A 56196-nucleotide genomic window follows, 5' to 3' on the forward strand; every position below is an offset into this window, starting at 1 on the left:
ATCAAGCTAAAATGACAGATTATCGCTAATATCGGACAAAATTATGATCGGTCTGGGCCTTGAAGGGTACGATCCCGACAGCCAGCATGACGCCGCGGTGGCGTTTCACGTGCGCGTGGTGGCGGACGAGCAGCGTATTCCCCGACATCAGCACCGCAAAGGGCAGCTAATCCTGGCCCTGCATGGGGCGATCACCTGTGAGGTGGAGAACGCCATGTGGATGGTGCCGCCGCAGTTTGCGGTCTGGATCCCCGGCCAGCTGCCGCACAGCAACAGAGCCACCCCCAGCGCCCGGCTCTGCTTTTTGTTTATCGAGCCTGGCGCCGTCACGCTCCCGGACCGCTGCTGCACGCTAAAAATTTCGCCGCTGGTGCGGGAGTTGATCCTGACCCTGGCGGCGCGCAGCCCTGAAAAGCAGGAGCCCGCCACCCGGCGGCTGGTGGAGGTGCTGTTTGATGAACTGCCCCGCCAGCCCGAAGAGCAACTTCAGCTCCCGGTCTCTCCGCACCCTAAAATCCGCCTGATGAGTGAGACCATGGCTGCCTCCCCGGCGCAATGGCAGACGTTGCATCAGTGGGCGCGCCATTTCGCGATGAGTGAGCGCAACCTTGCCCGGCTGGTGGTGAGTGAAACCGGGCTCAGCTTTCGCCGCTGGCGGCATCAGCTCCAGCTGATTGTGGCCCTGCAGGGATTGATCCGCGGCCAGTCGGTGCAGCAGGTGGCCCAGGATCTGGGCTATGACTCCACCACTGCGTTTATCACCATGTTCAAAAAAGGACTGGGTCAGACTCCGGCGCGGTATATCGCCAGTCTGGCTACGACTTCCCGATAAACAGCGACACCAGCCCGGCGGCAATCAGCGGGCCGACCGGCACGCCACGGAACAGCGCCACTCCCAGTACCGTGCCCACCAGCAGTCCGGCTACCAGCGTCGGCTGGGAACTCATCAGCGTGACGCCGCGCCCGCCCAGCCACGACACAAACACCCCCACGGCGATGGCAATCAATGATTTCCAGTTCATAAAGGCGTGGATCAGCGTCGAGGCGGGCAGGGTGCCGCTGGCGATCGGCGCCATCACGCCGATGGTGAGGATGATAATCCCGACGGTCAGGCCTTGCTTTTCAATCCACGGGAAAAAGGTGTTAAGCGGCGTAACCCGCACGATGATCAGCACCAGAATGGAAATGGCGACGGTGGTGTTATGGCTGACAAAGCCCAGCGCAGCGAGCCCCAGAAGTATGAGCAGGGTCGGGTCAATCATATTGTTATCCTTGCAAAAAAGTTAGCCTGCTTACTTTACGCGGTTACCGGCGGGTAAAAAGGCTTATCTCGCAAAAAAACGGTAATCGGGTGCGGTACTGCCATGGTGCTATTCACTGGCTGTATGATTTTTCAACCCCTTTCTGCACTTCTTATTCTCTTCAGTAAACGTTGTTCCACATGGCACACCCCGGCAGAATTTCGGCCTGACTCATGTGCCTGCTCGTTACGGTAATTCTCTGAACAAAGGGATGCGTTCTTTGTAGCGGTACACACCGACACTTTTAGCCAGGTACCGTAATGAATAAAGTAAGATTTTCACCCCATCCGCTGGCGTGGTCGTTGCTGGTCGCGCTCTCCTGCACTGCCTCTGGCGCCGAGCAAAACGCCGCGCCACAGCTTAATGATGGCGACGTGATCACCGTGACCGCCCCGGTTCTCTCGCCGCTGGAGATCGTGACCTCGCCAAAAACGCCGCGTCAGCCGGTCCCGGCCAGCGATGGTTCCGATTACCTGAAAACCATTCCCGGCTTCAGCCAGATCCGTAACGGCGGCAGCAACGGCGACCCGGTGTTTCGCGGCATGTTCGGCTCCCGTCTGCGCCTGCTGACCAACGACAGTGAGATGCTCGGGGCGTGTCCGTCCCGAATGGATGCCCCGAGCTCGTACATCTCGCCGGAAAGCTACGATCTGCTGACCGTGACCAAAGGGCCGGAAACCGTGCTCTGGGGGCCAGGCAACTCCGCCGGGACGGTGCGCTTCGACCGCGAACCGCCGCGCTTTGACAGCGCGGGCGTCAAGGGCGATGCCAGTTTCCTCGCCGCCTCCAACGATCGCTTCGATGAGAACGCCGACGTCAGCTTTGGTAATGACCAGGGCTATGTCCGCCTGAACGGCAATAAATCGAAATCCGGCGATTACAAAGATGGCAATGGCGATCGCGTGGCCTCGAAGTGGGACAAGTGGAACACCGATCTCGCCATCGGCTGGACGCCAGACGCCGACACGCTGCTTGAGCTGACCGCCGGGCAGGGCAACGGGGACGCCAGCTACGCCGGGCGCGGGATGGATGGCTCCCAGTTCAAACGCGAAAGCCTGGGCCTGCGCTTTAAGAAAGAGCATATCGGCGAAATCTTCGACTCGCTGGACATGAGCATCTACTACAACTACGCCAACCACATCATGGATAACTACTCCATGCGCTCTGCGGGCACCACGGGGGGTGGTATGTCCATGGGCTCGATGGACATGTCGATGCCGATGGAGAAACAGGTCGATCGTCGTACCGTCGGCGGCAGAATGATGGGCACCTGGCTGTGGTCTGATTTCCAGCTGCAAAGCGGGGTGGACATGCAGACCAACACCCACCGCAGCAATGAAGATGACGAGAACCAGGGCTGGCAGGAAGATGCTCGTTTCCACGATTACGGCGCCTTTGGCGAGCTGACGTGGAATGCCACCGATCTGAGCAAAGTTATCGGCGGCGCGCGTCTGGATAAGGTCGAGGTGGATAACTATACCGGCGTCGGCAGCGACAGCCGGGAAGATACCCTCCCGGCGGGCTTTCTGCGCGTGGAGCATAACCTGGGCACGATGCCGGCCATGGTTTACGCCGGGCTGGGCTATACCGAACGATTCCCGGACTACTGGGAACTGTTCTCCCCGACCTACGGACCTGATGGTACCCCGGACGTGTTTGATAATCTCAAGCCGGAGAAAACCACCCAGCTCGACATTGGCGCCCAGTACAAAGGCGAGCACACCACCGGATGGATCTCCGCCTACGTCGGGCGCATCAACGACTTCATCCTGTTTAGCTACGATCCGAACGACAGCCACGTCAGCCAGGCCGACAACGTGGACGCTACCATCATGGGCGGCGAGATGGGGGCCTCGTATCAGCTGAGCGACCAGTGGAAAACCGACGCCACCCTTAACTACTCCTGGGGTCAGAACACCGACGATCATCAGCCGCTGCCGCAAATGCCGCCGCTGGAGGCGCGTCTTGGCCTGACGTGGGAGCAGGGCGACTGGAGTTCAACCGGCCTGCTGCGCATGGTCAGCCCGCACACCGGGTGGCGATGAACGAAGGTAACGTGGTCGGAAAAGATTTCGATCAGAGCGCCGGGTTCGCGATCCTCTCTGCTAACGCGGCATATAAAGTGAATAAGTTCCTGAAGCTGAGCAGCGGAGTCGATAACCTGCTGGACAAGAGCTACAGCGATCATCTTAACCTGGCGGGGAACAGCAGCTTTGGTTATTCATCCGATACGCCGGTGAATGAGCCTGGCCGCACCGTCTGGGCGAAAATGAATGTGACATTCTGAGGCAATCGTAACACCGCCGGTCAGTGACCGGCGGTGGAGTTAACTGTTGCTGGTAGCTGATTGCTTGTGGAACAGCTCCCGGAAGACCGGATAGATGTCGTCCTGATCGCGAATGTGCTGCATCGCGAAGTTATCAAACATGGATTGCAGATGTTCATATTCACGCCACAGCGTCTGGTGGGCACGGCGGGTGATCTCGATATAGCTGTAGTAACGCACGACCGGAAGCAGTTTTTTCGCCAGAATTTCATGGCACAGCGGCGAATCATCCGCCCAGTTATCGCCATCCGAGGCCTGCGCCGCATAGATGTTCCACTGCGCCGGGTCATAACGCTCCTTCACCACCTCATCCATCAGCTTCAGGGCGCTGGAAACAATGGTGCCGCCCGTCTCCTGCGAGTAGAAGAACTCATGCTCATCCACCTCTTTCGCCTGGGTGTGATGGCGAATATAGACCACATCCACGTTCTTATAGGTTCGGCTCAGGAACAGATAGAGCAGAATATAAAAGCGCTTGGCCATATCTTTGGTGGCCTGATCCATCGAGCCGGAAACGTCCATCAGGCAGAACATCACCGCCTGGCTTGAGGGTTCCGCTCGTTTTTCGTAGTTCTTGTAACGCAGGTCAAAAGTGTCGATAAAGGGCACGCGCTCAATTTTGGCGCGCAGTTCGGCGATCTCTTTGCGCAGACGCTCCTCTTCCAGCAGCTGCGCGGGCTCGCTGTTTGCCACGGTCTCCAGGCTGGCTTCCAGCTCGCGAAGTTCACGCTTTTTCCCCGCCGTCATCGCCGTGCGGCGCGCCAGTGAGTTCTGCAATGAACGCACCACGCTGATATTAGCCGGCACGCCGTTGGCGGTAAAACCGGCCCGGTGCGTTTTATATTCATTCAACTGACGATGCTGATTTTTCTTCAGATTCGGCAGGGCCAAATCCTCAAACAGCAGATCCAGATACTCATCCTTGGAGATCTGAAACACAAACTCGTCCTGACCTTCCCCGTCCGGGCTGGCCTGGCCCTGACCACTCCCGCCACCGCCGCCGCCCCCGCCTTGCGGGCGTTCGATACGGTCGTTCTGGATGAAGTGATCGTTACCTGGATGAACGCGATGGCGCAAACCGCCGCGTCCCTGATGGAACATCGGTTCGCTAATGTCGTCCGTCGGAATGGAAACGGACTCCCCACTGTCTACGTCGGTGACCGAACGCTTGTTAATGGCCTCGGAGATCGACTGTTTGATTTGCGCTTTATAACGACGCAAGAAGCGCTGGCGATTCACCGTGCTCTTGTTTTTGCCGTTAAGACGCCGGTCAATAAACCAGGTCATATGCCCCCCGTACTGCATTTGCCAACTTTCAGTGCCCGTAAGTGCCGGATGGCGCTGAGGCTTATCCGGCCTACGGAACATTGTAGTAGGCCCGGCAAGCAACGCGCCGCCGGGCTTTTCGGGCTATTAAGACGATTTACGCACGCGCAGGTACCACTCGCAGAGCAGGCGAACCTGTTTGCGGGTATAGCCTTTCTCCATCATGCGATCGACAAAATCGTCGTGTTTTTTCTGCTCGTCGGTTGAGGTTTTGGCATTAAAGGAGATGACCGGCAACAGCTCTTCGGTATTGGAGAACATTTTCTTCTCAATAACCGTGCGCAGTTTTTCATAGCTGGTCCAGTTCGGATTGCGTCCGCTGAAGTTCGCTCTGGCGCGCAGCACGAAGTTGACGATCTCATTGCGGAAGTCTTTCGGATTACTGATCCCGGCAGGCTTCTCGATTTTTTCCAGTTCCGCATTCAGTGACTCGCGGTCAAACAGCTGGCCGGTATCCGGATCGCGATACTCCTGATCCTGGATCCAGAAGTCAGCATAGGTGACGTAACGGTCAAAGATGTTCTGCCCGTACTCGGAGTAAGATTCCAGATAGGCGGTCTGGATCTCTTTGCCGATAAACTCGGCGTATTTCGGGATCAGATAGCCTTTGAGGAACTCCAGGTAACGTTCAGCCTGCTCCTGCGGGAACTGCTCACGCTCAATCTGCTGCTCCAGGACATAGAACAGGTGTACCGGGTTAGCGGCCACTTCAGCATGGTCAAAGTTGAACACGCGGGAGAGGATTTTGAACGCAAAGCGCGTGGAAAGACCGTTCATCCCTTCGTCGACACCGGCGTAGTCACGATACTCCTGATAGGATTTCGCTTTCGGATCGGTATCTTTCAGGCTTTCACCGTCATAGACGCGCATTTTCGAGTAGATGCTAGAGTTTTCTGGCTCTTTCAGGCGCGACAGGATCGAGAAGCGCGACAGCGTTTCCAGGGTTCCCGGGGCGCATGGGGCATGAACCAGCTCACTGTGGTTCAGCAGTTTTTCGTAAATCTTGATCTCTTCGGAGATCCGCAGGCAGTAAGGCACTTTGACGATGTAAACACGGTCAAGGAAGGCCTCGTTGTTTTTGTTGTTACGGAAGGTGACCCACTCAGATTCGTTCGAGTGCGCCAGAATAATACCGTTGAACGGCAGGGCGGAGATCCCTTCGGTACCGTTGTAGTTACCTTCCTGGGTGGCGGTCAGCAGCGGATGCAGCACCTTGATCGGCGCTTTGAACATCTCGACGAACTCCATAATCCCCTGGTTGGCGCGGCACAGCGCACCGGAATAACCATAAGCGTCAGGATCGTTTTGCGCGTGGTTTTCCAGTTTACGGATATCCACTTTACCCACCAGCGCAGAGATATCCTGGTTGTTCTCGTCACCCGGTTCGGTTTTAGCGATCGCGATCTGTTCCAGAATCGACGGCCAGGCTTTCACCACGCGGAATTTGGTAATGTCACCGCCAAACTCATGCAGGCGTTTCGCCGCCCACGGCGACATGATGGTGCCGAGATAGCGACGGGGAATACCGTACTCTTTATCCAGGATCTGCGCATCTTCCTGCGGGTTGAACAGACACAGCGGATGGTCGTTGACCGGGCTGCGTTCGCCGTTGGCGCTCAGCACGTAAATCGGCACGCGCTGCATCAACGCTTTCAGCCGTTCAGCCAGGGAGGATTTACCGCCGCCGACGGGACCCAGTAGATACAGGATCTGTTTCTTCTCTTCCAGACCCTGAGCAGCGTGTTTCAGGTAGGAAACAATCTGCTCGATGGCATCTTCCATGCCGTAAAATTCTTCAAACGCAGGATATCGGGCGACGACCCGATTCGAAAACAGACGGGAAAGCCGTGGCTCCTGGGCAGTATCAACCATATTCGGCTCACCAATAGCCATCAATAGTCGTTCTGCCGCATTGGCATAGGCACTGCGATCTTGCCGACAGATGGCAAGAAATTCCTGCAGTGTGAACTCTTCGTCCTTGGCAGCTTCATATCGCTGGCGATAGTGATCGAATATATTCATGGCATGCCGTCCTTTCGTTTTTTAGCACAGGAAGAGAGCCGTTCATATGAATAGTAGAGGCTCCCGGAAGCGGGACCCGTTGCACCTCACTGCAAGAGCAGCAACCCGTGTGCCAGGTCGGGCGCTAAAACCGCGGGGTGATCCGGTATTCAGCTTCTTAAAATTAAGCGTAGATGGCATTTGCAAAACTTGCCTGCACGCAAAATCTAATTTCAATGACATATCAATAACTCATCCAGAAATTCAGCCAAATATTTTTAGATAAACCTCCTTCCTTCACTGAACGGTAATCTGACTGACAGCGTTCCGTCATTTGTCGCACACAAAATAAGGGGTTAATCAAATTGATTAGTTGACAAAAAATTTTGAGAAATGGGGGGAATGACGGTTACACTTCACCCGCTGATTATTTGACTACAGGAAAGAATGGATTGTGACCAAACTCAAACTTCTGGCACTGGGGATTATCGTTGCCACCTCAGTGAGTACAGCATACGCGGAGAATCAGTGGTCAGTTGGTGCTGGTGTCGGCGTAATCAATAGCCCTTATAAACAGTATGACCGTGATATCTATCCGGTACCGGTTATCACCTATGAAGGGGATAATTTCTGGTTCCGCGGGCTGGGCGGTGGCTACTATCTGTGGAACGACCAGACCGACAAACTCTCCATCATGGCCTATTACGACCCGACGCACTTCAAGCCAGGCGACAGCGACAGCTATCAGCTTCGCCAGCTCGATAAACGTAAGAGCACCATGATGGCGGGGGTTTCCTGGGTCCATAACACCGAATACGGTTTCCTGCGCACCGCCCTGGCGGGTGACACGCTCGATAACAGTAACGGCTATATCTGGGATCTGGCGTGGTTGTACCGTTACACCAACGGCGGGCTGACGCTCACCCCGGGTATCGGTGTGGAATACCACAGTGATAACTACAACGACTACTATTATGGCGTGTCCCATAAAGAGTCCCGTCGCAGCGGCCTCAACAGCTATGATGCAGATGATGGCTGGAACCCGTACCTGGAGCTGACCGCGAGCTATAAGTTTGCGCCTGACTGGAACGTCTACGCTACCGGTCGCTATAACCGCCTCAGCGATGAGGTGAAAGACAGCCCGATGGTCGACAAGTCCTGGACCGGGCTGATGTCGGTGGGGCTGACCTACAGTTTCTGATTGTGCATCTTTACTGTGCAATTTGTGCATTACAACGGAGCGCTTGCGCTCCGTTTTTTTTAGGGTGATGCAATATGTGCATCATGACGGAGCGCCGGCGCTCCGTTTGTCCTGGGGTGGTGCAGATAAACAGGAGAGTGTGATGAGCGAAAAAACCGTTAACGTTGGCAACAATATCGTACTGCCGGCCATCGGGCAGGGCACCTGGTATATGGGTGAAAAAGCGGGTCAGCGCCGCCAGGAAGTGGACGCCCTGCGGGCAGGCATTGAACGCGGACTGACGCTGATAGATACCGCCGAGATGTATGCCGACGGCGGTGCAGAAGAGGTGGTCGGCGAAGCCATCAAAGGCCTGCGCGACGAGGTGTTCCTGGTCTCCAAGGTCTACCCATGGAATGCCGGCGGGCAAAAAGGTATCGCCGCCTGTGAAGCCAGCCTGCGCCGTCTCGGCACCGAGTATATCGACCTCTATCTGCTGCACTGGCGCGGGAATTATTCCCTGGATGAGACCGTCCGGCTGATGGAGACATTGCAACAGCAGGGCAAAATTGGCCGCTGGGGCGTGTCGAACCTCGATTATGCGGATATGCAGGAACTCTGGCAGGTGCCGGGCGGACAGGCCTGTGCCGCTAACCAGGTGCTGTACCATCTCGCCTCGCGCGGTATCGAATACGATCTGCTCCCGTGGTGTCAGCAGCAGTCGATGCCGGTGATGGCTTACTGCCCGCTGGCGCAGGCCGGGCGGCTACGTACAGGGCTGTTTAACCATCCGGTAGTGAATGCGGTGGCAAAAGAGTACAGCGTCACGGCGGCGCAGGTTCTGCTGGCATGGGTGATACGTCACCGCGGGGTCATGGCGATCCCGAAAGCATCATCCGTTCAGCATGTGGAAGAGAATGCAGGCGCGCTAAATATTTCCCTGTCTGCGGAGGCGATAACGCAGCTGGATGCGGCCTTCCCGGCGCCGAAACAGAAAACGGCGTTGGACGTGGTGTGAAGTGAGCGTCATGCCCTCTCAGCTGGAGAGGGCAAGGGCAGGGGATTACCGCTTCACAATGTGAATGGTCTGTCCCAGACGGGAAGGTTTCTCTTCCGATGCAGTTTGCGGTTCGCTGACGCAGGCGGTTTCCACGCAGACAAACGTCTTATAGCCGTCATCCGGAACGTCACCCATGCTGACTGAGAGCGCCGGGCCCGGGTTCCAGCCCACCACGTTGCTGTGATGATGATGGATAACTTCGATAGCGCGATTCAGCGCGGTATCTTCGATGACGCTGCAGGCTTCCGGGTTCAGGTAGACGCGGTCGGTACGGTCCGGGAAGGTCTGTGAACCGTCGTTCAGTTTGCCCTCTTTCGCATTATCCACTTTGTCGATAAAGCTATCACCCAGGCCATTCACCGTGACGGCAGCGATATCGCCGACGTTGAAATAGGTGTGCAGGGCAGAGGTGGTTTCAAATTCACCGTGCGCTTCCAGTTCGATCTCGCAGGTTTTACCCAGCTTGAAGCGGGCGTACAGGGTGAAGTCGTGCGGCCACAGTTTGCGGGTCTCGTCATCGCTTTGCAGTTCGAAGGTCAACACCACGCCGGATTCATCCTCGTTGTGCGCTTTCAGCGTCCACGGCAGGTTGCGGGCAAAACCGTGTGACGGCAGGCCCTGCTCGGTAGCCGGGCCAAACCACGGCCAGCAGATTGGCACGCCGCCGCGGATCGCCGCCCCTTTTTTAAAGGAGGTGATGTCGCTCAGCCACAGCGCTTCCACTTCGCCTTCGGGCTGCCAGGAGAGCAGGTGTGCGCCCTGCAGGGCAACAGAAGCCTGAACCTGCGGATGTTCGACCACAATCACTTCAACGTCATCGATCTGGCGGCGGGAGAGCACAGGGGTAAGTTGTTCGACTACCGGAAGTGCAAAAATTGTTTTAATCATTACGCAATCCTCTGTCTTTAATGCCATAAAAAAAGGCGACCGAGGTCGCCTTTTTGGATCAGATTCTCATCTCAACTTATTTGGAGATGTGAGCGATCAGGTCCAGAACTTTGTTAGAGTAACCGGTTTCGTTGTCGTACCAGGAAACCAGTTTCACGAAGTTGTCGTTCAGTGCGATACCTGCTTTAGCATCGAACACAGAAGTGCACACTTCGCCGTTGAAATCGGTAGAAACAACGTCGTCTTCGGTGTAACCCAGAACGCCTTTCATTGCGCCTTCGGAAGCAGCTTTGATTGCTTTCTTAATTTCTTCGTAAGAAGCAGCTTTTTCCAGACGAACGGTCAGGTCAACTACAGATACGTTAGGGGTTGGAACGCGGAACGCCATACCAGTCAGTTTACCGTTCAGCTCTGGCAGTACAACGCCTACAGCTTTAGCAGCACCGGTAGAAGATGGGATGATGTTCTGAGCTGCGCCGCGGCCGCCGCGCCAGTCTTTGTGAGACGGGCCATCAACGGTTTTCTGAGTAGCGGTGGTAGCGTGAACGGTGGTCATCAGGCCTTCAACGATACCGAAGTTGTCGTTGATAACTTTAGCCAGTGGCGCCAGGCAGTTGGTGGTGCAGGATGCGTTAGAAACGATGTCCTGGCCAGCATACTTCTCGAAGTTAGCGCCTTTAACGAACATTGGGGTGTTGTCTTTGGATGGACCAGTCAGAACAACTTTTTTCGCGCCAGCGGTGATGTGCTTACGCGCAGTTTCGTCGGTCAGGAAGATACCGGTTGCTTCAGCAACAACGTCAACACCGATTTCGTTCCACTTCAGGTTAGCTGGATCTTTTTCAGCAGTAACACGGATGGTTTTGCCGTTGACAACCAGGTGGCCGTCTTTCACTTCAACGGTGCCGTTGAAACGACCGTGAGTTGAGTCGTACTTCAGCATGTACGCCATGTATTCAGCGTCTAACAGATCGTTGATACCAACGATTTCGATGTCAGAACGTTCCTGAGCAGCACGGAAAACAATACGGCCGATACGGCCAAAACCGTTGATACCTACTTTGATAGTCATATATTCCACCAGCTATTTGTTAGTGAATAAAAGGTTGCGTGTAAAATTACAAAAACCTTACGCAGCGTCAAGCGGAATCGTGTCAATCATTGCGACAAATCAATCCTTCGCATTACCTTTGCTCGATTGACTCACCTCACATTCCCTCGGAGCTAGCACCCATATGGGGCCTGCGCACGGAATTTTAAAGGGCTGACCACATAAAAACGTGGAGTAGATCACATTTGTCTGAGTGCCTCTGCGCAACGAGTAAGTTTAGATCAAAAGTTCATACTTCAGTGTTAATGTTTTGTTAGAATCGAGGGTAAAAGTTGTCTGTTTCAACTGCGAGATGTAAGCCTATGTCGAATCAACAAAACCCCGATGAACTGAAAAAAAACCTCACAGAAATGCAGTTCTACGTGACGCAAAACCACGGTACGGAACCGCCGTTTACCGGGCGTCTGCTGCATAACAAGCGCGATGGTGTCTACCACTGCCTGGTGTGTGATGCTGCACTGTTTAACTCCCAAAGCAAATACGATTCTGGCTGCGGCTGGCCGAGCTTCTATGAACCGGTGAGTGAAGAGGCCATTCACTATCTCAAGGACATCAGCCACGGTATGGAGCGCATTGAGATTCGCTGTGGAAACTGTGACGCCCATCTCGGTCACGTCTTCCCGGACGGCCCTCAGCCGACAGGGGAGCGTTTTTGCGTCAATTCCGCCTCATTAAGCTTCACTGACGACCAGAACGGCGACCAGACGAAAGGCTGAAAAATCGATTCAGCAAATTATTCCTTCGGAGCCCGATTTAACATGAATATTGAAGAGATGATTAACGGCATGACGCCGGATGTTTATCAGCGTCTGGTCACGGCAGTTGAGCTGGGAAAATGGGCCGATGGCGTGGCGCTGACCGCGGAGCAGAAAGAGAATTGCCTCCAGTTAGTCATGCTGTGGCAGGCGCGCAATAACACTGACGCGCAGCACATGACCATCGACACCCAGGGGCAGATGGTGATGAAGAGTAAGCAGCAGCTGAAAGAGGATTTCGGCATCGCGCCAAAATCGATTGCGACCCTGAAAATGCAGTAACCCTGCGGGTGAAGCCCTCTCCCCGGGAGAGGGCTTATGTTTTACTTAATCCCCAGCGACTCCGCCAGCTGCTTCGCCAGCTGGTTGTTGTCATCCGCGCTGTACTCCCAGAACATCGCCCCGGCCAGGCCTTTCTCTTTGATGTACTCCGCTTTGATCGCCACCGACCGCGGGTTCTCATAAGAGAGGGCAAACAGCGCCTTACCCTCATCCCCCTTCACCGACAGCCACGGCACTTTGGCCTGATCGTCCCACTGCTCGGTAAAGCGTTTCTGCGGATCGTTTAAAAACGTCTTCACGATATCGTTGTACTTCACGTAGGTGTCTTTGGTCAGGTCATAGCCCAGCGTTTTGAACAGGTCGATCTGTTGCGCGCTGAAATAAGGCTGGGTTGCCGGGTTTTTCTGTGCATCCGGCTTGCTCCAGTCGATGCCAGGCTCCACGGCGCGTTTCGGCACGCGGCCATAGAAGCCGATGCCGAGGTTCATCTGCTGTGGCTTCAGCCCGGCGGCCAGATAGTTATTCACCACGAAGTCCACGCTATATTTATCCGCCGCGGCCACGGTCGGCCAGGCGCTGGAGTCATACAGGTTGGCGTTGAAGTACTGAGTGCCGTACGCCATGTCGTAGGTCATCAGGTTGATGTAATCGAGTAACGGTGCAATCGCCTTCACGTCGATCCAACTTTTCGGACTTTCTGCATTGGCACCGACGGCGATGGTTACCAGTTTTTTATTGCCAAACGCGGTACGCAGCTCTTTCAGCAGGGCGGTAAAGTTGTCCCGATCCGCTGGAGTGCTGGCGACCAGTCCCCATGCGCCGTTAACCGGGAATTCCCAGTCGAGGTCGATCCCGTCCAGACCGTATTTTTCCACGATCGCCTGCGCGGAGCGGATGAATACCGCCCGGGTCTCCGGGCTGGATGCCGCCCCCGAGAAACCACGCGCGCCCCAGCCACCCACGGAGAGCAGGACCTTAAGATTGGGGTTTTGTTTGCGCAGGACGGGGAGCAAGGCCAGGTCGGCGGCCACTTTCGGCGAAAGCCAGATCTGGTGCAGTTTGCCCGGCTCTTTTAGCGCCGGGTTAGTTTCGTCTTTTTCGTCGTTATAGATCAGACCGAAGGAGTAGTTCAGGTGGGTGATCTGGCGAACATCGAGTTTATTGATATCCCCGCCCGGTCCGGCGGTGACGTCGCCACCCCCGTTAAAATAGCCCACCGACATCAGGGAGCTGGCGGAAGCAATGGACGCGCAAAGCAGGGGTAAGGCTGCCAACAAGGGCAAAAGTTTCATAGCAATTCCTCTTCAATTTTGACGGTAAAAAACAAGCACGCCACGTAAGGGCGTGGCGAAAAAAGTGCCAAAAAAGAATAGCATTGCCGTCTCGCTGAGAGTGCGAGGCAGTTCACTTTATGGGACTAATGGAGGATATTGCGGCCTGATGCCCTCACCCCGACCCTCTCCCACGGGGAGAGGGCGCAAACATAAAAAACGGTAACCCAGGTTACCGTTTTGCATTTACCTTGAAGCGCCACCCGGCACAAAGGCGCACTACGCCTGCGTCTCCTGCCAGTCCGCCAGCGTGTACAGCGTGGCACCTTCTGCCGCCATATCCATAAACGCCTGAGCGCTGTCCTGGTGCTGAATGTTGACCCCGCGGCAGCCGTCGGTGATGACGTTCACCTGGTAGCCCAGCTGCAACGCATCCAGTACGGTAAATTTGACGCAGTAATCGGTCGCCAGGCCCATCACAATCAGCTCAACGATTTCATGATGGCGCAGCCACTGATCCAGCCCGGTTTTCTGTCGGTGACCGTTATCAAAGAAGGCGCTGTAGCTGTCGATGTTCGGGTTTTCCCCTTTCTGGAAGATCGCGTCGATGGCCTTGCTGTTCAGCAGGGGATGCAGCTCTGCGCCTTCAGTCTGCTGCACACAGTGATCGGGCCAGAAAGTTTGCGGCAGGCCATCCAGCTCACCCTGGGTGAAGGGCTCGACGTTATGCTGGCTGGCAAAGCTGCCGTGATCTGCCGGATGCCAGTCCTGGCTGGCCACTACCGCTTCACCACGGGCTTTACACCACTCAATCAGCGCGTTGGCGATGTCCACCGTGCTGTCGCCTTCGGCCACCGCCAGCGCGCCGCCGGCGCAGAAGTCATTCTGTAAATCGACCAGTAACAGGGCTCGTTGTTTCATGCGGACTCCTTATTCGTCTGGCGTCAGTTCGCCACGCAGGTTTTGCATCATTGCGGTGCGAATCGACTGCACATCCAGATCCTGACTCAGTAAGTAGTGAAGTTTAGTCAGGGTGGCTTCTACCGTCATATCGAATCCGCTGATTACCCCCGCTTGTGCCAGAGCATTACCGGTGGCATAGCCGCCCATATTCACTTTGCCGGACATGCACTGGGTGAGGTTGACCACTACAATCCCACGGCTGCTGGCTTCCTGAAGCTCTTTCAGGAACTCACCGTTTTGCGGGGCGTTGCCCACGCCGTAGGAGCGCAGGATCAGCGCTTTTACGGGCTGGCGCAGGAAGTTTCGTACCACATCGGCGGAGATCCCTGGATAGATAGTCACCACTCCAATTGGCTGCGGGGTAATCGGATGCACCACCAGCTCGCCCGTCGTATGAGGAGCAGGCGGTGTACCGAGGCGGCGGATATGGATCCCGGCTTCCAGCAGCGGCGAGAGGTTCGGGGAGGCAAAGGCATCAAAGCCGTCCGCATGCGCTTTGGTGGTACGGTTGCCGCGATACAGGCGGTTGTTGAAGAACAGGCTCACTTCGCTAATCGGGAAGTTGGCCGCCACGTACAGCGAGTTGAGCAGGTTGATCTGCCCGTCAGAACGCAGCTCCGCCAGCGGGATCTGCGAGCCGGTAACGATCACCGGTTTGCTGAGGTTTTCCAGCATGAAGGAGAGCGCCGAAGCGGTAAACGCCATGGTGTCCGTGCCATGCAGGATCACGAAGCCATCATACTGATCGTAGTGCGCCTTGATGTCGTCGGCGATATGTTGCCAGTCTTCCGGGGTCATGTCGGACGAATCCATCAGCGGGTCATACTCGTGGATGGTAAAGTCCGGCATCTCCGGGCGATGGAACTCAGGCATCAACGCCAGCTGGCGCTGCAGATGACCCGAAACCGGGATATAGCCATTTTCCGAGCGCTGCATACCGATGGTACCGCCGGTATAGGCCACATAGATTGATTTCTTTTGCATGATGTAATGTTCTTGGGCTTCAAAGAAAAATCCCCTCTTCGCAGAAGAGGGGATGGGGATTAACGCACGTTAGCGCAGGTGAGGCAGAACGCGTAGCGGTTTTGCGGATCGTTAAAGGCGGCCAGTTTGTCGCCCTCCGCTTTGACTGCCTTCGCCGCCGAGGCGACCGGTGCCGGCAGATACGCCTGCAGCGCGTCCGGCAGCATGGCTTTCACCGAGCCGGAGAAGCTGTCCATCACCAGATCAACGAAGGTCGGCTCATCCTGATAGAAGTCGATATGCCACTGCTTCAGCTTCGCCAGTTCGGCGGCCTTCGCCACGGCGTCATCGAAATCGCCCAGATTATCCACCAGCCCGTTGGTCTTCGCATCCTGGCCGGTCCAGACATGGCCCTGGGCAATCTGGTCGATCTGCGCCGGGGTCTGCTTACGGGAGTCGGCCACCAGGGTGATAAAGCGCTTATAGCCGTTCTCAATGCTGAGCTGCATCATCTGCGACACTTCCGGCGGTAAGGCTTTGGTGATGGCGATATCCGCCAGCGGCGAGGTCGCCACACCGTCAGTATGCACGCCCAGATAGTCGAGGCTGTTCTCCACGGTGTTAATCACGCCGAAGATGCCGATGGAACCGGTCAGGGTGCTTGGGTTCGCCACGATGTAGTTCGCCGGGGTCGAGATCCAGTACCCACCGGATGCCGCCATTCCGCCCATGGAGACCACCACCGGTTTACCGGCGGCGCGGGCCGCTGACAGTTCAGCGCGGATCACTTCCGAGGCGCTGACGCTACCGCCCGGGCTGTTCACCCGCAGGACGATGGCTTTCACTTTCGGGTCGAGACGCGCGTCGCGGATCTGTGAGGCGGTGGTATCGCCACCCACGTTGCCCGGCGTCTCTTCGCCATCCATGATCGCTCCGTTAGCGAAGACCACGGCAATGCTGTCGCCGGTATCAGCCGGTTTTTTCGCCTGATAATCATAGAAGCTGATCGCGCTGTAATTCTTCTCCTCTTTACTCCAGCCGAACTGCTTGGTCAGGGACTTTTCAATCTCGGCGCTGGAGCCCAGGGCATCCACCAGCTTGCTGTTCAGGGCATACTTCGCCGTGTCGCCATCGACGTTACGCAGCCCGTCCAGCACCGCCTGCGCACCCGGGAAGACCTGCTCCGGGGTGATCTGACGGTTGGCGGCCACGGTGCCAAGATAGTTTTTCCACAGCTCACCGATCCAGCGGCTGTCCGCTTCCCGGGCGGCAGGGGACATGTCGTCGCGGATAAACGGCTCAACGGCGGATTTATAGGTCCCGACGCGGAACACGTGGGTCGTGACTTTCAGCTTATCGAGCAGGGATTTGTAATAGAGGCCATTGGTGGCGAAACCGTGCAGATCGACGGTGCCCTGCGGTGAGAGCCACACTTTATTGGCAAAGCTCGCCAGATAGTACTGCCCCTGGCTGTAGTTATCGCCCACCGCAATCACCGGTTTACCGCTGTCGCGGAACTCACGCAGTGCTTTACCGATGTACTGCATCGAAGGCTGATCCGCCCCGGCGAAGTTCTTCAGATCCAGCACAATGCCGGTGATATTGCGATCGTCTTTTGCCTGACGAATAGCATCAACGATATCGAACAGCGAGTTTTCCTGTAGACGATCGCTGCTGGCGCCAAACAGCTGGCGGCCCAGCACGCCCAGACGGTTGCTGGTAGAGGGTTTATCCACCACCACACCGGCGATGTCGAGCAGCAGCGCGCCGCGCCCGGCATTCTGGGCCTGGCTGGTGGAGCTGATGTGCATCCAGACACCCACGCACACCATCAGAATAAGGATGAAGAAGATGTTCATCACCAGATTGCGGACGAAATTCAGCAGTCGCCACGTCCATTTAAAAAAGCCGGCAAACAGTCGCCAGAGGGTTCGCATGTATTCTCCCTGTCCAGATAATTACCTTCCCGTCGCCACTGGACGGTGTTGTCGGGCTATCGTAATGACCCGACCGCCACTTGTCAGCAGGAATCGCCTGCCACGCTGTAACAAAATCTGCCGTCGTGTTAATTTTGAGTAAATTTCAAGACAGGAGTAACCCCATGGATGCACTCGAACTGCTCGTTAACCGTCGTAGCGCGTCACGCCTGGCGGAGCCCGCCCCGGCAGGCGAACAGCTGGACAACATTCTCCGCGCCGGGATGCGCGCCCCGGATCATGGCACCTTGCAGCCGTGGCACTTCTTTATCATAGAAGGTGAAGGACGCGATCGCTTCAGCGCCCTGCTGGAGAAGGGGGCCGTGGCCGCCGGGCAGGATGAGAAGGCGATTGAAAAAGCCCGTATCGCCCCGTTCCGTGCGCCGATGATTATCGCCGTGGTCGCCAAATGCCAGCCGCAGCACAAGGTGCCGGTGTGGGAGCAGGAGATGTCGGCTGGCTGTGCGGTGATGGCCATGCAGATGGCGGCCGTCGCCCAGGGGTATAATGGGATCTGGCGCAGCGGCGCGTTAACCGATAGCCCGGTGGTCCGCGAAGGACTGAACTGCGGCGCAGACGACAAAATCGTCGGTTTCCTCTATCTGGGCACCCCGCAGCTGAAGGCGTCGACCACCGTCTCCGTGCCCGACACCACGCCGTTTGTCACTCGTTTCTAATCCCCCAGCGCAAAAACTGTCTGGATCCTGAACAACTGCAGCAGAATTCAGACAGTCATACTTATCACGTAATGGAATGAGCGCTAACATAGTGCAATTGTAATGAAAGGAGATTGTCATGAGCGAGCAAGCCATTCGTTTAACGCAATACAGCCATGGAGCCGGTTGCGGTTGTAAAATTTCCCCCAAAGTGCTGGAAACCATTCTGCATAGCGAGCAGGCGAAGTTTGTCGACCCGAACCTGCTTGTGGGTAACGAAACCCGCGACGATGCCGCCGTCTACGATTTAGGTAACGGGACCAGCATTATCAGCACCACCGATTTCTTTATGCCGATCGTCGACAATCCGTACGACTTCGGGCGCATTGCCGCTACCAACGCCATCAGCGATATTTTTGCCATGGGCGGCAAGCCGATCATGGCGATTGCGATCCTCGGCTGGCCGATCAATACCCTGGCCCCGGAGATCGCCCGCGAGGTGATCGAGGGCGGACGCTTTGCCTGTCAGCAGGCGGGGATTGCGCTGGCGGGCGGTCACTCCATCGATGCGCCGGAGCCCATCTTTGGCCTGGCGGTCACCGGTGTGGTGCCAACCGAACGCGTCAAACGCAACAGCACCGCTGAAGCGGGCTGCAAGCTGTTCCTCACCAAGCCGCTGGGCATTGGCGTGCTCACGACCGCCGAGAAAAAATCCCTGCTGCTGCCGGAACACAAAGGGCTGGCGACAGAGGTGATGTGTCAGATGAACCTCGCCGGGGCCGCCTTCGCCAACATCGACGGCGTGAAGGCGATGACCGACGTCACCGGCTTTGGCCTGCTGGGTCACCTGAGCGAAGTGTGCCAGGGGGCGGGCGTGCAGGCTCAGGTCTGGTACCAGGACGTGCCGAAGCTGCCAGGCGTTGAAGCCTATATTGCCCAGGGCGCTGTCCCGGGCGGCACCCAGCGTAACTTTGCCAGCTACGGTCATCTGATGGGCGACATGCCTGCCGAGTGGCGCGATCTGCTGTGCGATCCCCAGACCTCCGGCGGCCTGTTGCTGGCGGTGACCCCGGAGGCGGAAGCCGACGTCCAGGCGACCGCCGCTGAGTTCGGGATCACCCTGACCGCTATTGGCGAGCTGGTGCGGGCCCGTGGCGGTCGTCCGATGATTGAGATCCGTTAACTCAATGCGGTTATTTATTGCCGAAAAACCGAGCCTGGCGCGCGCTATCGCCGATGTGCTGCCTAAACCGCACCGCAAAGGCGATGGCTATATCGAGTGCGGGAACGGGCAGGTGGTCACATGGTGTATCGGTCACCTGCTGGAGCAGGCCCAGCCGGACGCCTACGACAGCCGCTACGCGCGCTGGAATCTCAACGATCTCCCCATCGTGCCGGAAAAGTGGCAGCTACAGCCGCGCCCGTCGGTGACCAAGCAGCTCAACGTCATTAAGCGTCTGCTGAAAGACGCCGCGGAAGTGATCCACGCTGGTGACCCGGACCGCGAAGGCCAGTTGCTGGTGGATGAGGTGCTGGATTACCTGAGCCTTGCGCCAGAAAAGCGCAAGCTGGTGCAGCGTTGTCTGATCAACGATCTCAACCCACAGGCGGTAGAGCGCGCCATCTCGCGTCTGCGATCCAACAGCGAGTTTGTCCCGCTGTGCGTTTCCGCACTGGCCCGCGCTCGCGCAGACTGGCTGTACGGCATCAACATGACCCGCGCCTACACCATTCTCGGGCGTAACGCGGGTTATCAGGGAGTGCTCTCGGTGGGCCGCGTGCAGACTCCGGTGCTGGGGCTGGTGGTGCGCCGCGATGAAGAGATCGAGAACTTTGTCGCCAAAGACTTCTTCGAAGTGAAAGCCCATATCGTCACCCCGAAAGAGGAGCGCTTTACCGCCATCTGGCAGCCGAGCGAGGCCTGCGAGCCGTATCAGGATGAAGAGGGGCGTTTGTTGCATCGTTCCCTGGCCGACCACGTGGTTACCCGTATTCAGGGCCAGCCCGCCGTCGTCACCAGCTATAACGATAAACGAGAATCAGAACCTGCACCGCTGCCATTTTCCCTGTCGGCGTTGCAGATCGAGGCGGCAAAACGCTACGGCCTGAGCGCGCAAAACGTGCTTGATATCTGTCAGAAGCTGTATGAGACGCACAAGCTGATCACCTATCCGCGTTCCGACAGCCGCTATCTGCCGGAAGAGCATTTCGCCGGACGCCATGCGGTGCTGAACGCCATTGCCGCCCACGCGCCCGATTTAATGCCGCAGCCGGTGGTCAATCCGGACACCCGCAACCGCTGCTGGGACGATAAAAAGGTGGATGCCCACCACGCCATTATCCCGACGGCGCGTAGCAGCAAAGTCAATCTGACCGAGAACGAAGCGAAGGTCTATAACCTTGTCGCCCGCCAGTATCTGATGCAGTTCTGCCCGGATGCCCTGTTCCGCAAGTGCGTCATTGAGCTGGAGATCGCCAAAGGGAAGTTTATCGCCAAAGCGCGTTTCCTCGCCGAAGCGGGCTGGCGCACGCTGCTGGGCAATAAAGAGCGGGACGAAGAGAACGACGGTACGCCGCTGCCAGTGGTGAAAAAAGATGACGAGTTGCTGTGCGAGAAGGGCGAAGTAGTGGAGCGGCAGACCCAGCCGCCGCGCCACTTCACCGATGCCACCATTCTCTCTGCCATGACCGGTATCGCCCGGTTCGTGCAGGATAAAGATCTGAAGAAGATCCTGCGCGCCACTGACGGACTGGGAACGGAAGCGACCCGCGCCGGGATCATCGAGCTGCTGTTTAAACGCGGTTTTCTGCATAAGAAAGGGCGCTACATTCACGCAACGGACGCCGGGAAGGCGTTGATCCACTCCCTGCCGGAGATGGCCGCACGACCGGACATGACCGCGCACTGGGAGTCGGTCCTGACCCAGATCAGCGAAAAGCAGTGTCGTTATCAGGATTTTATGCAGCCGCTGGTGGGCACGTTATTCGATCTGATTAACCAGGCGCGGAACACCTCGGTCAGGGATTTTCGCGGCATGGTTGCGCCGGGTGGCGACAAGAAGAAAAAGTTTAAGAAGAAGAGTGCGGCATAAAAAATGCCGGGTGGCGCCTGCGAGGTAAAAGCAAAAAGGCAACTTGCGTTGCCTTTTTTAATGTTTTCTCCCTCTCCCCGTGGGAGAGGGCCGGGGTGAGGGCATCAGCCCGCACCACACAGAATCAGATCACACCCTGACCCAGCATCGCATCCGCTACCTTCACAAACCCGGCAATGTTCGCCCCGCGGACATAGTTGGTCTGCTTCTCTTCCCCGCCGTACTCGACGCAGGCGTGGTGAATATCCAGCATGATGTGATGCAGACGCGCATCCACTTTCTCAGCTTTCCAGCCCATACGCGCGGCGTTCTGCGCCATCTCCAGGCCTGAAGTTGCCACACCGCCGGCGTTCGCCGCTTTACCCGGTGCGAACAGCACGCCAGCCTGCAGGAACAGGTCGGTCGCTTCGATGGTGGTTGGCATGTTGGCCCCTTCCGCAACCGCTTTCACGCCGTTGGCGATCAGCTGGTGCGCGGCATCCACGTCCAGTTCGTTCTGGGTGGCGCACGGCAGGGCGATATCGACCGGGACAGCCCACGGCTGTTTGCCTTCCAGGTAGGTCAGACCGAACTCGCGGGCGTAATCGGCCACGCGACCGTCGCGGCTGGCTTTGATTTCGCACAGGCGCGCCAGTTTTTCGGTAGTGAAACCGGCTTCATCCACCACGGTGCCGCTGGAGTCGGAGGCAGTGATCACCCGGGCACCCAGTTCCATTGCTTTCTCGATAGCGTACTGGGCCACGTTGCCGGAGCCGGACACCGCGACGCGCATACCGTCAAAGCTCATCCCGTGACGCTTCAGCATCGCTTCCGTGAAGTAGACCAGACCGTAACCGGTGGCTTCCGGGCGGATCAGACTCCCGCCGAAGGAGAGACCTTTTCCGGTGAAGACGCAGGCGCTGTTATTGGAGAGTTTTTTCATCATCCCGGCCATAAAGCCCACTTCGCGACCGCCCACGCCGATATCCCCGGCCGGTACGTCGGTATCCGCGCCCAGGTGGCGATAGAGTTCGGTCATCAGCGCCTGGCAGAAGCGCATCACTTCGCCTTCGCTCTTCCCTTTCGGATCAAAATCGCTGCCGCCTTTGCCGCCGCCCATTGGCAGGGTGGTCAGGGCGTTTTTAAAGGTTTGCTCAAAGCCGAGGAACTTCAGGATCGACAGGTTAACCGACGGGTGGAAGCGCATCCCGCCTTTGAACGGGCCAATCGCCGAGCTGAATTGAACACGCCAGGCGCGGTTGACCTGCACCTGATTGCGGTCATCCACCCACACCACGCGGAACTGGATCACGCGCTCGGGCTCAACCAGGCGTTCAAGCAGGGACATCTGACGATAGCGGGGGTTTTGTTCCAGGAATGGCCACAGCGTGGTCATCACTTCACGTACGGCCTGAGCAAATTCGCTCTGATGCGGGTCACGCTGTTGAACACGATTCAGAAAGGATTCAAGAGAGCACGCCTGGTCCATAACTATAAGTTCCTCTAATATATTGGGATTATTTTATTTGTAACAAAAAGATGCATGTTGTTGTGTTTTTCGACTATACCACCCGATGCACTTTGTGACGCAAGCTAAATTTCGCCCTCAAGTTAAATTCATTAAACGCCCCGGGTCATAACAAAAAACGATGATCGGTGGGATTAAAGTTTGTCGGCAGGTTTACCGTTATAGTGAATATCAGGACACAACAGGAAGAGGCGTCGATGAAGCGTATTGTGATGGCTGTTTTGCTTGGAATTTTCGCGGCCGGCAGTCAGGCCGACCAGCGATTTAGTACCGGGGGTGTGGATGTGAATATCCCGCCGGAGATCTTCAGCTCCAGCGGTCAGCGCCCGCCGCCGTGCAACCAGTGCTGCATCTATCAGGATCAGAACTATTCAGAAGGATCGGTGGTAAAAGCCGAAGGCGTGTTGTTGCAGTGTCAGCGCGATCCGCAGGCGATCAGCACCAATCCGCTGGTCTGGCGTCGCGTAAGAGAATAAAGGCTTCCAGCAGGGGAATATCCGCCGGGGCGAGATCGTAGCGTAGCGCCTCGTGCGGCGTGCACCACACCAGCTGGGTGTGGTAGTGCGTTGCGGGCGTGCCGGTAAACGCCGGGACGTGCCAGGCGTGCAGGTTGATCAGCCGTCGGGACACTTCCCGCTGCTGACTGGCGATATACCCTCCGGGCCGGGCCTCAATGCCCAGCTCCTCGCGCAGCTCACGCACCAGGGCGTCAGGCTGCGTTTCCCCGGCCTCCACTTTGCCGCCGGCAAACTCCCACATCCCCGGCTGGTCGGCGTGCGCCGGGCGCTGCGCCAGTAAAATTTTGCCATCCCGTTCGAGAATAGCGCAGACAACATCGAGTGTTTTTAGCATGATCGTCAATAATGGTTGAGAGAGAAAGCGTTAGGATCGGCGTACTTATCAGCGACCAGGGAGCCTCCTGTGAAAGAGTTACCACCCGTCTGGGTAAAACCCATCGAATCCATTCCCGTCAGTTTAACGCCAATCGCCAGGATGCAGAAAAAACATTATGGCGCGGTGCTCAATCCGCTGCGCTGGTGGGGAAGAATGCCCCGGCTCTTCTGGCTGGTGGCGCTGTTTGTCGGCTTTCTGGAGCGTAAAAAATCGCCTCTCGACCCGGGGCTGCGTTCGCTGCTGATGACCCGCGTCTCGCAGGTGTGCCACTGCGCGTTCTGCATCGATGCCAATGCGCTGCGCCTGGCGGAACGCAGTGGCGGGCTGGAGAAGGTGCAGGCCGTCGCGACATGGCGTGACAGCGCGCTGTTCAGCGACGAAGAGCGCGCTGCGCTGGCCTATGCCGAGGCGGTGACTGCCACCCCCCCGGTGGTTGACGATGCCATTAAAGCAGCGTTGCGCCGCCACTACAGTGAGGAGGCGATCACCGAGATGACCGCGCTACTCGCTTTCCAGAACCTGTCGGCGCGCTTTAATGCCGCGCTTGAGATCCCTTCCCAGGGGCTATGCGCCATGCCCGGAGAGAAACCCGATGCTTGACCGTCATCTGCACCCACGTCTGAAACCGCTGCTTAACAGGCTGGTGATGAAGCTGGATAAACCGGGGATCACCCCGGACGGCATTACGCTGATCGGCTTTGCCATTGGGGCGCTGGCCCTGCCGTTTCTGGCCCTGGGCTGGTATCTGGCGGCGCTGGTGGTGATTGTGCTGAACCGGCTGCTGGACGGGCTGGATGGGGCGCTGGCGCGGCGGCGCGGGCTGAGCGATGCCGGGGGCTTTCTCGATATCGCCCTCGATTTTCTGTTTTATGCCCTAGTGCCCTTTGGTTTTGCGCTGGCCAATCCGGCGGTGAATGCGCTGCCCGCCGCCTGGCTGCTGTTCGCCTTTATCGGCACCGGCAGCAGCTTTCTGGCGTTTGCCGTGCTGGCGGCGAAGCACGACATCGACAATCCGGGTTATGCCCATAAATCGTTTTATTACATCGGAGGGCTAACGGAAGGCACCGAAACGATTCTGCTGTTTGTGCTCTGTTGTCTGTTCCCGGCGCACTTTGCGTGGCTGGCGTGGGTGTTTGGCGCGTTGTGCTGGCTGACCACCGCAACGCGCATCTGGAGTGGTTATCTGACGCTGAAAGAGGTTCAGCGTCCGCCAGGATCAGAGTGAACTCTCTGGCCCGCGTTCACCGGTCGCAACCGGGTTCTGCGGGTTGCTGCTCCATTCGTACCAGCCCCCGTCGTAAACGCCGACCTTTTTCCAGCCCATCGCCCGGGCATACATAAAGGTCTCTGATGCCCGCCAGCCGGTGCCGCAGTAAAACGCTACCTGCTGATCCGGCAGAATGTTCCACTGCTTCCACATGGCGGCGATATCGTCTGCGGTACGCATGGTGCCATCCGGGTTATGGAAATCTTCCATGTGGGTCGAATCGCTTCCGGCATGGCCCCAGCGGGCGCCTGCGATCTCACCTTTTGGCTTGATATAGCTGTAGCCGCTGGTCACGCCGGTAAACTCCGGCCAGGAGCGGATGCTCACCAGCGAGGCATCTGTACGATGCAGCAGGCCCCGGGCCTGGTCAGTATTCAGCATCAGCTGCGGCTGACCGGGGATCGGCGCGCCAAAATCGGCGGCTGGAATGACCTTATCTGGCGTCCCGCGCTCGACCGGCAGTTTTGCCGCGTCCCAGGCTTTCCAGCCCCCGTCCAGCAGGCGAACATCTTTCACCCCGGCATACAGCATAATTTGCGCCACGCGCGCGGCGGCGTACACGTCGCGGCCGTAGAGGATCACCGTGGTGTCATGGCGGATGCCATGTTTCGCCAGCATCGCCTTCAGATCGGCATCAGAGACCTTATTCCACAGCGGCTCGCTTTCCACTTCGTTGGTGTCGATATAGCCCGCGCCGGGAATATGGCTCAGCAGATAAAATTTCGGTGCGCCCCACGCGGCTTCAATCACTTTCCACTCCCCGGCAGGGGCGGCGGTCACCGGCTTACCCTGCTGAAGCTGGTGGAGCCACTGCGGGTAGACCAGCTGTTCGAAGTGGGCGAGGCGCTGGAGGCGATCCGGGGTTTTCAGGGCATCGCTTAACAGCGTGACCTGGCTGAAGCCCGTCTGAGCCAGCCGTGCCTTAACGGCCTGGTTATCGCTGTCGCTACCGTATAAGGCCACCGGCGTGGTCGGCGTCAGCTGATGCTGCGACGCCCAGGCTTTCAACTGGGACGCGTTCATCGCCCCGAGCCAGCTGGCGGAGAGATTAAGGGCGGCAGGTTCGTGGCCGGAAGGGCCGTTCAGGGTCTGCGGCCAGCCGTTGTAAAAGGCGCTGGCGCGGGTATCAATAATCGAACCTTGTTGCTGCTGAAGCTCTGTCAGCGTCAGGGAATGTGCCATGTTAGCAGCGAAGGTGGAGAAAGAGGCGAGACCTAAAGCGGTGGTCAGCGCGGCCAATTGAGAAACACGTTTCATCGAAATGCCCGATCGTAAAAAATTGAGCCGACATTGTGGCAACCTGCCCGGCAAAAAACGTTGCGTTTGCGCAGGATGTCACGGGATTCATTGCCAGCCTGCCATCGGCAGCACCTGCCCATTCGGAGGAATATCGTCCTCATCGTGGGTCACCTGCACCACCGGGATCTGCCGGGCGCGCACTTCGGCGAACACCCAGCGGCGAAACTGATCGCGCAGATTTTTATCCAGACGGCTGAAGGGCTCATCAAGCAGCAGCGCCTGGGGCTGGGCCAGCATGGCGCGAAGCAGGCTCACCCGGGCGCGCTGCCCGCCGGAGAGGGTGGCGGGATCGCGAGGAAAGAAACCGCTCAGATCGGCGGCGTCCAGGGCGGCGATCACCTGCTGTTTACGCTGGTCGCCTTTAATGGCGGCCGGGAGCGCCAGGAGCAGATTCTGCCCGACGCTGAAGTGATCGAAGAGCAACGCATCCTGAAACAGCAGGCCCACACCTCGCTGCTCGGTGGGGAGGAGGTCGCAGCGCCGGGCGTTGATCCACAGCTCCCCCGCGGCGCGAAAATCGCCAGGCAAGGCACCCACCATCCAGGCAAACAGCGACGATTTACCGCTGCCGGAGGGGCCCATCAGGGTGAGAATGTCGCCGGGCGGCACGGTGAAGCTGACATTGTGCAGCAGCGTCGTCTGGCGCAGCGTGAGCGAAACATCCTTGACCATCAGCATTAACGTAACCCCTGTCGAAAGCGGCCAACCAGCCGGGAAAGCAAGATGCAGGCGGCGAAAACCAGCATCGGCAGCAGCAACTGCCACAGCGCCTGGGCCGCCAGCACGGCGCTACTGCCGCCGCTGCTGAGCGCCACGGCGTCGGTAGTCAGGGTGGCGAACCGACCGCTGCCCAGCCACAGGGTAGGCAGATACTGCGCCATACTGACGGAAAACCCGACCGCAAAGGCGGTGAGCGCCGGGCGGATCATCTGCGGACATTTGATCAGCCAGAATATTTTAAGCGATCCCCAGCCGAGGGTGCGGGCAATCAGGATCTGGCGCGGATCGAGTCGACGCCAGGCCGGCAGCATCACCAGCAGCATCCACGGCAGCACCCACAGCAGATGCCCCCACAGGATGGCAATCCACTGCCCATCGAGCTGCAGCAGCAGCGCCAGCTGATACTGCCCGGCCACCAGCGGCAGGGCAGGGAGCGCCAGCGGCAGCCAGACCCAGAAGGCTCCGCGCTGCGGGCCCCACTCCAGCCAGAGCAGGATCATTCCCAGCGCAAGCGCCGCCGAGGCGAGCCCCAGCGCCAGGCTCACACCCGCCGTCTCCCGGGAGACGCTGGCGTTGCCTGCCACTAGCACCAGAACCGCCACGCTGACGATGCCCGCCAGCGGCAACAGCAGGGCGCAGGCGCGTCCCAGCCGCAGCGGGCGCGGCGTCGGGCGCTCCCCGGAGACGTCCGGGATAGTGCGCCGCCAGCGTCGCCAGCCGAGAAACAGCGCGACGGCGATCAGCTCCAGGATGACCAGCAGGATCACACAGACCAGCATCCCTTTGGCCTGCTGCTGCGCATCGCCCTGCGAGAGCCACTGCCAGGCCAGCACCGCCAGAGTGGGAGGATTACCCGGCCCGAGGATCAGGGCCACATCCACCACCGACAGCGTCCAGGCAATCGTCGCCAGCATCACCGCCCCCAGCGCGGGAGCAATGGCGGGGAGGATCAGCCAGCGCAGCGCCTGCCAGCGGCCATAGCCCAGCGATCGCAGCACGGTCACTTTTTGCGCCAGATCTTTTTCCGGCAGCGAGGCGTAAATCGCCCAGAGAACAAACGCGCTCTCCTTAACGGCGAGGGTCAGGCCCAGACCGATCCCGTAGCGATCCAGCGCCGGGGAGCAGATCGAACAGAGGCGGTAGAGCTCGCCGCCTTCGGCAAAAATCAGCAGCACACTGACGGCAAAGGCCACGTGCGGGATCGCCAGCAGCCAGGGCAGATGGTTGCACAGTCGCCGCCAGCGGCTACCGGGCCACAGCGCGGCCACCACCGCCAGGGCCAGCAGCAGCGCCCCGGCGGCGGCAATCAGGGTAGAGACCAGGGTGGCGATCAGCGCCTGGGGTATTTGAGGATCGGCCGCCAGCGCCCGCCAGTTCTCCAGTGAGAAGACCGGCGGTAACAGCAGGACGACGGCGGGCAGCAGCGGCAGATACACCACCGCCATCAGCAGCCAGGCCAGGCAGCTTAATGGGTGCCGTAGCGACGCAGCCATTCCTGCTCCAGCGCGTTAACCCAGGCGGCGTGAGGTTCCCCGAGCGTCGCCGGGAGTTCTGCCGGAATAAACTGACGCAGTGCGGCGGCCTCAGCGGCAGGCAAAGTCTGTGGATCCAGCACGCTCGGATCGCCCCAGTGGGCCGGATCGGCCTTGCGGATCTGCGCCTGCGGCGAGAGTAAAAAGTTAGCGACGACTTTCGCACCCGCGCTGGCAGAGCTGTTGGCCGGGATCGCCACAAAGTGCACGTTGCCAATCATCCCCTGCTGAAAACCAAAGCTGTAGCTGTCAGCGGGCAGCTCGTTGCTGTTCACCTTTTGTCGGGCGTGGGCCGGGTTAAAGGTGATCGACAGGCCTAAATTGCCGCTGGCCAGCAGGGCATCCATCCGCGCCGGTGACGGCGGGAAATCTTTGCCCTCGCGCCACAGGTGGGGATGCAGTTTATCCAGATACGCCCACAGCGGGGCGGTGACTGCGGCAAAGGTGGCGCTGTCCGGCGGCTGTTTGAGGGCCTCCGGCTGGGTGGTTTGCGTCAGCAGGAGCTGTTCCAGGAATGCGGTGCCGGTAAAGTCGGGCGGGCGCGGGTAGGTGACGGTGCCGGGGTGTTGAGCGGCCCAGGCCAGCAGCGCCTGCGGATCTGCCAGCGGTTCAGGCAGGGTCTTGCGGCTGGCGATAAAGGTGAGCTGTGCGCTGCCCCATGGCGACTCTGCCCCCTCGGTCGGGATGGCAAAATCTTCCGTCACCGGTTTAGTGGTGTCGACATAGCGCCAGTTGGGCAGGGTTTGCGCCCATCCGGTCTGCAACAGCCCTGCGGTTTTCAGGGTGCGGAAGTTCTCGCCGTTGACCCACAGCAGGTCGACCGAACCGTTGGTGTTGCGCCCGGCGCTGGCCTCGGTCTGGATGCGTTTCACCGCATCGGCGGCATCCGCCAGTCGGACAATCTTCAGGGTAATGGCGTAGTGGCTTTTCATCTCGCCGCTCACCCAGTCCAGGTAACGGTTCACCGCCTCATCGCCGCCCCAGGCGTTAAACCAGACGGTCTGGCCCCGGGCCTCCTCTTTCACTTTCTGCCAGCTGTCATCAGCCAGCGCGTGCCCTGCGATCAGCAGGCCAGTCAGAAACATGCACAAACGCACACGGCGCATAATTCCCCCTGTTATGAAGACGTTCGGGAAAAGCGGGCGAACAGCCAGCGGGTGACGAGCGGCAGCAGGCCCAGCAGGGTAAAGGCGAAAACCACGCCCGGCGAGAGGATATCACGCAGCGAGGCGATCTGCCCTAACTGGTGGCCAGCGTTGAGATAGACCACCGCCCCGGGCAGCATCCCGAGCTGGCTGACCCACCAGTAGCGCCGCACCCTGATGCTGGTTAAACCGGCCAGCAGGTTGACCACAAAGAAAGGAAACAGCGGCATCAGGCGCAGGGCAAACAGATAATACGCCCCGTCGCGGGCGACCCCGTCATTGACGGTGCGCATCGGCCCGGCAAAGCGGCGCTGGACCCAGTCGCGCAGCAGATAGCGGCTGACCAGCATCGCCAGCGTCGCACCGAGCGTGGCGGCGAACGACACCAGCACAATCCCCGGCCACAGACCAAACAGGGCCCCGCCGAGCAGGGTCAGCAGCGCAGCGCCCGGCAGCGACAGGGTGGTGACCAGCACGTAGAGAGTGAAAAAGAGAGCGGCGCTTTGCAGTGGCGCCTGCTGGCAGTAATGCAGCAGTGCCTGATGCCGGGACTGAAGATTTTCCAGCGTCAAAACGCCGGGGGGCAGTTGGGTATAAATAACGACAAATGCGCCCACAAGGGCGCACAGAAGCAGGATTTTGCGACGATTCGCAGCCACTTATTTTACGTCGAAGGTCGCCCAGACCGGGGCGTGGTCGGACGGTTTTTCCATGCTGCGGATCTCGTAGTCGATCCCGGTTTCGATGCAACGCTCTGCCAGCACTGGGCTTGCCAGCAGCAGGTCGATGCGCAGGCCGCGGTTATCATCGAAGCCTTTGGAGCGATAATCAAACCACGAGAAGCGATCCTGAGTTTCCGGATTGACGCTGCGGAAAGTATCCACCAGACCCCAGTCCATCAGGCGTGCCATCCACTCGCGCTCTTCCGGCAGGAAGGAGCACTTCCCGGTGCGCAGCCAGCGTTTGCGGCTCTCCTCGCCGATGCCGATATCCAGATCGGTATGGCTGATGTTCATGTCGCCCATGATCAGCACCGGGTTCTCTTTTTTCAGCTCGGTTTCGAGGTACGACTGCAGATCCTGATAGAACTTCTCTTTGGCCGGGAACTTCAGCGGGTGGTCGCGGCTCTCGCCCTGCGGGAAGTAACCGTTGATCACGGTGATGTTGCCCAGCGGCGAAGGAATTTCCGCCATGATGATACGGCGCTGGGACTCTTCATTATCGCCCGGGAAGCCGCGACGCACCGAGACTGGCGTCTCTTTGGTCAGCAGGGCCACACCGTAATGGCCTTTCTGGCCGTGATAAAAGACGTTGTAACCCAGCTTTGCCACCTCTTCGAGAGGGAACATATCGTCGTGGACTTTTGTCTCCTGCAGGCCAATGACGTCAGGCTGATGTTGGTCGACGATAGCTTGCAGTTGATGATGACGGGCGCGCAGGCCGTTGATATTAAAAGAGACAAATTTCATAGTCGCTGCCAGTGCAAGGTGAATAGTGCAGGGATGGTAGCAGAATTTCGCCAGGCTGACTGCCGCCGCTGCGTATGTTCCACCAATTACTGCGACAGATCGCGCCGACAGTGCAATTTTTGCACCGATCTGGCGCGTGATGCCCCGCGATGGCGCGTAAAAGGACCACAAATTTCGCCAGCGATCACAATTCCAGAATTATATTTCGTTTCTGCATAAAACTTCTGTTTTTCATCCGGCAAAGCCGCGCTTGTTGTAAAAATATTCACTTTATATGCAATAACAGTGAATAACTCCATGTCGTAACCTGTTGATATTACGTTACCCCATCCTGTTTATGCATTTTTATCGCTGGCTGGCACGATCGCTGCAATCTACATTTACAGCGCAAACACTAAAATATTTAACATTTAATCAACCTTTTATTTACCCGGATGAGGTCGCTATGTCTCTGTCAATTACGCGTGAAAACTTTGATGAATGGATGATGCCGGTTTACGCCCCGGCGGCTTTTATTCCGGTACGGGGAGAGGGCTCACGCCTGTGGGATCAACAGGGTAAAGAGTATATCGACTTTGCCGGGGGTATTGCGGTTAACGCCCTGGGCCATGCCCATCCGGCGCTGCGTCAGGCGCTCAACGACCAGGCGGCGAAATTCTGGCATACCGGGAATGGCTTCACCAACGAGCCGGTGCTGCGGCTGGCTAAAAAACTGATCGACGCCACCTTTGCCGAAAAAGTGTTCTTCTGTAACTCTGGGGCCGAAGCTAACGAAGCAGCGCTGAAGCTGGCGCGTAAATATGCCCACGATAATTTTGGTAGCCAGAAGAGCGGCATCGTCGCTTTCAAAAATGCCTTCCACGGACGCACCCTGTTTACCGTCAGCGCGGGCGGCCAGCCGTCATATTCCCAGGACTTTGCCCCGCTGCCGCCGGATATCCGTCACGCGGTCTATAACGACCTGCAGTCGGCCAGCGAGCTGATCGACGATAGCACCTGCGCGGTGATCGTCGAGCCGATGCAGGGCGAGGGCGGCGTGCTGCCTGGGGACAAAGCCTTCCTGCAGGGGCTGCGCGAGCTGTGCGACCGCCACAACGCGGTGCTGATTTTTGATGAAGTCCAGACCGGCGTTGGCCGTACCGGCGAGCTGTATGCCTATATGCACTACGGCGTCACCCCGGACGTGCTCTCTACCGCCAAGGCGCTCGGCGGTGGCTTCCCGGTGGGGGCGATGCTGACCACCGACAAATTCGCCCGGGTAATGACCGTCGGCACCCACGGCACTACCTACGGCGGCAACCCGTTGGCGTCGGCGGTGGCCGGTCAGGTGCTGGATATCATTAACACCCCGGAAGTGCTGACCGGCGTGAAGCAGCGTCACGAGTGGTTTGTCGAGCGCCTGCAGGCCATTAACGGTAAAACCGGCCTGTTCAAAGAAATTCGCGGTCTGGGGCTGCTGATTGGCTGCGTGCTCACGGATGAGTTCGCCGGAAAAGCTAAACTTATTTCTCAGGAAGCGGCAAAAGCGGGCGTGATGGTGTTGATCGCCGGGGCTAACGTGGTGCGCTTTGCGCCTGCGCTGATCGTCAGCGAGGAAGAGGTGCAGACCGGGTTAGATCGCTTTGCGCTGGCCTGTGAACGTGTGAAGTCCGGGGTATCATCATGATGGTCATCCGTCCCATTGAGCGCGGGGATTTATCCGCCCTCATGCAGCTTGCCGGTAAAACAGGAGGCGGGCTGACCTCGCTTCCGGTTGATGAACATACTCTCTCAGCGCGCATCGAGCGCTCGCTGGAGACCTGGCAAGGGACGCTGCCGAAAGGCGAACAGGGTTACGTGTTTGTGCTGGAAGAGTCCACTACCGGCACCGTGGCCGGGATCTGCGCCATTGAGGTGGCGGTGGGTCTGAACGATCCCTGGTATAACTACCGTGTCGGCACTCTGGTACACGCCTCAAAAGAGCTCAACGTCTACAACGCGCTGCCGACGCTGTTCCTCAGTAACGATCACACCGGCAGCAGCGAACTCTGTAGCCTGTTTCTCGATCCCGACTGGCGCAAAGAGGGCAACGGCTATCTGCTCTCCAAATCGCGTTTTCTGTTTATGGCCGCCTTCCGCGATCGCTTTAACGAAAAAGTGGTGGCTGAGATGCGCGGCGTGATCGACGAAACCGGCTTCTCGCCGTTCTGGAAAAGCCTCGGCGAACGCTTCTTCTCGATGGAGTTCAGCAAGGCCGACTACCTGTGCGGCACCGGGCAGAAAGCCTTTATTGCCGAGCTGATGCCGAAACATCCTATCTATACCCATTTCCTCAGCCCCGAAGCGCAGGCGGTGATTGGCGAAGTCCATCCGCACACCGCCCCGGCGCGAGCGGTGCTGGAAAAAGAGGGCTTCCGCTACCGCAACTATGTCGACATCTTTGACGGCGGTCCGACGCTGGAGTGCGATATCGACCGGGTGCGGGCGATCCGCAAAAGCCGTCTGGTGGAGGTGGCCGAAGGCCAGCCTGCGCCGGGCGAGTGGCCTGCCTGTCTGGTCGCTAATGAACAGTATGACCAGTTCCGCGCCACGCTGATCCGCGTGGATCCCGATTGTGAACGTCTGGTGCTGACACCAGCCCAACTGGATGCCCTGAAATGCCGCGCCGGCGATCGTATTCGCATGGTGCGCCTGTGCGCTGAGGAGAAAACAGCATGAACTTATGGATTAACGGCGACTGGGTAACCGGCGAAGCTGAACCCCGCACCAAACACAATCCGGTGGGTCAGGAGGTGTTATGGCAGGGGGCGGACGCCAGCGCCGCACAGGTTGAGCAGGCCTGCCGGGCGGCACGCGCGGCATTCCCGGGTTGGGCGAAACTGCCGTTCAGCGCCCGTCAGGCCATCGTGGAGAAATTTGCTGCCCTGCTGGAGGCCAACAAGCAGGAACTGACCCGCGTGATTGCCAGCGAAACCGGCAAACCGCGCTGGGAAGCGGCAACCGAAATTACCGCGATGATCAATAAAATCGCCATTTCGGTGAAGGCTTACCATACCCGTACCGGCGAGCAGCATACTGAGATGGCCGACGGGGCCGCCAGCCTGCGCCACCGTCCGCACGGCGTGCTGGCGGTGTTTGGCCCCTATAACTTCCCCGGCCATCTGCCGAACGGCCATATCGTGCCGGCGCTGCTGGCGGGTAATACCGTGATCTTCAAGCCGAGCGAGCTGACGCCGTGGAGCGGCGAGGCAGTCGTCAAACTGTGGGAGCAGGCCGGGCTGCCGCCGGGGGTGCTCAATCTCGTCCAGGGCGGGCGTGAAACCGGTCAGGTGCTGAGTGCGCTAAACGATATCGATGGCCTGCTGTTCACCGGCAGCGCCGGGACCGGCTATCAGCTGCACCGACAGCTGGCCGGACAGCCGGAGAAAATTCTGGCCCTCGAGATGGGCGGCAACAATGCCCTGATCGTTGACGATCCGGCGGATATCGACGCCGCGGTCCACCTGACCATTCAGTCGGCCTTTATCACCGCCGGACAGCGCTGCACCTGCGCCCGACGTCTGCTGGTGAAAAACGGTGCCGAAGGTGACGCTTTCCTCGCCCGTCTGGTGGAGGTGAGCGGCCATCTGCTGCCGGGCGCGTGGGATGACAACGACCAGCCGTTTATCGGCGGGCTGATCTCCGAGCAGGCGGCGAAAAACGTCTGGCACGTCTGGCGGGAGCACGTTGCCCGCGGCGGCAAGTCGCTGCTCGATCCGCGTCTGGTCCGGGCGGGCACCTCGTTATTAACCCCGGGGATTGTCGAGATGACCGGCGTGCGCGATGTGCCGGATGAAGAGGTCTTTGGCCCGCTGCTCTGCGTCTGGCGCTATGACGATTTCGACCAGGCCATCGCCATGGCCAACGCCACGCGCTACGGCCTGTCGTGCGGGCTGATCTCCCCGGAACGCGACAAGTTTGACCAGCTGTTGCTGGAGGCGCGCGCCGGGATCGTTAACTGGAACAAACCGCTCACCGGCGCGGCCAGTACCGCACCGTTCGGCGGGGTGGGTGCCTCCGGGAACCATCGCGCCAGCGCCTGGTATGCGGCGGATTACTGCGCCTGGCCCATGGCGAGCCTCGAAACCCCGGCCATCGTCCTGCCGGAGCAGCTGAGCCCGGGCCTCGATTTTATTCAGGGGAAACGTCATGAAAGCGCGTGAAGTCAATTTTGACGGGCTGGTGGGGTTAACCCACCACTATGCCGGGCTGTCGTTTGGCAATGAGGCCTCGACCAAACACCGTTTTCAGATCTCTAACCCACGGCTGGCGGCGAAGCAGGGGCTGCTGAAGATGAAGGCGCTGGCGGATGCGGGCTTTCCCCAGGCGGTGATCCCGCCACAGGAGCGGCCTAACGTCGGCGTGCTGCGTCAGCTCGGCTTTACCGGCACCGATGAGCAGGTGGTGGAGAGGGCGGGCACCCGGATGCCGCAGCTGCTCTCTGCCGCCAGTTCGGCCTCCTCGATGTGGGTCGCCAATGCCGCGACGGTGGCCCCGTCGGCGGACACCCTCGACGGAAAAGTGCATTTCACCGTTGCCAACCTGAACAACAAGTTCCACCGCGCCAGTGAAGCAGGTACCACCGAGAAGGTGCTGCGCGCCATTTTCCGCGACGAGGCTCGCTTCACCGTCCATACGGCGCTGCCGCAGGTGGCGATGTTCGGTGATGAAGGGGCGGCCAACCATAATCGCCTCGGCGGCGACTACGGTGAGCCGGGCCTGCAGCTGTTTGTCTATGGACGTGAAGAGGGAGGCCATGAGGCGCCGGCCCGCTACCCGGCCCGTCAGACCCTGGCGGCGAGTCAGGCGGTTGCCCGGCTGAACCAGGTCAATCCCGGGCAGATCCTCTTCGCCCAGCAAAACCCGCTGGTGATTGACCAGGGGGTGTTCCATAACGACGTCATCGCCGTGTCGAACCGTCAGGTGCTGTTCTGCCACGAGCAGGCATTCGTCGACCAGCCTGCGCTGCTGCAAACCCTGCGCGATCGCGTCCCCGGCTTTATGCCCATCGAGGTGCCGACCGAGGCGGTCTCGGTTAAGGATGCCGTTGCCACCTACCTGTTTAACAGCCAGCTGTTGAGCCGGGATGACGGCAGCATGATGCTGGTACTGCCCCAGGAGTCGCAGGCGCATCCGGGCGTCTGGCGCTATCTGAGCGGTCTGGTGGCGGAGGATAACCCCATCAGCGAACTGCGGGTATTCGACCTGCGCGAGAGCATGGCTAACGGTGGCGGCCCGGCGTGTCTGCGCCTGCGCGTGGTGCTGACCCCTGAGGAGCAGCGGGCGGTCAACCCGGCGGTGATGATGAACGAGACCCTGTTCAACACCCTCAATGACTGGGTGGACCGCTACTATCGTGACCGTCTGGTCCAGGCCGACCTGGTGGATCCGCAGCTGTTGCGCGAAGGGCGCGAGGCGCTGGATGCTCTGAGCCAGATTCTGCAGCTCGGCTCTGTCTACCCGTTCCAGCAATAAAGGAGGCGTGATGGAAAACTTTCTGGCGCTGACGATGGCCGATGAAACGCCTGCTCAGCAGGAGGGCAGAGGAGCGTCGTTTCACTGGCGCTGGCTGGCGCGCGGGGTGCTGGAGCTGACCCCGGAAGTGGCGAGCACGCGCTCGCTGGTGCTGTCGGCCGGGATCCACGGCAACGAAACCGCCCCGGTAGAGATCGTTGACCTGCTGGTGCGGGCGCTGTTTCGGGGCGAACTGACGCTGCGCTGTCGTCTGCTGATTATCTTCGGTAATCCTCCGGCGCTGAGGGCCGGCAAGCGCTACCTGACCTGTGATATCAATCGCCTGTTCAGCGGACGGGGGGCGCAGTTTCCGGCCTGCGACGAAACCGCCCGGGCAACGTTGCTGGAGGAACGGGTAGCGGCGTTTTACCAGCAGGCGGGGGCCGATCGCTGGCATCTGGATCTGCATACCGCCATCCGCGCCTCGTATCATGAACGTTTTGGCGTGCTGCCCCAGCGCAGTCAGCCGTGGGATGCGGCCTTTCTTCAATGGCTGGGAGATGCCGGCCTGGAGGCGCTGGTCTTTCATCAGGCGCCAGGCGGGACCTTCACCCATTTCAGCTGCGAACGTTTTGGCGCCCTGGCCTGTACGCTGGAGCTGGGCAAGGCGCTGCCGTTCGGCCATAACGATCTGGCCCGCTTCGCCGCTACCCATCAGGCGCTGTATGCCTTGCTGAGCGGCGAGGCACCAGAGCCGCACGTGGCACAGGTCGAGCAGTATCGGGTGGTGCAGCAGATCACCCGCCGCAGCGAGGCCTTCGTGCTGCACATGGCGGCGCATACCCTGAACTTTACGCCGTTCCGCCAGGGCGTGTTGCTGGCAGAGGATGGCGAGGAACGCTATGAGGTACACAAGCCGACCGAGTATGTTCTGTTCCCTAATCCCGCCGTGGCCTATGGGTTGCGCGCCGGGCTGATGCTGGAAAAAATCACCTGAAAACCCCGTGACCCCATCAGCGTAACGCGGTGGGGTCGCTTATTTTCTCAGTCGTTTCTGATATCTGGCGTTTTATTACAGATTATTCCTGGCTGTTTGCTTTATTATTAATCTTCTTGTCGGTATACTCCTTCACAATCTCTTTAAAATCAGCCAGATGAATATTCTTGTTTCAACTCTCCACGCTTTATCCTTATTTTCTCCATATTTGACGATAATTTGTTTTTTACACTTTCATTGTTTTACTGTTGCTCTGATTAATTGACGATAATCCCCGTAAAGTGAATATCGTCAACACGGCATAGCGCCGAAGAATAACTGAAAAGGAAGGACAAAATTATGCGTAAATTAACTGCACTGTTTGTTGCCTCTACCCTGGCTCTGGGCGCTACCGGCGCGGCGTTCGCTGCGGATACCGCTACCACCACCGCAGCGCCGGCCGAAAGCAAAATGATGCACCATAAAGGCAAGCCGGGTATGCATCACGACATGATGTTTAAAGATCTGAACCTGACGGATGCACAGAAAACGCAGATCCGCGACATCATGAAAAGCCAGCGTGACCAGATGAAGCGTCCGCCGGTGGAAGAGCGCCGCGCAATGCACGACATCATCGCCAGCGACAGCTTCGATAAAGCGAAAGCTCAGGCGCAGGTCGACAAAATGGCTGAGCAGAACAAGGCCCGCATGCTGGCGCACATGGAAACCCAGAACAAGATTTACAACATTCTGACCCCGGAACAGAAAAAGCAGTTTGATGCCAATTTTGAGAAGCGTCTGACAGAACGTTCCGCGCCGGAAGGTAAAATGACCCCACCAGCCGAATAATCGGTTAAGCCATTCAAGACCGCCGGAGTCCTGTTCACCCAAGCGAATACGCTGTGGACAGGTCCGGCGGTTTTTTCTTTTCCCGCCTCTTGCCAGCCGCCGCCATCCCGGTATTCTCCTGTTATTGATTTGCACAATGTGTTTGAAATGTCTGGCGTTACGGATTTTTTCGTCGTCAGGCTAAGGCCGTGGTGCACATCTGCCGATACTACACAGTGATAATCTAACGATAACAAACAACACGCGACCGCCCTGTGCGGGACGCTCTGGCGCCTATTGCGCCATCTGGAGTGGTGATGGAATTCTTTGATATCCGCAAAATGCCGATCAGTCTCTGGCGCAACGGGGCCGGGGAGACGCGCGAAATATGTTGTTTTCCCCCTGCAACCCGGGAATTTAACTGGCGTGCCAGTATCGCCTCTCTGGCCAGCAACGGCGACTTTTCGGTCTCCCCCGGCATCGATCGGGTGATCACCCTGCTGGAGGGGGGAGAAGTGCATCTGGATGGCGGGAAGGCGTTTACCCATACGCTGCAGCGTCATCAGCCATTCAGCTTTGCCGGCGATCTGCCGGTTAAGGCGCAGCTGATGGAGGGGCAAATGTCGATGGATTTCAACATTATGACCCGCCGGGACCGCTGCCGGGCGAAGGTGCGGGTGGCGGATCGCACCTTCACCACCTTTGCATCACGCGGCGGGGTGGTGTTTGTGCTGAGCGGCGCGTGGCAGCTGGGCGAGAAGCTACTCACCGCCGATCAGGGCGCATGGTGGCATGAGGGCGACCATACGCTGCGGCTGCTGAAGGAAGAGGGAACGTTGCTGTTCAGCGAGATTTTCTGGCTTCCGGGACACTAAGGGGAATGATCTCATAGTTGCCGGTCAGCAGCGGCTTACAGAGAATTTTATACCCATCCTGATCAAAACCGGCGGGCGTGCGTAGCAGGTCCGCCGCCTCGTCCAGGCTGTCGACCGCGCCCAGCCAGAGCCAGTTGTGAATGATATGGTAGTGGGTCATGTCCGGGCGAGACTCTTTCAGCGCCACGGCACTGTCCCACGGCCAGCAGGTGACCCCAATGGCCTGCAACCCCTCGACTAATCGCTGCTGATGATCCTCCACGCTCTCTTTTCCGCAGCACGCTCCCGCGCAACGCTTCAGAGCGGAACGGAAACAGCCCCGCCCGAGAGTTAACGACTCCAGCCCCAGCAGGCCATAACAGAGCTGCCGCTCATCGGCCAGCGTCTGCAGGGTTTGCAGCGCAGCCCGGCGGTTGGCGAAGAGGCCAAACAGATTCGGGGTGTGCGAAAAATCGACCTCGCGGGCATAGACGATCTGCGGTTTGCCCTCGGTGATCTGCAGGGAGCAGAGCTGGCGATTGCGGCGTAAGCGTTTATTGAACAGCGGCTGCTGCTCTTTAATTAAACGCGCCTCAAGCAGCAGAGCGCCCAGCTCACCTGCGGTCTGGATCCAGGTGATACGCCGGGACTGGCGCAGCATGGCGGCCTCGTCCGGGGTGCGCAGATGCGACAGAACCCGGCTGCGAATGTTGACGCTTTTGCCGATATAAAGGGGCATAGCGTCGCTGTCGCCATGAAAGAAATAGACGCCAGGCTGCTTAGGCAGTGCCTCAAGCCACGGACGCAGATGTTCGGGATATTCATAGATAGCGGCTGCTTCGAATTCAAGCCGCGGTGCCGATTGACGCCTGCTCACAACGTACTCCTGATACTGTTCAGGCATACAGTGTAGCAGCTGTGGTGTGGTTAAAAAAGAGGCGGCAGATGCCGCCCTGTCAGAATTATTGTTTCCAGAAGTCGTCGAATACCGTGATCGGCGGGCGACGTTTGTGTTCGGTCTTCAGATACCAGCCTTCAATAATGCGGGCGGTGCCTTCGTCCAGCGTCTTGCCTTCCAGATAATCGTCAATGTTTTCATAGGTCACGCCCAGCGCGGCTTCATCCGGCAGGGAAGGGCGATCGTCTTCCAGATCCGCGGTCGGGGCTTTCTTATAGAGATGCTCCGGGCAGCCCAGCGCGGCCAGCAGCTGTTTGCCCTGGCGCTTGTTGAGACGGAACAGCGGGTTAATGTCGGTGCCGCCATCGCCATATTTGGTGAAGAATCCGGTCAGTGCCTCTGCCGCATGGTCAGTGCCCACCACCACGCCGCTGGTCATCCCGGCGATGCTGTACTGGGCTTTCATCCGCTCGCGGGCCTTTTCGTTGCCGCGCACGAAGTCACTCAGCTCAATGCCCGCGTCGCGCAACGCTTTTTCGCTGGCCAGCACCGCTTCTTTAATGTTCACGGTCAGGACGCGATCCGCCTGAATAAACTCGAGGGCATCCTGGCAATCCTGTTCGTCGAACTGCACGCCGAAGGGCAGACGCACCGCGATAAACTGCAGGGATTCGTTACCCGTTTCGGCACGCAGTTCGCTGATGGCCATCTGGGCGAGCTTCCCGGCGAGAGTGGAGTCCTGACCGCCGCTGATGCCCAGCACCAGCGTCTTCAGAAACGGGAAGCGGGTTAAATAGGATTTCAAAAAATCGACGCTGCGGCGGATCTCTTCTTCCGCATTGATAGTGGGTTTGGCACCCAGCGCCTGGATAATTTCTTGTTGCAGAGCCATTTAGCCCCTCCGTTACACAAATTTGCCTGATGAATGTTCTGTTAAAGCTAACTCGTCATGCGGAAAACGACAAGGATCACAGATTTGAATTGGGCGAACCAGGCCCATTTAGCAGCTTATGCGTGCATTACAGGAATTTTCCGAAAAAACTTTGCCGTCACGCTTAAGGTTGAAAAATGTGATTTTCTATTCCAGGCTTACTTAACACGCTGATAAACAAGAGGACGGAATATGAACAAGAATTTAGCAGGAATGTTAGGCGCAGCGGCTGTAATGACTTTACTGGCAGGGTGTACTGCGTATGACCGTACGACGGACCAGTTTAAAGAGCCTGTCGTAAAAGACGTTAAAAAAGGCATGAGCCGTGCACAGGTACAGCAGCTTGCCGGTAAGCCGTCATCTGAAGTGACGATGATCCACGCCCGTGGTACTTGCCAGACCTATATCCTGGGTCAACGCGATGGTAAAACAGAAACTTACTTTGTGGCCCTCGACGATACTGGCCACGTGATTAACTCCGGCTACCAGACCTGTGCGGAATACGATACTGATCCGCAGGCACCTAAGGCCTGATAACACCTTTTCCTGAGCAAAAAGACAAACCGGCCAGCAGGCCGGTTTTTTTACGTCGCCACCCATCTTAATTCTCACCGCGAATTATTTACCTAAAATGTGAAGAGTGTCATAACGGCAGGTCAAGGAGAGACAATTGCGCTCCCTTTCGAATTATCCCTGGGAAATCAGTTGCCGTATACTCCATCTATCAGATACGCCAGCGAGGGATTCCGGTCGGTCAAGGCGGGGATATCGCGGCGCAAGCGGTGAGCACATAAGAGGGAAATTGCTATGGAAAAGAAATATATCTATCTGTTTTGCTCAGCGGGCATGTCAACGTCACTGCTGGTGTCTAAGATGCGCGCGCAGGCAGAAAAGTACGAAGTACCGGTTGTGATCGAAGCTTTCCCGGAAACCCTGGCAGGCGAGAAGGGTATCAATGCGGATGTGGTGCTGTTAGGGCCGCAAATTGCCTATATGTTGCCGGAAATTCAACGTCTGTTACCGAATAAACCGGTGGAAGTGATCGACTCTGCGCTGTATGGCAAAGTGGATGGTTTGGGTGTTCTTAAAGCTGCTGTAGCGGCGATTAAAAAAGCTGCTAATTAATTTATTTTTTTATTTTTCCCGTCAAAGAGCAATTTCACACACACTTACGCCGCAATATTATTGCGGCATTTAAGGGCATTTTCTATGAGTAGATTTATTGCTGCGCTTGAAAAGGTACTCCTTCCTTTTGCAGTTAAAATAGGAAAGCAACCGCATGTCAATGCCATTAAAAACGGCTTTATTAAGGTAATGCCGTTAACCCTGGCCGGGGCCATGTTCGTTTTAATTAATAACGTTTTTCTTAGCTTCGGTGATGGTTCCTTCTTCTATTCATTAGGTGTGCGTTTAGATCCCTCAACTATTGAAACGTTAAATGGTTTCAAGGCCATCGGCGGCAATGTGTACAATGGTACGCTGGGTATCATGTCGCTGATGGCACCTTTCTTTATTGGGATGGCGCTGGCAGAAGAGCGTAAAGTCGACTCGCTGGCCGCCGGTTTATTATCTGTCGCGGCCTTTATGACCGTGACCCCTTACAGCGTTGGTGAAGCCTACGCGGTTGGGGCCAACTGGCTGGGCGGGGCAAACATCATCTCCGGTATCGTGATCGGCCTGGTCGTGGCGGAGATGTTTACCTTTATTATTCGTCGCAACTGGGTGATTCGTTTACCTGACAGCGTGCCAGAATCAGTGTCCCGCTCCTTCTCGGCGCTGATCCCAGGCTTCATTATCCTCTCCATCATGGGGACCCTCGCCTGGGCGCTCTCTCACTGGGGCACCAACTTCCACCAGATCATCATGGACACCATCTCTACACCGCTGGCCTCCATGGGTGGCGTCGTGGGCTGGGCTTACGTGATTTTCACCTCTCTGCTGTGGTTCTTCGGTGTGCACGGCTCGCTGGCGCTGGCGGCGCTGGACAGCGGCATCATGACCCCGTGGGCGCTGGAAAACGTGGCACTTTATCAGCAGTACGGCTCCGTTGACGCGGCGCTGGCGGCCGGTAAAACCTTCCACGTGTGGGCCAAACCGATGCTCGACTCCTATATCTTCCTGGGCGGTACCGGGGCGACGCTGGGTCTGATCATCGCGGTGTTTATCACCTCCCGTCGGGCGGATCACCGTCAGGTGGCCAAGCTGGCGCTGCCATCAGGCATCTTCCAGATTAACGAGCCTATCCTCTTCGGTCTGCCGATTATCATGAACCCGGTGATGTTCATTCCGTTCATCCTGGTGCAACCGCTGCTGGCCGCTATAACCCTGACCGCCTACTACCTGGGGATTATCCCGCCGGTAACCAACATCGCGCCGTGGACCATGCCCGCCGGCCTGGGTGCCTTCTTCAACACCAACGGCAGCGTAGCGGCCTTCCTGCTGGCGATATTTAACCTTGGGGTGGCAACCCTGCTCTACATGCCGTTCGTTGCCATCGCCAACAAGGCCCAGACCACTATCGATGAAGAAGAGAGCGAAGAAGAGATCGCCCTCGCACTGAAATTCTGATGTCGTATGACGCGGGGCAACCCGCGTCAGTACAGGAGAAACCGAGATGTTTGATTTAGAGAATGTTGTTGCAGAAGCAGAAGAGGTTGCAGAGAACGACCTTGAAGAAGTGGTGATGGGGCTTATCATCAACTCAGGACAGGCCCGTAGTCTGGCGTATGGGGCCCTGAAAAAAGCCAAGCAGGGCGATTTCGACAGTGCGCAAGAGATGATGGCCCAGTCGCGCACCGCACTGAACGAAGCGCACCTGGTGCAAACAAAACTGATCGAAAGCGATCAGGGTGAAGGTAAGATGAAGGTGAGCCTGGTGCTGGTACACGCCCAGGACCATCTGATGACCTCCATGCTGGCCCGTGAGCTGGTGGCGGAACTCATCGAACTTCACGAGAAAATGCAGTAAGTCAGACTGATAGCAGGAGGTCAGCGTCATGGAAATCACTACCGCCCGGGAACAACAGCTGTTCAATGGTAAAAATTTTCATGTGTTTATCTACAACAAGGTGGAGAGCATCAGCGGTCTGCATCAGCATGACTACTATGAGTTCACCATTGTGCTGACCGGCCGCTATTTCCAGGAGATCAACGGCAAGCGGGTGCTGCTGGAGCGCGGTGACTTCGTCTTTATCCCGATGGGATCGCATCATCAGAGCTTTTACGACTTCGGCGCCACGCGCATTCTCAACGTGGGCATCAGTAAACGCTTCTTCGAAACCCACTACGCGCCGCTGCTGCCGTTCTGTTTTGTCGCCTCGCAGGTCTATCACGTCAAAAGTGAATTTCTGAACTGGATCGACACCGTTATTGCCTCGCTTAACTTTCGTGACAATGAATTTGATGAATTCATCGAAACGGTGACCTTCTACGTCGTCAACCGCTTACGCCACTATCGTGAAGAGCAGCAGGCGACGGACGATATTCCGCAATGGCTGCGCACTACCGTTGAAATGATGCACGATAAACTGCGCTTTGGTGAAAACGCGCTGGAGAATATGGTGGCGCTGTCGGGTAAATCGCAAGAGTACCTGACCCGGGCGACCCAGCGTTATTATCAGAAAACGCCGGTGCAAATTATTAATGAAATACGGATCAATTTCGCCAGAAAACAGCTGGAGATCACCAACTATTCGGTGACGGATATTGCTTACGAATCCGGTTACAGCAGTCCGAGCCTGTTTATAAAGACCTTTAAGAAATTGACCTCATTTACACCTAACAGCTACCGGAAAAATATCACGGTTATTAATTAACGTCCGGCGGAATTGCCGCCGGAAATATCGACTTCAATACTTGCCCAAATAAGTGGGACGGGATCGCTATACTCAAATGGTCGATCTCCCAGGGAGAATATTATGCAAAAGAAACTGAAAGTAGTGACCATCGGCGGCGGAAGCAGCTATACCCCGGAATTACTGGAAGGGTTCCTCAAGCGTTATCATGAACTGCCGGTCAGCGAACTGTGGCTGGTGGATGTGGCTGAAGGGCAGGAGAAGCTCGACATTATTTTCGACCTCTGCCAGCGGATGGTGAAAAAAGCGGGCGTACCGATGACCGTGCATAAAACCCTTGATCGTCGCCAGGCGCTGAAAGACGCCGATTTCGTCACCACTCAGCTGCGCGTCGGCCAGCTGAAGGCGCGCGAGCTGGATGAGCGCATTCCGCTGAGCTACGGCTATCTGGGGCAGGAGACTAACGGCGCTGGCGGCCTGTTCAAAGGGCTGCGAACCATTCCGGTAGTATTCGATATCATCAAAGACGTGCAGGAGATCTGCCCTCAGGCGTGGGTGATCAACTTTACCAACCCGGCCGGGATGGTGACCGAAGCGGTCTACCGCCACACCGATTTCAAACGCTTTATCGGGGTGTGCAATATTCCGATCGGCATGAAGATGTTTATCCGCGATGTGCTGGCGTTGACCGACAACGACGAACTCTCTATCGACCTGTTCGGCCTGAACCACATGGTCTTTATCAAAGACGTGCTGGTCAACGGCGAGTCACGCTTTGCCGAACTGCTGGACGGCGTGGCATCCGGCACCCTGAAAGCCAGCTCGGTGAAGAATATCTTCGACCTGCCGTTCAGCGAAGGGCTGATCCGCTCGCTCAATCTGCTGCCGTGCTCCTATCTGCTCTACTACTTCAAGCTGAAAGAGATGCTGGCCATTGAGATGGGCGAGTACTACAAAGGCGGCGCCCGGGCGCAGGTGGTGCAGAAGGTGGAAAAACAGCTCTTCGATCTCTATAAGGATCCGGAGCTGAACGTGAAGCCGAAAGAGCTGGAGCAGCGTGGCGGGGCTTACTACTCTGACGCCGCCTGCGAAGTGATCAACGCCATTTACAACGACAAGCAGGCGGAGCACTACGTCAACGTGCCGCACCATGGCCATATTGATAACATCCCGGCTGACTGGGCGGTAGAGATGACCTGCATCCTCGGCCGTGAGGGCGCGAAGCCGCATCCGCGTCTGACCCATTTCGATGACAAGGTGATGGGGCTGATCCACACAATCAAGGGCTTTGAAGTAGCGGCAAGCCAGGCGGCACTCAGCGGCGAGCTGAACGACGTGTTGCTGGCCCTGAACCTGAGTCCGCTGGTGCAGTCCGATCGCGATGCCGAGAAGCTGGCGCGCGACCTGATTCTGGCCCATGAGAAATGGCTGCCGAATTTTGCCGCCGCTATCGATAAACTCAAAAGCGAGCAGCACTGAGAGGGGGCCCAATGGAATATCTGCTGATCGTCAACGCCGATGATTATGGTCTCTCAAAAGGGCAGAACTACGGCATCGTGGAAGCCTGTCGACACGGCGTGGTGACCTCGACCACCGCGATGGTCAACGGCGATGCCATTGAGCACGCCGCCGCGCTCAGCCGGGATCTGCCGGAACTGGGCGTCGGAATGCACTTCGTGTTGACCCTCGGCATGCCGCTGACGCCGATGCCGGGGCTGACGCGGGAGGGGCTGCTGGGGAAATGGATCTGGGAGATGGCCGGGCAGGGGACGTTGCCGCTGGAGGAGATTGCCCGCGAGCTGGACTGCCAGTTCAACCGCTTCGTCGATCTCTTTGGCCGCGAGCCGACCCATATCGACAGCCATCACCATGTGCATATGATCCCGGCCATCTTCCCGGTGGTGGCCGAGTTTGCCCGCCGCAAAGGGGTGGCGCTGCGGGTGGATCGTCAGGTCGACGGGCTCGGGGAACAGAGTGCTGAACTGCCGCCAACCACTGACGGTTTTAGCAGCGCGTTTTATGGCGAGGAGATCGGTGAGGCGCTGTTCTTAAGCGTGCTGGATCATTCCGTGCAGCAGGGCGAACGCTCCCTGGAGGTGATGGCGCATCCGGCCTTCATTGATAACACTATCCGTAAAAGCGCCTACTGCTGGCCGCGTCTGACGGAACTGGATGTGCTCACCTCGACGTCGCTGAAATATGCGATTGCCGAGCGCGGGTATCGTCTGGGGACGTTCAGGGATCTGTGAGAAGTGCCGGGTGGCGGCTTCGCCTTACCCGGCCCAGGATACTGCCGGGTGGCACGTCGCCACCCGGCTTTTTTTACGCCGGAATGCTGGCGATTTTACTGCGACGCGACCAGACCCGGTGCGCCGCCATCTGCACGACCAGCTCGTCCATAAACGCGCCTGCCGCGGTATCGCCTTCGATAATCCCTTCCTCGCCTTGATCCGCCACCTTCAACAGCGGTTTGAACTGACGGGCATCGCCTGCCAGTGCGATCGGTTTGAGGTGCTTATAGGCTTCCAGCAGATAATAGGCAGCATCGCCATTGGTCAGCAGACTCTGGATATCACCGCAGGGCACCACCACCGCATCGACGGTCAATGACGGCGATCCGGCAAAGGTCGCCGCAACCGGCAACACCGAGCCATCATCGGCGGTCACTTCACCCATCCGGGAGTAGAGCAGCTTCGCGTGTACCCCTTTGGCCTTCAGCGCCTGCAGCACCGCCAGCACGTCGCTGGCCCGCGGGTTATCGTTGAGCAATACCGCCACGACCCGGCCTTTGATATCCCCACCGGGCACGGCATACAGGCTCAGGGACGGATCCTTTTTCAGGCCGCAGACATCCTGCGGTGGCGCCAGATTGCGTTGCTCGTCGGTGAGGGTGAGCCCCAGATTGTCCGCCACGCCCTGGGCGAGAGTGATATCAATGCGTGCCAGCTGATCGACCACCCGCTCGCGGATATAGGTACGCACCACTTTGCTCAGCTCAAAGCTGAAGGCACCAATAATGTGCTCCTGCTCAACAGGCGTCTGGCTCTGCCAGAACAGGCGCGGATGGGCGTAATACTCGGCGAAAGAGGGGCTGCGCTCGCGGATTTTGGTCCCTTCCACGCGCTCCTGATACGACTCAAAACCACCGCGTTTTGGCCCCGGCGGGGTCTCGCGCGGCCAGTTGTCGTTGATCGAGTTCGGCTCGTAGTTGGCCGGGTTGGTGTCGATCTCCATCCGGTGCATCCCGTCGCGCTGGAAGTTATGGTACGGACAGGTTGGCTTGTTGATCGGGATTTCGTGGAAGTTCGGCCCGCCGAGACGGCTGATCTGCGTGTCGGTGTAGGAGAACAGACGCCCCTGCAGCAGCGGGTCGTTGGTGAAGTCCATCCCCGGGACGATGTGCCCTGGATGGAAGGCGGCCTGTTCGTTCTCGGCAAAGAAGTTATCCGGGTTACGGTTGAGCACCATTTTGCCCACCAGCTGCACCGGCACCAGCTCCTCGGGGATCAGCTTGGTCGGGTCGAGAAGGTCAAAATCAAATTTGAATTCGTCCTCTTCCGGGATCAGCTGGAAACCGAGCTCATATTCCGGGAAGTCGCCGGCTTCGATGGACTCCCAGAGATCGCGACGATGGAAGTCCGGATCGCGCCCGGTGAGCTTCTGCGCTTCATCCCACACCAGTGAGGCTTTGCCGGCCACCGGTTTCCAGTGGAAACGCACGAAGGTGGCTTTGCCTTCGGCATTGATCAAGCGGAAGGTATGGATGCCAAAGCCTTCCATGGTGCGGTAGCTGCGGGGAATGCCGCGGTCGGACATCGCCCATATCACGTTGTGCAGGGTTTCAGGCTGCAGCGAGACATAATCCCAGAAGGTATCATGCGCGCTCTGGCCCTGGGGGATCGCCCAGTGAGGCTCCGGCTTAACCGCATGGACAAAATCGGGGAACTTATGGGCATCCTGAATGAAGAAGATCGGCGTGTTATTACCTACCAGGTCAAAAATCCCCTCTTCGGTATAGAACTTGGTGGCGAACCCGCGGATGTCGCGCACGGTGTCGGCAGAGCCGGCGCCGCCCTGCACCGTAGAGAAGCGGACAAACACCGGGGTGATTTTATCCGGGTCAGAGAGGAAGGCGGCTTTGGTGATATCGCTCAGGTTTTTGTAAGGCTGAAAATAGCCATGCGCGGCTGAACCGCGAGCGTGGACAATACGCTCCGGGATGCGCTCATGGTCGAAATGGGTGATTTTCTCCCGCAGGATGAAATCTTCCAGCAGGGTCGGGCCGCGCGTCCCGGCGCGCAGCGAGTTTTGATCGTCAGCGATGCGCACACCCTGGTTGGTGGTGAGCGGGAAGTTTTCGCCGCCCTTGCGTACCGCCTCAAGCGCGTTCAGCTTTTCATTGCCGGTATGCGGGGCTTTCAGGCTGCCGGGCGCGGTTGGCTCCTGGCCTGGCGGGGTAGGCACCGGGCTGGCGAGGTGGGAGCCATCGTCGGGGGCCAGCGAGTCCAGCCCGGGTTTGGCTTCATTTTCGTCATGGACCGGGGATTGCTGCGGGTGGTGAGTCTTATCATTTTGCGACATTGCACTCGTCTCCTGTTTTTATTACCGAAACGCGGTCATATTTGCGTTAAAACTCAATAACTATAGAACATTACGGGGCGAGCGCCGGGTGATAACCCGATTCCTGCCTACCGCTTACGCTGGGATAGCACATGGGGCGCGACGCAGGAGGGGCAATCGGCTATCATAGGAATTTACTGATTTTTGAGTTTGCTTTAGTGAACCCGCTGCTTATGAAACCTCTTCGCCAACAAAATCGTCCTGTTATCAGTTACCAGCCCCGCGTTGAACCCGCGCCGCCAGAACATGCCAGCAAAATGGATGGCTTTCGTGACGTCTGGTTATTACGCGGCAAATATGTGGCTTTTGTGCTGATTGGCGAGCATTTTCGCCGTTCACCGACGTTTACCGTGCCTGAGTCGGCTCAACGCTGGGCGACGCAGGTCCGCCAGGAAGAAGACGTTGAGGATTAACAGACAATAAAAAACCGCCTTCATTGCTGAAGGCGGTTTTTTTTAGCAGGGGAGGTGCTTAGCGGTGCGCCAGTTCCGCGTGTTCATCGCTGTCCAGCACCGCTTTGTCGGTCTGCTTCAGCCATTGGCTGGTGAGCGTACCGGCGGTCATGGAGCCGCTGACGTTCAGCGCGGTACGGCCCATGTCGATCAGCGGTTCAACGGAGATCAGCAGTGCCACCAGCGTTACCGGCAGACCCAGTGCAGGCAGTACGATCAGCGCCGCGAAGGTCGCGCCGCCGCCCACACCGGCCACACCAGCAGAGCTCACGGTCACAATCCCGACCAGGGTCGCAATCCAGACCGGATCCAGCGGGTTAATGCCCACCGTTGGCGCAACCATCACCGCCAGCATCGCCGGATAAAGACCGGCACAACCGTTCTGACCGATAGTCGCGCCAAATGAGGCGGAGAAGCTGGCGATCGATTCCGGCACGCCCAGACGACGGGTCTGCGCTTCCACGTTCAGTGGAATAGATGCCGCGCTGGAGCGGCTGGTAAAGGCGAAGGTCAGTACCGGCCACACTTTACGGAAGTATTTCAGCGGGCTGACGCCGTTCACGCCGAGCAGAATGCCGTGGACCACAAACATGATGCCCAGACCGAGGTATGAAGCGACCACGAAGCTGCCCAGCTTGATGATGTCCTGCAGGTTAGAGCCTGCCACCACTTTGGTCATCAGCGCCAGAACGCCGTATGGGGTCAGCTGCATCACCAGACGCACCAGCTTCATCACCCAGCTCTGCAGGGTGTCGATGGCGGTCAGCACGCGCTGGCCTTTCGGGGCGTCATCTTTCAGCAGCTTCAGTGCCGCCACGCCGAGGAAGGCAGCGAAAATGACCACGCTGATGATTGACGTCGGGTTGGCCCCGGTCAGATCGGCAAACGGGTTTTTCGGGATAAAGGAGAGCAGCATCTGCGGTACGGAGAGATCCGCAACTTTACCCGCATAGTTGGTCTCGATGGCGGTCAGGCGCGCGGTTTCCGCGGTGCCCTGCACCAGACCTTCTGCGCTCAGGCCAAACAGGTTGGTGACCAGCACACCCACCAGGGCAGAGATCAAAGTGGTAAACAGCAGCGTGCCGATGGTCAGAACGCTGATTTTACCCAGCTGGGAAGCGTTATGCAGACGGGCCACTGCGCTCAGAATAGAGGCAAATACCAGCGGCATAACAATCATCTGCAGCAGCTGGACGTAGCCGTTACCCACCACGTTAAACCACTGGATAGACTCTTTCAGCACCGGGCTGCTGGCACCGTAAATGGCCTGCAGCGCGAGGCCAAAGACCACACCCATCACCAGACCGACCAGTACTTTTTTTGCCAGGCTCCACTGTTTGTGACGCGACTGCGCCAGCAACAGCAGTAAGCCGACGAACACCACGATGTTCGCGATTAATGGAAAGTTCATCCCCGTTCTCCTGATTAAATTGCAGATCGGTATTAGGTCCGACCTTATTGGCGCAAGATTATCAGAAGTGTGATCTGGTCGCTTATATCCAAATGGAATGGGTTATGCCAAAACGGCTAAATTTGGCCAGTTACTGTTCACTTTGATGATGAATAAAGCGGTTGAACTGAAACTGCAGGGAATTGATCATGTGCGAAGACCAGCGCACGGCCCCGTTTTCTGGCACCGTCTGTGGCATCCACACCGCCCAGGCAAAGAGAGCCATGCACAGGACGCGCTCCAGCTGGTTACCTTTTTGCGGTCTGAGGATCGGCAGACGAAAACGCCAGCGGCAGGGCCACAGCAGGGGAACGCCCGCCGGCGTCAGCATGTCCGCCAGAATATGGCTCAGATAACCCAGCACCATCCCCTGAATGGCATCCGCCGGGATCAGCCAGCTATCCGGGACTTTTAAATAGAACAGGGTGAGGACGCCAAATACCGCCAGCAGGCTATGGGTAAAGCCGCGATGGCCGCAGGCGCGGGCAATGGGTTTGGAGATCCACTTCAGCCGCTGGCCGAGCAGCGACTTGGGGTGATCGATATCAGGTAACAGGCAGGTCAACACTGCCGATGGCACGATATGCCACCAGTCGCCCTGCGCCAGCACAGGTGTAAGCTCAGCGTTTTTGGCAAACACTGCGCAGGCGAGAGAAAAGAGCAGATGACCTTCCGCCGTCATGATAAAACCCACTAAACTGTCGATGCATCCAGTATAGGGTTTTTATACAGTAGACGGAAGCAGTGACGGTGTAACTCTTTGTCACAAACCTGTTAACGGGCGAGCCAGCCACCATCCACGGCGATGGTATAGCCGTTGATATAGTCCGAGGCTGACGAAGCCAGAAACACCGCCGGGCCCTGTAAGTCTTCCGGCTTACCCCAACGACCTGCCGGAATGCGATCGAGGATCGCTTTGCTGCGCTGCTCGTCGTCGCGTAACTGCTGGGTGTTGTTGGTTGCCATATAGCCCGGCGCGATGGCGTTGACGTTAATGCCATGTTGCGCCCACTCGTTAGCCAGCAGGCGGGTGATCCCCAGCACGCCACTTTTCGACGCGGTATAAGAAGGAACGCGGATCCCACCCTGGAACGACAGCATAGAGGCGATATTAATAATTTTGCCCCCTTGTCCCTGGGCGATAAACTGGCGGGCCACCGCCTGGGAGAGGAAAAAGACCGATTTCAGGTTGAGGTTCATCACATCATCCCAGTCCTTCTCACTGAAGGAGAGGGCATCTTCCCGACGGATGGTGCCGGCGTTATTGACCAGAATATCGATCTGTCCCATCCCGGCGACCGTCTGCCCGACAATATCGTCAATACCATCCTGCTTGCTGAGATCGGCCTGAATGGCCAAAAACCGACGCCCCAGGGCCTTCACGCCTGCGGCGGTCTCTTCCGGGACACGGCGATTAACGCTCACGATGTCGCAGCCTGCCTGAGCCAGACCCAGCGCCATGCCCTGGCCGAGGCCGGTATCACAGCCGGTAACGATGGCAACTTTTCCTGAAAGATTAAAGGCATCCAGTATCATACAGACCTCAGAAAGTAGGGGGGTATAGTTGTTCTGAGATAAGCATAGAAGCAGCAGAATGGAATATCAAATGGAAATGAAATGATGTTTTAAAAATATTAGATGGATCATATTTGCGGGCAACAGGGCGTTACCCGCGGTCGCTAACTATCCGCGAAGATGGGCCGCAGTAAGCGCCTGCAGTGAGTCCAGTTTGACGTCCGCCAGGGCGTAACGGGCATCATGCTGATTCTCTTCAGCGGGGACGACGATAGCGCGCATCCGCGCCGCTTTGCTGGCAATCATGCCGTTAACGGAGTCTTCCAGCGCCACGCAGCTGGTTGGATCGACGCCCAGCTTCGCGGCGCAGTCCATATACACCTGCGGGTGCGGCTTGCTGTAAGGCAGTTTTTCTGCCGAGGCCAGCGCATCAAAGCTATCGTGCAGATCAAACATAATCAGCACTTTTTCCAGCATATGCAGCGGCGAAGCGGAGGCGAGACCCACCTTCAGCCCTTGCGCTTTGCACAGGGCCACAGCTTCACGCGCCCCTTTCAGCAGCGGGCGGTTCTCTTCCACCAGCGTCAGGGCCCGGTTGATAATGCGGTCGGTTACCTCGTCACGGCCCGGTCCCACCCACGGCTGGTGGGCATACCAGAGTTCAACCACCATATCGATGCGCAGGCCGAGGGTGTCCGGCAGTTCGTGACGGCGGGTGATATCCACGCCCAGGCTGGCCATCACATCCAGTTCAGCACGATCCCAGAGCGGCTCGGAATCAATCAGTAATCCATCCATATCAAAAATGGCTGCAAGAATTTGACGCGGCGTCGACATGCAACTTCTCCTTTCGTGGGTGTTGATCAGAGGTAAAGGCTACCTAACCCTGGCAATTTACCATATCGCCTGCAAAGAACGGGCGAAAATGACAACCAGCAGGTAGACTTAGCCTCAAAGGATGTATTTTAAAAACGAGGAACCGATGACATATCAACAAGCTGGACGTGTAGCGATACTGAAGATCATCGCCGGATGGATAATTTTTATCCCGGCAGTGATCTCAACCATTATTTCCGTCCTGAAATTTATCTATGACCACAGCGAAAAGCAGGCCGGGATCAATGCCGTGATGCTGGATTTTGCCCACGTCATGATCGAGATGATGCGCTTTAACACGCCGTTTCTGAATTTCTTCTGGTACAACTCTCCGACGCCCGATTTCCGGCAGGGGATGAATATCGCGTTCTGGATTATTTTTGCCCTGATCTTTATTGCCCTGGCGCTGCAGGCTTCAGGGGCGCGGATGCGCCGACAAACCCGTATGATTCGCGAAGGACTGGAGGCACAGCTGATTCTGGAGAATGCGAAAGGAGAAGAGGGGTTAAGCCGCGAGCAGATCGAATCGCGTATCGTGGTACCGAATCACACCATTTTCCTGCAAATTTTCACGCTCTATGTGCTGCCGGTGCTGATGATCGTCGCCGGGTACTTCCTGTTTTCCCTCCTCGGGCTGGTATAAGCGTTCATTGCCGGGCAGTGCTGCCCGGCAGTCTGTGCGTTACGCTGCCAGCACCCGCTCGAGCGCCCTCTGCGCAGTCACCAGATGCTCGCCGCCAAACAGAATGGCGCGGTTCATCAGGGTATAGAGCTGATACACCGGCTGTCTTTGCAGAAAACCGGCCGGTAACGGCGAGATCGACTGATAGCCGTCGTAAATCTGCGGCGGTTGTTCAGGATGCAGCGGCAGCATAGCCAAGTCGCACTCCCTGTCTCCCCAGTAGCAGGCCGGATCGAAGATATAAGGACCGTTCGGGCCCAGCGCGCAGTTATCGGACCATAAATCCCCGTGTAGCAGCGAAGGCTGCGGCTGGTGCGAGGCCAGGCGCTGCTGAATATGATCGACAATGGCATCGATGTTGCCGAACTCCAGCCCTTTTTCTGCCGCCAGCTCCAGTTGCCAGCCGATCCGTTGTTCAGCAAAGAAGGTCGCCCAGCGTCGTTGCCAGGCGTTAGGTTGCGGCGTGGTGGAGAGGTCATTGTCAAAATCGAGACCGAATTGCGGCTGCTCGCTCCACTGATGCAGGCGAGCAATCTGCTGCCCCAGAATAAAAGCGTTGTGCGCATCGAGCGGACGGGCAGGGAGGTAGTCCATCACCAGAAAGCTGTAGTCGCGATCGCTGCCGACGGCCCAGACCTGGGGGACAGAGACAGTTTTGCTGCGGGAGAGCAGCTCCAGCTGGTCAGCTTCCGCGGTGAAGATGGGTAACAGCTCGCGTTCATCACATTTTACGAAGAGGTCGCGTCCTGCATAGCGAAGATGCCATGCGGCGTGGATCTCGCCCCCTGGCAGCTCGTTACGCAGTTCAATTTCACCTTCGCCCAGTTGTTCACTTAAAAGATGACTGATAGCCTGCCACATGATAGCTCTCCCATGTTGTCTGCCAGATCATAAAGTTAGCGTGAAACTATGGTCAAAAAACACGAACTAACGCACATCTGGGCCGTTTGGTTGACCCTATGGCATTTATTGTTGCTGCTGGTGCCAGTTTTCCCAGCTCGTCACCTCAACCTGGGGCGCTTTACCGGTGGCGCTCTCTACCAGACCCGTGGTCAGCGCTTTTACCTCGTCTTCACTCAACGCGCTAATCAGTCCGTAGGTATGGGTCCCCAGCTCGTGCAGCGTGCCATCCTCGTCGGTCATGGTCAGTAAAAAACCGCCGCGGGTAAGATGGTTGTTGATTTCATTGAGTTCTGTCAGCGAGTCTTCATGAATTTTGACGGTTACCACGTAGCGAGCGATCTCTCCACTGCTCATAATTCACCTCGTTGTTATCACGAAAGTTTTTTTAGCATAGACAATTCATGCCATTTGTCGCCCTCGCCGGGTCACCGGGAGGGCCATGATTACGCATTGGTCAGATAAGTGAATATTTTCTGTGTGTCATCCAGTGAACAGAGCCGGGTACCGTGATTGATGGTCGCCGCGCTGCCTGCCGCCACGCCGTATTGGGTCATCTCTCGTAAGGAGGCACCCTGCGCCAGCTTCAGGGTCATGGCCCCCACCATGCTGTCACCCGCGCCGACGGTGCTCTGGCTTTTCATCGGCGGTGGTACAACCTGCACTGAACCGGTCTCATCCACGGCCAGCGCACCTTGTGGGCCGAGCGACACCACGACTCGCCGGGCTTTGCCGGTTTTCACCAGCTCTTCAGCGGCGCGGCGCACGTCATCCGGCTGGCTGAGATCGCGATTGACCAGCGCACTCAGCTCTTTCTGATTGGGTTTCACCAGCTCGATATTACCGAGGGTCAGCGCGGCGCTGAGGGCCTCCCCGGAGCTGTCAACGATGCAGCGGATACCGTTCTGTTGCGCAGCGCGGATCAGCTGCGTCAGCCGTTCGGTTTTGACCCCGGGTGGCAGAC

Annotated in this window: 55 protein-coding genes and 1 pseudogene (1 of these 56 running past the window's edge); 28 read left to right on the top strand and 28 right to left on the bottom strand. The window is 57.9% G+C overall.

Annotation, left to right across the window (positions count from 1 at the left end):
* Positions 1 to 43: 43 nt before the first annotated feature.
* Complete coding sequence (locus tag SOM40_RS09035; RefSeq protein ID WP_320457027.1) at positions 44 to 832, top strand: AraC family transcriptional regulator; 789 nt, start codon at positions 44 to 46, stop codon at positions 830 to 832.
* Here SOM40_RS09035 and SOM40_RS09040 read toward each other — a convergent pair.
* Positions 816 to 1262: a DUF441 domain-containing protein gene (locus tag SOM40_RS09040; RefSeq protein ID WP_106993582.1), complete on the bottom strand. Its 447-nt coding sequence runs from the start codon at positions 1260 to 1262 to the stop codon at positions 816 to 818. The two genes, SOM40_RS09035 and SOM40_RS09040, sit on opposite strands and share 17 nt — an antisense overlap.
* 299 nt (positions 1263 to 1561) lie before the next feature.
* Here SOM40_RS09040 and SOM40_RS09045 point away from each other — a divergent pair.
* Positions 1562 to 3588, top strand: a pseudogene (locus SOM40_RS09045) (TonB-dependent copper receptor).
* A gap of 39 nt (positions 3589 to 3627) precedes the next feature.
* Here SOM40_RS09045 and SOM40_RS09050 read toward each other — a convergent pair.
* Both SOM40_RS09050 and yeaG read right to left on the bottom strand, forming a co-directional pair.
* Entirely contained in the window at positions 3628 to 4914 is a 1287-nt protein-coding gene (locus SOM40_RS09050; protein WP_106993877.1) for a YeaH/YhbH family protein, read from the bottom strand.
* A gap of 126 nt (positions 4915 to 5040) precedes the next feature.
* Positions 5041 to 6975: a protein kinase YeaG gene (gene yeaG / locus SOM40_RS09055; protein WP_106993584.1), complete on the bottom strand. Its 1935-nt coding sequence runs from the start codon at positions 6973 to 6975 to the stop codon at positions 5041 to 5043.
* Positions 6976 to 7408: 433 nt separating this feature from the next.
* On the opposite strand from yeaG, the gene SOM40_RS09060 reads away from it, so the two are divergent.
* Complete coding sequence (locus tag SOM40_RS09060) at positions 7409 to 8155, top strand: MipA/OmpV family protein (RefSeq protein WP_320457024.1); 747 nt, start codon at positions 7409 to 7411, stop codon at positions 8153 to 8155.
* A gap of 142 nt (positions 8156 to 8297) precedes the next feature.
* Positions 8298 to 9152 carry an aldo/keto reductase gene (locus SOM40_RS09065; RefSeq protein ID WP_320457023.1) on the top strand — a complete coding sequence of 285 codons (855 nt, stop codon included), beginning with the start codon at positions 8298 to 8300 and terminating at the stop codon, positions 9150 to 9152.
* 45 nt (positions 9153 to 9197) lie between these two features.
* Here SOM40_RS09065 and SOM40_RS09070 read toward each other — a convergent pair whose 3' ends face one another.
* Positions 9198 to 10082, bottom strand: a complete 885-nt coding sequence (locus SOM40_RS09070; RefSeq protein ID WP_106993587.1) for a D-hexose-6-phosphate mutarotase — start codon at positions 10080 to 10082, stop codon at positions 9198 to 9200.
* A gap of 76 nt (positions 10083 to 10158) precedes the next feature.
* The gene (gene gapA, locus SOM40_RS09075) at positions 10159 to 11154 is read right to left on the bottom strand and encodes a glyceraldehyde-3-phosphate dehydrogenase (protein WP_032617687.1); all 996 of its coding nucleotides are present in this window, start codon (positions 11152 to 11154) and stop codon (positions 10159 to 10161) included.
* A 341-nt stretch (positions 11155 to 11495) separates the two neighbouring features.
* On the opposite strand from gapA, the gene msrB reads away from it, so the two are divergent.
* Together msrB and SOM40_RS09085 are read left to right on the top strand one after the other, a co-directional pair.
* On the top strand, positions 11496 to 11909 hold the full coding sequence (gene msrB / locus SOM40_RS09080; protein WP_106993588.1) for a peptide-methionine (R)-S-oxide reductase MsrB: 414 nt from the start codon (positions 11496 to 11498) through the stop codon (positions 11907 to 11909).
* A gap of 42 nt (positions 11910 to 11951) precedes the next feature.
* The gene (locus SOM40_RS09085) at positions 11952 to 12230 is read left to right on the top strand and encodes a YeaC family protein (RefSeq protein WP_166182203.1); all 279 of its coding nucleotides are present in this window, start codon (positions 11952 to 11954) and stop codon (positions 12228 to 12230) included.
* Positions 12231 to 12271: 41 nt separating this feature from the next.
* Here SOM40_RS09085 and chiD read toward each other — a convergent pair whose 3' ends face one another.
* From chiD to sppA, 4 genes are all read right to left on the bottom strand, one after another.
* A complete protein-coding gene (gene chiD, locus SOM40_RS09090; protein ID WP_320457022.1) occupies positions 12272 to 13522 on the bottom strand; it encodes a chitinase ChiD in 1251 nt (416 codons plus the stop codon).
* A 258-nt stretch (positions 13523 to 13780) separates the two neighbouring features.
* Positions 13781 to 14422 carry a bifunctional nicotinamidase/pyrazinamidase gene (pncA, locus tag SOM40_RS09095; RefSeq protein ID WP_106993591.1) on the bottom strand — a complete coding sequence of 214 codons (642 nt, stop codon included), beginning with the start codon at positions 14420 to 14422 and terminating at the stop codon, positions 13781 to 13783.
* Between the two features lie 9 nt (positions 14423 to 14431).
* Positions 14432 to 15448, bottom strand: coding sequence for an asparaginase (gene ansA, locus SOM40_RS09100; RefSeq protein ID WP_166182206.1), 1017 nt, complete (start codon positions 15446 to 15448; stop codon positions 14432 to 14434).
* 59 nt (positions 15449 to 15507) lie between these two features.
* Positions 15508 to 17364: a signal peptide peptidase SppA gene (gene sppA / locus SOM40_RS09105; RefSeq protein ID WP_262673271.1), complete on the bottom strand. Its 1857-nt coding sequence runs from the start codon at positions 17362 to 17364 to the stop codon at positions 15508 to 15510.
* A gap of 164 nt (positions 17365 to 17528) precedes the next feature.
* Between sppA and SOM40_RS09110 the strand changes: the two genes are divergently transcribed.
* From SOM40_RS09110 to SOM40_RS09120, 3 genes are all read left to right on the top strand, one after another.
* Entirely contained in the window at positions 17529 to 18080 is a 552-nt protein-coding gene (locus SOM40_RS09110) for an NAD(P)H nitroreductase (RefSeq protein WP_320457021.1), read from the top strand.
* Positions 18081 to 18198: 118 nt separating this feature from the next.
* On the top strand, positions 18199 to 19242 hold the full coding sequence (selD, locus tag SOM40_RS09115; RefSeq protein WP_106993595.1) for a selenide, water dikinase SelD: 1044 nt from the start codon (positions 18199 to 18201) through the stop codon (positions 19240 to 19242).
* A gap of 4 nt (positions 19243 to 19246) precedes the next feature.
* Entirely contained in the window at positions 19247 to 21151 is a 1905-nt protein-coding gene (locus tag SOM40_RS09120) for a DNA topoisomerase III (RefSeq protein WP_106993596.1), read from the top strand.
* Between the two features lie 124 nt (positions 21152 to 21275).
* Here SOM40_RS09120 and gdhA read toward each other — a convergent pair whose 3' ends face one another.
* Complete coding sequence (gene gdhA / locus SOM40_RS09125; protein ID WP_106993597.1) at positions 21276 to 22619, bottom strand: NADP-specific glutamate dehydrogenase; 1344 nt, start codon at positions 22617 to 22619, stop codon at positions 21276 to 21278.
* A gap of 236 nt (positions 22620 to 22855) precedes the next feature.
* Here gdhA and SOM40_RS09130 point away from each other — a divergent pair, with 236 nt between their 5' ends.
* A complete protein-coding gene (locus SOM40_RS09130) occupies positions 22856 to 23134 on the top strand; it encodes a YnjH family protein (protein ID WP_106993598.1) in 279 nt (92 codons plus the stop codon).
* Here SOM40_RS09130 and SOM40_RS09135 read toward each other — a convergent pair.
* A complete protein-coding gene (locus SOM40_RS09135) occupies positions 23094 to 23510 on the bottom strand; it encodes a pyrimidine (deoxy)nucleoside triphosphate diphosphatase (RefSeq protein WP_312078370.1) in 417 nt (138 codons plus the stop codon). The two genes, SOM40_RS09130 and SOM40_RS09135, sit on opposite strands and share 41 nt — an antisense overlap.
* Positions 23511 to 23579: 69 nt before the next feature.
* Between SOM40_RS09135 and SOM40_RS09140 the strand changes: the two genes are divergently transcribed.
* Together SOM40_RS09140 and SOM40_RS09145 are read left to right on the top strand one after the other, a co-directional pair.
* Positions 23580 to 24152, top strand: a complete 573-nt coding sequence (locus SOM40_RS09140) for a carboxymuconolactone decarboxylase family protein (RefSeq protein ID WP_409418463.1) — start codon at positions 23580 to 23582, stop codon at positions 24150 to 24152.
* Positions 24145 to 24777, top strand: a complete 633-nt coding sequence (locus tag SOM40_RS09145; protein ID WP_312078372.1) for a CDP-alcohol phosphatidyltransferase family protein — start codon at positions 24145 to 24147, stop codon at positions 24775 to 24777. The genes SOM40_RS09140 and SOM40_RS09145 overlap by 8 nt, the downstream gene beginning before the upstream one ends.
* Here SOM40_RS09145 and SOM40_RS09150 read toward each other — a convergent pair.
* From SOM40_RS09150 to SOM40_RS09180, 7 genes are all read right to left on the bottom strand, one after another.
* Positions 24769 to 26076, bottom strand: coding sequence for a sulfurtransferase (locus SOM40_RS09150; protein WP_320457020.1), 1308 nt, complete (start codon positions 26074 to 26076; stop codon positions 24769 to 24771). The two genes, SOM40_RS09145 and SOM40_RS09150, sit on opposite strands and share 9 nt — an antisense overlap.
* Positions 26077 to 26163: 87 nt before the next feature.
* Positions 26164 to 26796, bottom strand: coding sequence for an ATP-binding cassette domain-containing protein (locus SOM40_RS09155; RefSeq protein WP_320457019.1), 633 nt, complete (start codon positions 26794 to 26796; stop codon positions 26164 to 26166).
* Entirely contained in the window at positions 26796 to 28331 is a 1536-nt protein-coding gene (locus SOM40_RS09160; protein WP_320457018.1) for an ABC transporter permease family protein, read from the bottom strand. Before SOM40_RS09160 ends, SOM40_RS09155 begins: the two co-directional genes overlap by 1 nt.
* Positions 28304 to 29467: an ABC transporter substrate-binding protein gene (locus tag SOM40_RS09165; protein WP_414672271.1), complete on the bottom strand. Its 1164-nt coding sequence runs from the start codon at positions 29465 to 29467 to the stop codon at positions 28304 to 28306. The genes SOM40_RS09160 and SOM40_RS09165 overlap by 28 nt, the downstream gene beginning before the upstream one ends.
* A 20-nt stretch (positions 29468 to 29487) precedes the next feature.
* Complete coding sequence (locus SOM40_RS09170; protein WP_320457017.1) at positions 29488 to 30174, bottom strand: TVP38/TMEM64 family protein; 687 nt, start codon at positions 30172 to 30174, stop codon at positions 29488 to 29490.
* A complete protein-coding gene (gene xthA / locus SOM40_RS09175; protein ID WP_320457016.1) occupies positions 30175 to 30984 on the bottom strand; it encodes an exodeoxyribonuclease III in 810 nt (269 codons plus the stop codon).
* 86 nt (positions 30985 to 31070) lie between these two features.
* Positions 31071 to 31283: a hypothetical protein gene (locus SOM40_RS09180; protein ID WP_320457015.1), complete on the bottom strand. Its 213-nt coding sequence runs from the start codon at positions 31281 to 31283 to the stop codon at positions 31071 to 31073.
* A 146-nt stretch (positions 31284 to 31429) separates the two neighbouring features.
* Between SOM40_RS09180 and astC the strand changes: the two genes are divergently transcribed.
* The 7 genes from astC to ves all read left to right on the top strand — a co-directional run bounded on the left by astC (position 31430) and on the right by ves (position 39135).
* The gene (gene astC / locus SOM40_RS09185; RefSeq protein WP_166182218.1) at positions 31430 to 32650 is read left to right on the top strand and encodes a succinylornithine/acetylornithine transaminase; all 1221 of its coding nucleotides are present in this window, start codon (positions 31430 to 31432) and stop codon (positions 32648 to 32650) included.
* Positions 32647 to 33681, top strand: coding sequence for an arginine N-succinyltransferase (gene astA / locus SOM40_RS09190; RefSeq protein ID WP_106993607.1), 1035 nt, complete (start codon positions 32647 to 32649; stop codon positions 33679 to 33681). Before astC ends, astA begins: the two co-directional genes overlap by 4 nt.
* Entirely contained in the window at positions 33678 to 35165 is a 1488-nt protein-coding gene (gene astD / locus SOM40_RS09195) for a succinylglutamate-semialdehyde dehydrogenase (protein ID WP_320457014.1), read from the top strand. The genes astA and astD overlap by 4 nt, the downstream gene beginning before the upstream one ends.
* Positions 35152 to 36477, top strand: coding sequence for an N-succinylarginine dihydrolase (gene astB, locus SOM40_RS09200; RefSeq protein WP_320457013.1), 1326 nt, complete (start codon positions 35152 to 35154; stop codon positions 36475 to 36477). The genes astD and astB overlap by 14 nt, the downstream gene beginning before the upstream one ends.
* 10 nt (positions 36478 to 36487) lie before the next feature.
* On the top strand, positions 36488 to 37453 hold the full coding sequence (gene astE / locus SOM40_RS09205; protein WP_320457012.1) for a succinylglutamate desuccinylase: 966 nt from the start codon (positions 36488 to 36490) through the stop codon (positions 37451 to 37453).
* A gap of 339 nt (positions 37454 to 37792) precedes the next feature.
* Positions 37793 to 38281 carry an ATP-independent periplasmic protein-refolding chaperone Spy gene (spy, locus tag SOM40_RS09210; RefSeq protein ID WP_106993611.1) on the top strand — a complete coding sequence of 163 codons (489 nt, stop codon included), beginning with the start codon at positions 37793 to 37795 and terminating at the stop codon, positions 38279 to 38281.
* 296 nt (positions 38282 to 38577) lie between these two features.
* Positions 38578 to 39135: an environmental stress-induced protein Ves gene (gene ves / locus SOM40_RS09215; protein WP_106993612.1), complete on the top strand. Its 558-nt coding sequence runs from the start codon at positions 38578 to 38580 to the stop codon at positions 39133 to 39135.
* On the opposite strand, the gene cho is transcribed toward ves, so the two are convergent.
* Together cho and nadE are read right to left on the bottom strand one after the other, a co-directional pair.
* A complete protein-coding gene (gene cho / locus SOM40_RS09220; RefSeq protein ID WP_166182222.1) occupies positions 39104 to 39991 on the bottom strand; it encodes an excinuclease Cho in 888 nt (295 codons plus the stop codon). The genes ves and cho overlap by 32 nt on opposite strands.
* 85 nt (positions 39992 to 40076) lie before the next feature.
* A complete protein-coding gene (nadE, locus tag SOM40_RS09225) occupies positions 40077 to 40904 on the bottom strand; it encodes an NAD(+) synthase (RefSeq protein WP_142489164.1) in 828 nt (275 codons plus the stop codon).
* A gap of 231 nt (positions 40905 to 41135) precedes the next feature.
* Between nadE and osmE the strand changes: the two genes are divergently transcribed.
* The 7 genes from osmE (at position 41136) to chbG (ending at position 46986) form a co-directional block, all read left to right on the top strand.
* A complete protein-coding gene (gene osmE / locus SOM40_RS09230; protein ID WP_106993615.1) occupies positions 41136 to 41477 on the top strand; it encodes an osmotically-inducible lipoprotein OsmE in 342 nt (113 codons plus the stop codon).
* Positions 41478 to 41750: 273 nt separating this feature from the next.
* Positions 41751 to 42068, top strand: coding sequence for a PTS N,N'-diacetylchitobiose transporter subunit IIB (chbB, locus tag SOM40_RS09235; protein ID WP_106993616.1), 318 nt, complete (start codon positions 41751 to 41753; stop codon positions 42066 to 42068).
* Between the two features lie 84 nt (positions 42069 to 42152).
* Positions 42153 to 43511, top strand: coding sequence for a PTS N,N'-diacetylchitobiose transporter subunit IIC (chbC, locus tag SOM40_RS09240; RefSeq protein WP_106993617.1), 1359 nt, complete (start codon positions 42153 to 42155; stop codon positions 43509 to 43511).
* A 46-nt stretch (positions 43512 to 43557) separates the two neighbouring features.
* On the top strand, positions 43558 to 43911 hold the full coding sequence (gene chbA / locus SOM40_RS09245) for a PTS N,N'-diacetylchitobiose transporter subunit IIA (protein WP_106993618.1): 354 nt from the start codon (positions 43558 to 43560) through the stop codon (positions 43909 to 43911).
* A gap of 28 nt (positions 43912 to 43939) precedes the next feature.
* Positions 43940 to 44758 (top strand): transcriptional regulator ChbR, encoded by an 819-nt coding sequence (chbR, locus tag SOM40_RS09250; RefSeq protein WP_106993619.1) that lies wholly within the window; start codon positions 43940 to 43942, stop codon positions 44756 to 44758.
* A gap of 102 nt (positions 44759 to 44860) precedes the next feature.
* The gene (locus SOM40_RS09255; RefSeq protein WP_106993620.1) at positions 44861 to 46216 is read left to right on the top strand and encodes a 6-phospho-beta-glucosidase; all 1356 of its coding nucleotides are present in this window, start codon (positions 44861 to 44863) and stop codon (positions 46214 to 46216) included.
* Positions 46217 to 46227: 11 nt separating this feature from the next.
* Positions 46228 to 46986, top strand: a complete 759-nt coding sequence (gene chbG, locus SOM40_RS09260) for a chitin disaccharide deacetylase (protein ID WP_320457011.1) — start codon at positions 46228 to 46230, stop codon at positions 46984 to 46986.
* Between the two features lie 73 nt (positions 46987 to 47059).
* Here the strand turns inward: chbG and katE are convergent, their stop codons facing one another.
* Positions 47060 to 49318 carry a catalase HPII gene (katE, locus tag SOM40_RS09265; protein WP_320457010.1) on the bottom strand — a complete coding sequence of 753 codons (2259 nt, stop codon included), beginning with the start codon at positions 49316 to 49318 and terminating at the stop codon, positions 47060 to 47062.
* A 212-nt stretch (positions 49319 to 49530) separates the two neighbouring features.
* Here katE and cedA point away from each other — a divergent pair, with 212 nt between their 5' ends.
* Entirely contained in the window at positions 49531 to 49770 is a 240-nt protein-coding gene (gene cedA, locus SOM40_RS09270; RefSeq protein ID WP_501050851.1) for a cell division activator CedA, read from the top strand.
* 58 nt (positions 49771 to 49828) lie between these two features.
* On the opposite strand, the gene SOM40_RS09275 is transcribed toward cedA, so the two are convergent.
* The 4 genes from SOM40_RS09275 to hxpB all read right to left on the bottom strand — a co-directional run bounded on the left by SOM40_RS09275 (position 49829) and on the right by hxpB (position 53611).
* Entirely contained in the window at positions 49829 to 51220 is a 1392-nt protein-coding gene (locus SOM40_RS09275) for an L-cystine transporter (RefSeq protein ID WP_106993624.1), read from the bottom strand.
* 130 nt (positions 51221 to 51350) lie between these two features.
* Positions 51351 to 51941, bottom strand: coding sequence for a metal-dependent hydrolase (locus tag SOM40_RS09280; protein WP_106993625.1), 591 nt, complete (start codon positions 51939 to 51941; stop codon positions 51351 to 51353).
* 92 nt (positions 51942 to 52033) lie between these two features.
* Complete coding sequence (gene kduD, locus SOM40_RS09285; RefSeq protein ID WP_106993626.1) at positions 52034 to 52795, bottom strand: 2-dehydro-3-deoxy-D-gluconate 5-dehydrogenase KduD; 762 nt, start codon at positions 52793 to 52795, stop codon at positions 52034 to 52036.
* 147 nt (positions 52796 to 52942) lie between these two features.
* On the bottom strand, positions 52943 to 53611 hold the full coding sequence (gene hxpB, locus SOM40_RS09290) for a hexitol phosphatase HxpB (protein ID WP_106993627.1): 669 nt from the start codon (positions 53609 to 53611) through the stop codon (positions 52943 to 52945).
* Positions 53612 to 53756: 145 nt separating this feature from the next.
* On the opposite strand from hxpB, the gene SOM40_RS09295 reads away from it, so the two are divergent.
* Positions 53757 to 54293 (top strand): YniB family protein, encoded by a 537-nt coding sequence (locus tag SOM40_RS09295; protein ID WP_106993880.1) that lies wholly within the window; start codon positions 53757 to 53759, stop codon positions 54291 to 54293.
* 39 nt (positions 54294 to 54332) lie between these two features.
* Here SOM40_RS09295 and SOM40_RS09300 read toward each other — a convergent pair whose 3' ends face one another.
* From SOM40_RS09300 to pfkB, 3 genes are all read right to left on the bottom strand, one after another.
* Positions 54333 to 55193, bottom strand: coding sequence for a fructosamine kinase family protein (locus SOM40_RS09300; RefSeq protein ID WP_106993628.1), 861 nt, complete (start codon positions 55191 to 55193; stop codon positions 54333 to 54335).
* A 105-nt stretch (positions 55194 to 55298) separates the two neighbouring features.
* Positions 55299 to 55589, bottom strand: coding sequence for a type V toxin-antitoxin system endoribonuclease antitoxin GhoS (gene ghoS, locus SOM40_RS09305; RefSeq protein WP_106993629.1), 291 nt, complete (start codon positions 55587 to 55589; stop codon positions 55299 to 55301).
* A gap of 89 nt (positions 55590 to 55678) precedes the next feature.
* Positions 55679 to 56196, bottom strand: partial view of a 6-phosphofructokinase II gene (gene pfkB / locus SOM40_RS09310; RefSeq protein ID WP_320457009.1) — the 3' portion only. 415 nt of this gene lie beyond the right edge of the window; 518 of the gene's 933 nt are visible here — the last part of the coding sequence; its start codon lies off the right edge, out of view; its stop codon occupies positions 55679 to 55681.

This window comes from Leclercia sp. CFBP8987, from assembly GCF_034044995.2.
Taxonomy (GTDB): Bacteria; Pseudomonadota; Gammaproteobacteria; order Enterobacterales; family Enterobacteriaceae; genus Enterobacter; species Enterobacter tamurae.

What these genes read in the sequence shown, in the direction of transcription:
- SOM40_RS09035 (WP_320457027.1), top strand. Translation starts at nt 44, where the DNA reads ATGATCGGTCTGGGCCTTGAAGGGTACGATCCCGACAGCCAGCATGAC.
- SOM40_RS09040 (WP_106993582.1), bottom strand. Translation starts at nt 1,262, where the DNA reads ATGATTGACCCGACCCTGCTCATACTTCTGGGGCTCGCTGCGCTGGGC.
- SOM40_RS09050 (WP_106993877.1), bottom strand. Translation starts at nt 4,914, where the DNA reads ATGACCTGGTTTATTGACCGGCGTCTTAACGGCAAAAACAAGAGCACG.
- yeaG (WP_106993584.1), bottom strand. Translation starts at nt 6,975, where the DNA reads ATGAATATATTCGATCACTATCGCCAGCGATATGAAGCTGCCAAGGAC.
- SOM40_RS09065 (WP_320457023.1), top strand. Translation starts at nt 8,298, where the DNA reads ATGAGCGAAAAAACCGTTAACGTTGGCAACAATATCGTACTGCCGGCC.
- SOM40_RS09070 (WP_106993587.1), bottom strand. Translation starts at nt 10,082, where the DNA reads ATGATTAAAACAATTTTTGCACTTCCGGTAGTCGAACAACTTACCCCT.
- gapA (WP_032617687.1), bottom strand. Translation starts at nt 11,154, where the DNA reads ATGACTATCAAAGTAGGTATCAACGGTTTTGGCCGTATCGGCCGTATT.
- msrB (WP_106993588.1), top strand. Translation starts at nt 11,496, where the DNA reads ATGTCGAATCAACAAAACCCCGATGAACTGAAAAAAAACCTCACAGAA.
- SOM40_RS09085 (WP_166182203.1), top strand. Translation starts at nt 11,952, where the DNA reads ATGAATATTGAAGAGATGATTAACGGCATGACGCCGGATGTTTATCAG.
- chiD (WP_320457022.1), bottom strand. Translation starts at nt 13,522, where the DNA reads ATGAAACTTTTGCCCTTGTTGGCAGCCTTACCCCTGCTTTGCGCGTCC.
- pncA (WP_106993591.1), bottom strand. Translation starts at nt 14,422, where the DNA reads ATGAAACAACGAGCCCTGTTACTGGTCGATTTACAGAATGACTTCTGC.
- ansA (WP_166182206.1), bottom strand. Translation starts at nt 15,448, where the DNA reads ATGCAAAAGAAATCAATCTATGTGGCCTATACCGGCGGTACCATCGGT.
- sppA (WP_262673271.1), bottom strand. Translation starts at nt 17,364, where the DNA reads ATGCGAACCCTCTGGCGACTGTTTGCCGGCTTTTTTAAATGGACGTGG.
- SOM40_RS09110 (WP_320457021.1), top strand. Translation starts at nt 17,529, where the DNA reads ATGGATGCACTCGAACTGCTCGTTAACCGTCGTAGCGCGTCACGCCTG.
- selD (WP_106993595.1), top strand. Translation starts at nt 18,199, where the DNA reads ATGAGCGAGCAAGCCATTCGTTTAACGCAATACAGCCATGGAGCCGGT.
- SOM40_RS09120 (WP_106993596.1), top strand. Translation starts at nt 19,247, where the DNA reads ATGCGGTTATTTATTGCCGAAAAACCGAGCCTGGCGCGCGCTATCGCC.
- gdhA (WP_106993597.1), bottom strand. Translation starts at nt 22,619, where the DNA reads ATGGACCAGGCGTGCTCTCTTGAATCCTTTCTGAATCGTGTTCAACAG.
- SOM40_RS09130 (WP_106993598.1), top strand. Translation starts at nt 22,856, where the DNA reads ATGAAGCGTATTGTGATGGCTGTTTTGCTTGGAATTTTCGCGGCCGGC.
- SOM40_RS09135 (WP_312078370.1), bottom strand. Translation starts at nt 23,510, where the DNA reads ATGCTAAAAACACTCGATGTTGTCTGCGCTATTCTCGAACGGGATGGC.
- SOM40_RS09145 (WP_312078372.1), top strand. Translation starts at nt 24,145, where the DNA reads ATGCTTGACCGTCATCTGCACCCACGTCTGAAACCGCTGCTTAACAGG.
- SOM40_RS09150 (WP_320457020.1), bottom strand. Translation starts at nt 26,076, where the DNA reads ATGAAACGTGTTTCTCAATTGGCCGCGCTGACCACCGCTTTAGGTCTC.
- SOM40_RS09155 (WP_320457019.1), bottom strand. Translation starts at nt 26,796, where the DNA reads ATGCTGATGGTCAAGGATGTTTCGCTCACGCTGCGCCAGACGACGCTG.
- SOM40_RS09160 (WP_320457018.1), bottom strand. Translation starts at nt 28,331, where the DNA reads ATGGCTGCGTCGCTACGGCACCCATTAAGCTGCCTGGCCTGGCTGCTG.
- xthA (WP_320457016.1), bottom strand. Translation starts at nt 30,984, where the DNA reads ATGAAATTTGTCTCTTTTAATATCAACGGCCTGCGCGCCCGTCATCAT.
- SOM40_RS09180 (WP_320457015.1), bottom strand. Translation starts at nt 31,283, where the DNA reads ATGGAGTTATTCACTGTTATTGCATATAAAGTGAATATTTTTACAACA.
- astC (WP_166182218.1), top strand. Translation starts at nt 31,430, where the DNA reads ATGTCTCTGTCAATTACGCGTGAAAACTTTGATGAATGGATGATGCCG.
- astA (WP_106993607.1), top strand. Translation starts at nt 32,647, where the DNA reads ATGATGGTCATCCGTCCCATTGAGCGCGGGGATTTATCCGCCCTCATG.
- astD (WP_320457014.1), top strand. Translation starts at nt 33,678, where the DNA reads ATGAACTTATGGATTAACGGCGACTGGGTAACCGGCGAAGCTGAACCC.
- astB (WP_320457013.1), top strand. Translation starts at nt 35,152, where the DNA reads ATGAAAGCGCGTGAAGTCAATTTTGACGGGCTGGTGGGGTTAACCCAC.
- astE (WP_320457012.1), top strand. Translation starts at nt 36,488, where the DNA reads ATGGAAAACTTTCTGGCGCTGACGATGGCCGATGAAACGCCTGCTCAG.
- spy (WP_106993611.1), top strand. Translation starts at nt 37,793, where the DNA reads ATGCGTAAATTAACTGCACTGTTTGTTGCCTCTACCCTGGCTCTGGGC.
- ves (WP_106993612.1), top strand. Translation starts at nt 38,578, where the DNA reads ATGGAATTCTTTGATATCCGCAAAATGCCGATCAGTCTCTGGCGCAAC.
- nadE (WP_142489164.1), bottom strand. Translation starts at nt 40,904, where the DNA reads ATGGCTCTGCAACAAGAAATTATCCAGGCGCTGGGTGCCAAACCCACT.
- osmE (WP_106993615.1), top strand. Translation starts at nt 41,136, where the DNA reads ATGAACAAGAATTTAGCAGGAATGTTAGGCGCAGCGGCTGTAATGACT.
- chbB (WP_106993616.1), top strand. Translation starts at nt 41,751, where the DNA reads ATGGAAAAGAAATATATCTATCTGTTTTGCTCAGCGGGCATGTCAACG.
- chbC (WP_106993617.1), top strand. Translation starts at nt 42,153, where the DNA reads ATGAGTAGATTTATTGCTGCGCTTGAAAAGGTACTCCTTCCTTTTGCA.
- chbA (WP_106993618.1), top strand. Translation starts at nt 43,558, where the DNA reads ATGTTTGATTTAGAGAATGTTGTTGCAGAAGCAGAAGAGGTTGCAGAG.
- chbR (WP_106993619.1), top strand. Translation starts at nt 43,940, where the DNA reads ATGGAAATCACTACCGCCCGGGAACAACAGCTGTTCAATGGTAAAAAT.
- SOM40_RS09255 (WP_106993620.1), top strand. Translation starts at nt 44,861, where the DNA reads ATGCAAAAGAAACTGAAAGTAGTGACCATCGGCGGCGGAAGCAGCTAT.
- chbG (WP_320457011.1), top strand. Translation starts at nt 46,228, where the DNA reads ATGGAATATCTGCTGATCGTCAACGCCGATGATTATGGTCTCTCAAAA.
- katE (WP_320457010.1), bottom strand. Translation starts at nt 49,318, where the DNA reads ATGTCGCAAAATGATAAGACTCACCACCCGCAGCAATCCCCGGTCCAT.
- cedA (WP_501050851.1), top strand. Translation starts at nt 49,531, where the DNA reads ATGAAACCTCTTCGCCAACAAAATCGTCCTGTTATCAGTTACCAGCCC.
- SOM40_RS09275 (WP_106993624.1), bottom strand. Translation starts at nt 51,220, where the DNA reads ATGAACTTTCCATTAATCGCGAACATCGTGGTGTTCGTCGGCTTACTG.
- SOM40_RS09280 (WP_106993625.1), bottom strand. Translation starts at nt 51,941, where the DNA reads ATGACGGCGGAAGGTCATCTGCTCTTTTCTCTCGCCTGCGCAGTGTTT.
- kduD (WP_106993626.1), bottom strand. Translation starts at nt 52,795, where the DNA reads ATGATACTGGATGCCTTTAATCTTTCAGGAAAAGTTGCCATCGTTACC.
- hxpB (WP_106993627.1), bottom strand. Translation starts at nt 53,611, where the DNA reads ATGTCGACGCCGCGTCAAATTCTTGCAGCCATTTTTGATATGGATGGA.
- SOM40_RS09295 (WP_106993880.1), top strand. Translation starts at nt 53,757, where the DNA reads ATGACATATCAACAAGCTGGACGTGTAGCGATACTGAAGATCATCGCC.
- SOM40_RS09300 (WP_106993628.1), bottom strand. Translation starts at nt 55,193, where the DNA reads ATGTGGCAGGCTATCAGTCATCTTTTAAGTGAACAACTGGGCGAAGGT.
- ghoS (WP_106993629.1), bottom strand. Translation starts at nt 55,589, where the DNA reads ATGAGCAGTGGAGAGATCGCTCGCTACGTGGTAACCGTCAAAATTCAT.